55 protein-coding genes and 1 riboswitch (2 of these 56 cut by a window edge) are annotated in these 55,291 nt (G+C 66.7%); of the genes, 11 read left to right on the top strand and 44 right to left on the bottom strand.

Translation table 11 applies throughout. The features are described 5' to 3' along the window. Positions 1 to 108, top strand: partial view of a CYTH and CHAD domain-containing protein gene (locus tag CBY09_RS06710; RefSeq protein ID WP_094287631.1) — the end only. It extends 1,452 nt beyond the left edge of the window; the window shows 108 of its 1,560 coding nt (coding positions 1,453–1,560); the start codon falls outside the window, past its left edge; the stop codon is at positions 106 to 108. Positions 109 to 180: 72 nt separating this feature from the next. After that, positions 181 to 828 (top strand): 3'-5' exonuclease, encoded by a 648-nt coding sequence (locus CBY09_RS06705; protein ID WP_094287629.1) that lies wholly within the window; start codon positions 181 to 183, stop codon positions 826 to 828. 118 nt (positions 829 to 946) lie between these two features. Here the strand turns inward: CBY09_RS06705 and CBY09_RS06700 are convergent, their stop codons facing one another. Further along, on the bottom strand, positions 947 to 3,001 hold the full coding sequence (locus CBY09_RS06700) for an NADPH-dependent 2,4-dienoyl-CoA reductase (protein WP_094288093.1): 2,055 nt from the start codon (positions 2,999 to 3,001) through the stop codon (positions 947 to 949). Positions 3,002 to 3,110: 109 nt separating this feature from the next. Between CBY09_RS06700 and CBY09_RS06695 the strand changes: the two genes are divergently transcribed. Beyond that, positions 3,111 to 3,743, top strand: a complete 633-nt coding sequence (locus CBY09_RS06695) for a TetR/AcrR family transcriptional regulator (RefSeq protein WP_094287627.1) — start codon at positions 3,111 to 3,113, stop codon at positions 3,741 to 3,743. A gap of 7 nt (positions 3,744 to 3,750) precedes the next feature. On the opposite strand, the gene CBY09_RS06690 is transcribed toward CBY09_RS06695, so the two are convergent. Both CBY09_RS06690 and CBY09_RS06685 read right to left on the bottom strand, forming a co-directional pair. Continuing rightward, positions 3,751 to 3,978 (bottom strand): SlyX family protein, encoded by a 228-nt coding sequence (locus CBY09_RS06690; RefSeq protein ID WP_094287625.1) that lies wholly within the window; start codon positions 3,976 to 3,978, stop codon positions 3,751 to 3,753. A 7-nt stretch (positions 3,979 to 3,985) separates the two neighbouring features. Continuing rightward, positions 3,986 to 5,176, bottom strand: a complete 1,191-nt coding sequence (locus CBY09_RS06685; RefSeq protein ID WP_094287623.1) for an aminotransferase-like domain-containing protein — start codon at positions 5,174 to 5,176, stop codon at positions 3,986 to 3,988. 118 nt (positions 5,177 to 5,294) lie between these two features. Between CBY09_RS06685 and CBY09_RS06680 the strand changes: the two genes are divergently transcribed. Continuing rightward, a complete protein-coding gene (locus tag CBY09_RS06680) occupies positions 5,295 to 5,771 on the top strand; it encodes an AraC family transcriptional regulator (RefSeq protein WP_094287621.1) in 477 nt (158 codons plus the stop codon). Positions 5,772 to 5,793: 22 nt separating this feature from the next. Here CBY09_RS06680 and CBY09_RS06675 read toward each other — a convergent pair whose 3' ends face one another. Further along, positions 5,794 to 6,777, bottom strand: a complete 984-nt coding sequence (locus CBY09_RS06675; RefSeq protein WP_094287619.1) for a Bug family tripartite tricarboxylate transporter substrate binding protein — start codon at positions 6,775 to 6,777, stop codon at positions 5,794 to 5,796. A 53-nt stretch (positions 6,778 to 6,830) separates the two neighbouring features. Next, positions 6,831 to 8,303: an amidase gene (locus tag CBY09_RS06670; RefSeq protein WP_094287617.1), complete on the bottom strand. Its 1,473-nt coding sequence runs from the start codon at positions 8,301 to 8,303 to the stop codon at positions 6,831 to 6,833. Between the two features lie 124 nt (positions 8,304 to 8,427). Here CBY09_RS06670 and CBY09_RS06665 point away from each other — a divergent pair, with 124 nt between their 5' ends. Together CBY09_RS06665 and nth are read left to right on the top strand one after the other, a co-directional pair. Beyond that, positions 8,428 to 9,393 (top strand): LysR family transcriptional regulator, encoded by a 966-nt coding sequence (locus CBY09_RS06665; protein WP_094287616.1) that lies wholly within the window; start codon positions 8,428 to 8,430, stop codon positions 9,391 to 9,393. A 2-nt stretch (positions 9,394 to 9,395) separates the two neighbouring features. Continuing rightward, positions 9,396 to 10,034 (top strand): endonuclease III, encoded by a 639-nt coding sequence (gene nth / locus CBY09_RS06660; protein WP_094287614.1) that lies wholly within the window; start codon positions 9,396 to 9,398, stop codon positions 10,032 to 10,034. A gap of 89 nt (positions 10,035 to 10,123) precedes the next feature. On the opposite strand, the gene CBY09_RS06655 is transcribed toward nth, so the two are convergent. The 8 genes from CBY09_RS06655 to CBY09_RS06620 all read right to left on the bottom strand — a co-directional run bounded on the left by CBY09_RS06655 (position 10,124) and on the right by CBY09_RS06620 (position 16,736). Continuing rightward, on the bottom strand, positions 10,124 to 10,516 hold the full coding sequence (locus CBY09_RS06655) for a type II toxin-antitoxin system death-on-curing family toxin (protein ID WP_094287612.1): 393 nt from the start codon (positions 10,514 to 10,516) through the stop codon (positions 10,124 to 10,126). Continuing rightward, a complete protein-coding gene (locus CBY09_RS06650; RefSeq protein ID WP_056169497.1) occupies positions 10,513 to 10,737 on the bottom strand; it encodes an AbrB/MazE/SpoVT family DNA-binding domain-containing protein in 225 nt (74 codons plus the stop codon). The genes CBY09_RS06655 and CBY09_RS06650 overlap by 4 nt, the downstream gene beginning before the upstream one ends. Positions 10,738 to 10,790: 53 nt before the next feature. Further along, on the bottom strand, positions 10,791 to 11,537 hold the full coding sequence (locus CBY09_RS06645; protein WP_094287610.1) for an aspartate/glutamate racemase family protein: 747 nt from the start codon (positions 11,535 to 11,537) through the stop codon (positions 10,791 to 10,793). A 22-nt stretch (positions 11,538 to 11,559) separates the two neighbouring features. Next, positions 11,560 to 12,324 (bottom strand): GntR family transcriptional regulator, encoded by a 765-nt coding sequence (locus tag CBY09_RS06640; RefSeq protein ID WP_094287608.1) that lies wholly within the window; start codon positions 12,322 to 12,324, stop codon positions 11,560 to 11,562. 13 nt (positions 12,325 to 12,337) lie between these two features. Beyond that, on the bottom strand, positions 12,338 to 13,225 hold the full coding sequence (locus CBY09_RS06635; protein WP_094287606.1) for an ABC transporter permease: 888 nt from the start codon (positions 13,223 to 13,225) through the stop codon (positions 12,338 to 12,340). A 1-nt stretch (position 13,226) separates the two neighbouring features. Further along, entirely contained in the window at positions 13,227 to 14,138 is a 912-nt protein-coding gene (locus tag CBY09_RS06630) for an ABC transporter permease (RefSeq protein ID WP_094287604.1), read from the bottom strand. Positions 14,139 to 14,315: 177 nt separating this feature from the next. Further along, the gene (locus tag CBY09_RS06625; RefSeq protein ID WP_094287602.1) at positions 14,316 to 15,608 is read right to left on the bottom strand and encodes an ABC transporter substrate-binding protein; all 1,293 of its coding nucleotides are present in this window, start codon (positions 15,606 to 15,608) and stop codon (positions 14,316 to 14,318) included. A gap of 57 nt (positions 15,609 to 15,665) precedes the next feature. After that, positions 15,666 to 16,736: an ABC transporter ATP-binding protein gene (locus CBY09_RS06620; RefSeq protein WP_094287600.1), complete on the bottom strand. Its 1,071-nt coding sequence runs from the start codon at positions 16,734 to 16,736 to the stop codon at positions 15,666 to 15,668. A 270-nt stretch (positions 16,737 to 17,006) separates the two neighbouring features. Here CBY09_RS06620 and CBY09_RS06615 point away from each other — a divergent pair, with 270 nt between their 5' ends. Then, positions 17,007 to 18,203 (top strand): GGDEF domain-containing protein, encoded by a 1,197-nt coding sequence (locus tag CBY09_RS06615; protein WP_240515602.1) that lies wholly within the window; start codon positions 17,007 to 17,009, stop codon positions 18,201 to 18,203. Between the two features lie 13 nt (positions 18,204 to 18,216). Here CBY09_RS06615 and cobT read toward each other — a convergent pair whose 3' ends face one another. The 18 genes from cobT to CBY09_RS06525 form a co-directional block, all read right to left on the bottom strand. Further along, positions 18,217 to 19,287, bottom strand: a complete 1,071-nt coding sequence (cobT, locus tag CBY09_RS06610; protein WP_094287598.1) for a nicotinate-nucleotide--dimethylbenzimidazole phosphoribosyltransferase — start codon at positions 19,285 to 19,287, stop codon at positions 18,217 to 18,219. A gap of 50 nt (positions 19,288 to 19,337) precedes the next feature. Further along, the gene (locus tag CBY09_RS06605) at positions 19,338 to 20,816 is read right to left on the bottom strand and encodes a cobyric acid synthase (RefSeq protein WP_094287596.1); all 1,479 of its coding nucleotides are present in this window, start codon (positions 20,814 to 20,816) and stop codon (positions 19,338 to 19,340) included. Positions 20,817 to 20,851: 35 nt separating this feature from the next. Further along, positions 20,852 to 21,244 (bottom strand): DUF3037 domain-containing protein, encoded by a 393-nt coding sequence (locus CBY09_RS06600; protein WP_094287594.1) that lies wholly within the window; start codon positions 21,242 to 21,244, stop codon positions 20,852 to 20,854. Next, positions 21,231 to 22,025 (bottom strand): HipA family kinase, encoded by a 795-nt coding sequence (locus CBY09_RS06595; protein ID WP_094287592.1) that lies wholly within the window; start codon positions 22,023 to 22,025, stop codon positions 21,231 to 21,233. Before CBY09_RS06595 ends, CBY09_RS06600 begins: the two co-directional genes overlap by 14 nt. Then, entirely contained in the window at positions 22,022 to 23,122 is a 1,101-nt protein-coding gene (locus tag CBY09_RS06590) for an aminotransferase class I/II-fold pyridoxal phosphate-dependent enzyme (protein WP_240515600.1), read from the bottom strand. Before CBY09_RS06590 ends, CBY09_RS06595 begins: the two co-directional genes overlap by 4 nt. Further along, entirely contained in the window at positions 23,119 to 24,123 is a 1,005-nt protein-coding gene (gene cbiB, locus CBY09_RS06585) for an adenosylcobinamide-phosphate synthase CbiB (RefSeq protein ID WP_094288087.1), read from the bottom strand. Before cbiB ends, CBY09_RS06590 begins: the two co-directional genes overlap by 4 nt. After that, a complete protein-coding gene (locus tag CBY09_RS06580; RefSeq protein ID WP_240515599.1) occupies positions 24,111 to 25,661 on the bottom strand; it encodes a PepSY domain-containing protein in 1,551 nt (516 codons plus the stop codon). The genes cbiB and CBY09_RS06580 overlap by 13 nt, the downstream gene beginning before the upstream one ends. Before the next feature lie 31 nt (positions 25,662 to 25,692). Next, positions 25,693 to 27,810: a TonB-dependent receptor gene (locus CBY09_RS06575; RefSeq protein ID WP_094287588.1), complete on the bottom strand. Its 2,118-nt coding sequence runs from the start codon at positions 27,808 to 27,810 to the stop codon at positions 25,693 to 25,695. 71 nt (positions 27,811 to 27,881) lie between these two features. Beyond that, positions 27,882 to 28,451, bottom strand: a complete 570-nt coding sequence (gene cobO, locus CBY09_RS06570; RefSeq protein ID WP_094287586.1) for a cob(I)yrinic acid a,c-diamide adenosyltransferase — start codon at positions 28,449 to 28,451, stop codon at positions 27,882 to 27,884. Between the two features lie 24 nt (positions 28,452 to 28,475). Next, positions 28,476 to 32,708: a cobaltochelatase subunit CobN gene (gene cobN / locus CBY09_RS06565; protein ID WP_094287584.1), complete on the bottom strand. Its 4,233-nt coding sequence runs from the start codon at positions 32,706 to 32,708 to the stop codon at positions 28,476 to 28,478. Then, the gene (locus CBY09_RS06560) at positions 32,705 to 33,091 is read right to left on the bottom strand and encodes a DUF2149 domain-containing protein (RefSeq protein ID WP_094287582.1); all 387 of its coding nucleotides are present in this window, start codon (positions 33,089 to 33,091) and stop codon (positions 32,705 to 32,707) included. Before CBY09_RS06560 ends, cobN begins: the two co-directional genes overlap by 4 nt. Next, on the bottom strand, positions 33,088 to 33,555 hold the full coding sequence (locus CBY09_RS06555) for a hypothetical protein (RefSeq protein WP_008906167.1): 468 nt from the start codon (positions 33,553 to 33,555) through the stop codon (positions 33,088 to 33,090). Before CBY09_RS06555 ends, CBY09_RS06560 begins: the two co-directional genes overlap by 4 nt. Positions 33,556 to 33,584: 29 nt before the next feature. Next, a complete protein-coding gene (locus CBY09_RS06550) occupies positions 33,585 to 34,379 on the bottom strand; it encodes an ABC transporter ATP-binding protein (protein ID WP_094287580.1) in 795 nt (264 codons plus the stop codon). Continuing rightward, the gene (locus tag CBY09_RS06545; RefSeq protein WP_094287578.1) at positions 34,376 to 35,410 is read right to left on the bottom strand and encodes a FecCD family ABC transporter permease; all 1,035 of its coding nucleotides are present in this window, start codon (positions 35,408 to 35,410) and stop codon (positions 34,376 to 34,378) included. The genes CBY09_RS06550 and CBY09_RS06545 overlap by 4 nt, the downstream gene beginning before the upstream one ends. Next, complete coding sequence (locus CBY09_RS06540) at positions 35,407 to 36,309, bottom strand: ABC transporter substrate-binding protein (protein ID WP_094287576.1); 903 nt, start codon at positions 36,307 to 36,309, stop codon at positions 35,407 to 35,409. Before CBY09_RS06540 ends, CBY09_RS06545 begins: the two co-directional genes overlap by 4 nt. After that, positions 36,309 to 36,911: a bifunctional adenosylcobinamide kinase/adenosylcobinamide-phosphate guanylyltransferase gene (locus tag CBY09_RS06535; protein WP_094287574.1), complete on the bottom strand. Its 603-nt coding sequence runs from the start codon at positions 36,909 to 36,911 to the stop codon at positions 36,309 to 36,311. The genes CBY09_RS06540 and CBY09_RS06535 overlap by 1 nt, the downstream gene beginning before the upstream one ends. Next, complete coding sequence (locus tag CBY09_RS06530; RefSeq protein ID WP_094287572.1) at positions 36,908 to 38,278, bottom strand: cobyrinic acid a,c-diamide synthase CobB; 1,371 nt, start codon at positions 38,276 to 38,278, stop codon at positions 36,908 to 36,910. Before CBY09_RS06530 ends, CBY09_RS06535 begins: the two co-directional genes overlap by 4 nt. 46 nt (positions 38,279 to 38,324) lie before the next feature. Further along, positions 38,325 to 40,208 carry a TonB-dependent receptor domain-containing protein gene (locus CBY09_RS06525; protein ID WP_094288085.1) on the bottom strand — a complete coding sequence of 628 codons (1,884 nt, stop codon included), beginning with the start codon at positions 40,206 to 40,208 and terminating at the stop codon, positions 38,325 to 38,327. Positions 40,209 to 40,292: 84 nt separating this feature from the next. Then, positions 40,293 to 40,528: riboswitch (cobalamin riboswitch) on the bottom strand. Positions 40,529 to 40,564: 36 nt separating this feature from the next. Here CBY09_RS06525 and CBY09_RS06520 point away from each other — a divergent pair. The 3 genes from CBY09_RS06520 to CBY09_RS06510 all read left to right on the top strand — a co-directional run bounded on the left by CBY09_RS06520 (position 40,565) and on the right by CBY09_RS06510 (position 42,355). Next, positions 40,565 to 40,789 (top strand): DUF904 domain-containing protein, encoded by a 225-nt coding sequence (locus CBY09_RS06520; RefSeq protein WP_094287570.1) that lies wholly within the window; start codon positions 40,565 to 40,567, stop codon positions 40,787 to 40,789. Continuing rightward, positions 40,786 to 41,154, top strand: coding sequence for a cell division protein ZapA (locus CBY09_RS06515; protein ID WP_094287568.1), 369 nt, complete (start codon positions 40,786 to 40,788; stop codon positions 41,152 to 41,154). Before CBY09_RS06520 ends, CBY09_RS06515 begins: the two co-directional genes overlap by 4 nt. Positions 41,155 to 41,539: 385 nt before the next feature. After that, positions 41,540 to 42,355 carry a sulfite exporter TauE/SafE family protein gene (locus tag CBY09_RS06510; RefSeq protein ID WP_094287566.1) on the top strand — a complete coding sequence of 272 codons (816 nt, stop codon included), beginning with the start codon at positions 41,540 to 41,542 and terminating at the stop codon, positions 42,353 to 42,355. Positions 42,356 to 42,417: 62 nt separating this feature from the next. Here CBY09_RS06510 and CBY09_RS06505 read toward each other — a convergent pair whose 3' ends face one another. The 4 genes from CBY09_RS06505 to hemN form a co-directional block, all read right to left on the bottom strand. Beyond that, positions 42,418 to 44,862 (bottom strand): sensor domain-containing protein, encoded by a 2,445-nt coding sequence (locus CBY09_RS06505; RefSeq protein ID WP_094287564.1) that lies wholly within the window; start codon positions 44,860 to 44,862, stop codon positions 42,418 to 42,420. After that, complete coding sequence (locus CBY09_RS06500; protein WP_094287562.1) at positions 44,859 to 46,157, bottom strand: cyclic di-GMP phosphodiesterase; 1,299 nt, start codon at positions 46,155 to 46,157, stop codon at positions 44,859 to 44,861. Before CBY09_RS06500 ends, CBY09_RS06505 begins: the two co-directional genes overlap by 4 nt. A gap of 246 nt (positions 46,158 to 46,403) precedes the next feature. Further along, the gene (locus CBY09_RS06495) at positions 46,404 to 47,147 is read right to left on the bottom strand and encodes a sulfite exporter TauE/SafE family protein (protein WP_094287560.1); all 744 of its coding nucleotides are present in this window, start codon (positions 47,145 to 47,147) and stop codon (positions 46,404 to 46,406) included. 5 nt (positions 47,148 to 47,152) lie between these two features. After that, positions 47,153 to 48,535 carry an oxygen-independent coproporphyrinogen III oxidase gene (gene hemN, locus CBY09_RS06490; protein WP_094287558.1) on the bottom strand — a complete coding sequence of 461 codons (1,383 nt, stop codon included), beginning with the start codon at positions 48,533 to 48,535 and terminating at the stop codon, positions 47,153 to 47,155. A gap of 195 nt (positions 48,536 to 48,730) precedes the next feature. Between hemN and fnr the strand changes: the two genes are divergently transcribed. Beyond that, a complete protein-coding gene (fnr, locus tag CBY09_RS06485; RefSeq protein WP_063461830.1) occupies positions 48,731 to 49,453 on the top strand; it encodes a fumarate/nitrate reduction transcriptional regulator Fnr in 723 nt (240 codons plus the stop codon). A gap of 40 nt (positions 49,454 to 49,493) precedes the next feature. On the opposite strand, the gene CBY09_RS06480 is transcribed toward fnr, so the two are convergent. The 9 genes from CBY09_RS06480 to CBY09_RS06440 form a co-directional block, all read right to left on the bottom strand. After that, complete coding sequence (locus tag CBY09_RS06480; RefSeq protein WP_094287556.1) at positions 49,494 to 49,787, bottom strand: hypothetical protein; 294 nt, start codon at positions 49,785 to 49,787, stop codon at positions 49,494 to 49,496. A 73-nt stretch (positions 49,788 to 49,860) separates the two neighbouring features. Beyond that, positions 49,861 to 50,136 carry a FixH family protein gene (locus CBY09_RS06475; RefSeq protein ID WP_094287554.1) on the bottom strand — a complete coding sequence of 92 codons (276 nt, stop codon included), beginning with the start codon at positions 50,134 to 50,136 and terminating at the stop codon, positions 49,861 to 49,863. A gap of 69 nt (positions 50,137 to 50,205) precedes the next feature. Next, on the bottom strand, positions 50,206 to 51,651 hold the full coding sequence (ccoG, locus tag CBY09_RS06470) for a cytochrome c oxidase accessory protein CcoG (RefSeq protein WP_094287552.1): 1,446 nt from the start codon (positions 51,649 to 51,651) through the stop codon (positions 50,206 to 50,208). A gap of 87 nt (positions 51,652 to 51,738) precedes the next feature. Then, entirely contained in the window at positions 51,739 to 52,659 is a 921-nt protein-coding gene (gene ccoP / locus CBY09_RS06465) for a cytochrome-c oxidase, cbb3-type subunit III (RefSeq protein ID WP_094287550.1), read from the bottom strand. Between the two features lie 24 nt (positions 52,660 to 52,683). Then, entirely contained in the window at positions 52,684 to 52,821 is a 138-nt protein-coding gene (locus CBY09_RS06460) for a cbb3-type cytochrome oxidase subunit 3 (protein WP_063461825.1), read from the bottom strand. Between the two features lie 12 nt (positions 52,822 to 52,833). Next, positions 52,834 to 53,466: a cytochrome-c oxidase, cbb3-type subunit II gene (gene ccoO, locus CBY09_RS06455; RefSeq protein ID WP_063461824.1), complete on the bottom strand. Its 633-nt coding sequence runs from the start codon at positions 53,464 to 53,466 to the stop codon at positions 52,834 to 52,836. A gap of 17 nt (positions 53,467 to 53,483) precedes the next feature. Continuing rightward, positions 53,484 to 54,923 (bottom strand): cytochrome-c oxidase, cbb3-type subunit I, encoded by a 1,440-nt coding sequence (gene ccoN, locus CBY09_RS06450; protein ID WP_094287548.1) that lies wholly within the window; start codon positions 54,921 to 54,923, stop codon positions 53,484 to 53,486. A 64-nt stretch (positions 54,924 to 54,987) separates the two neighbouring features. Next, positions 54,988 to 55,125 (bottom strand): cbb3-type cytochrome oxidase assembly protein CcoS, encoded by a 138-nt coding sequence (gene ccoS / locus CBY09_RS06445; RefSeq protein ID WP_094287546.1) that lies wholly within the window; start codon positions 55,123 to 55,125, stop codon positions 54,988 to 54,990. After that, positions 55,125 to 55,291: the 3' portion of a heavy metal translocating P-type ATPase gene (locus CBY09_RS06440; RefSeq protein WP_094287544.1), read on the bottom strand. Its footprint extends 2,368 nt past the window's final position; the window shows 167 of its 2,535 coding nt (coding positions 2,369–2,535); its start codon lies beyond the right edge, outside the window; the stop codon is at positions 55,125 to 55,127. The genes ccoS and CBY09_RS06440 overlap by 1 nt, the downstream gene beginning before the upstream one ends.

The following is a 55,291-nucleotide window of genomic DNA, read 5'->3' as shown; positions in this document are numbered from 1 at the left end:
GGCCTGGGCTGGCTGGCGGCGCACCAGGCCCTGGCGGTGGCGGCCTGCGAACAGGCCCTGTCGCACCTGGCCGACGCTCCCCGCCTGCGCAAAAGCGGCGTGCGCTGAGCGGTGGCGCGCAGCCGCACAGCAGCACATCCACACAACTGTGCGCAGGCGGGAGCAGGGCACAATGCCCGCATGACGGCCACTCCCCCTGCCCGGCGCCACCACACCGGTGCACGCCCCTCCCACCACCCCACCCCGGACAAAGACCAGATCGCCCTGCTGGAACCATTTGAGCGCCTGGGCACCGACCGCATAGCACTCGTCTCCACGCCCACCCAGGCCGACAAGGCCTGTGATGCCCTGGCCGCTGCCAGCGCCTGGGGGTTTGACACCGAATCCAAGCCCACCTTCGTGCAGGGCGAGCAGTCCGACGGGCCCCACGTCGTGCAGCTGGCGACACTCGACCATGCCTGGGTCTTCCAGCTGCACGACCCCGGCTGCCGCGCGCGTGTGGCCGAGCTGCTGGCGCTGCGCGGCGTGACCAAGGCGGGTTTTGGGCTGGGCGACGACACCAAGCGCATACAGGCCAAGCTGGGTGTGCAACCCAGCGACGTGCTGGAGCTGAACACCGTGTTCCGCCAACGCGGCTACCGCAAGGACATGGGCGTGAAAGGCGCTGTGGCCGTGCTGTTCAACCGGCGCTTCATCAAATCCAAGAAAGCCGCCACCTCCAACTGGGCCAACGAAAAACTCACCGAGGCCCAGCTGGTCTACGCCGCCAACGACGCCTGGGCGGCGCTGCGGGTGTTCCTTGCGCTGCAGGCCCCCGCCGCCACCTGAGGGCCTGCGTCAGGCCAGGGCACACAACCGTCATTTGCTATTAAATATATAGCTATTCAGGCATATCCAGAGCGCGGTAACGGCCTTTTTTTGCCGTAAACCACGCCCTGCCCGTGCCTCACAGGCGCGCCGCCAGCCGCGCGGCCTGGTCGATGGCGCGCTTGGCGTCCAGCTCGCCCGCCTCCAGCGCACCGCCGATCAGATGGGGCTTGCGGCCCTGGGCCTCCAGGTCCTGCGCCAGACTGCGCAAGGGCACCTGGCCCGCGCACAGCACCACGGTGTCGCACGGAATCCAGGTCGGGTCCTCGCGCTTTTCGCCGTACGAGACCAGCAGCCCTTCGTCGGCAATGCGCTCGTAGTTCACGCCGCCCACCATCTCCACCGCTTTCATCTTGAGCACCGTGCGGTGGATCCAGCCCGTGGTCTTGCCCAGGCCGTTGCCCAGCTTGCCCTTCTTGCGCTGCAGCAGCGTCACCTGCCGTGCAGGGGGTGTCACGCGCGGGCCGCTGGCAGCCAGGCCACCGCGCGCTTCGGCCGGGTCGGTGATGCCCCATTCGGCCTTCCAGGCAGGCAAATCGAGTGTGGTGGAGGGGTGGTCGCCGTGCGTGAGGAACTCGGCCACGTCAAAGCCGATGCCGCCCGCACCGATGATCGCCACGCGCTCACCCACCGGCTTGCCGTGGCGCAACACATCGATGTAGCTCAGCACCTTGGGGTGGTCCTGGCCGGGGATCTTCGGGTCGCGCGGCTCCACACCGGTCGCGACGATGACCTCGTCAAAGCCCGCCAGGTCGGCGGCTGCGACCTTGCGGTTGAGGTGCAGCTTTACCCCCGTGTCCTCCACGCGCGTGCCCAGGTAGCGCAGCATTTCGTGGAACTCTTCCTTGCCCGGAATCACCTTGGCCATGTTGAGCTGGCCGCCGATGGCGGGCGCCGCGTCGAACAGGTGCACCTCGTGCCCGCGTTCCGCCGTCACCGTGGCGGCGGTCAGGCCCGCAGGCCCGGCACCCACCACGGCGATGCGCTTGCGCGACGACACCGGGCGGTACACCAGCTCGGTCTCATGACAGGCGCGCGGGTTGACCAGGCAGCTGCTGGTCTTGTTCTGGAACACATGGTCCAGGCAGGCCTGGTTGCAGGCGATGCAGGTGTTGATGCGGTCGGCCCGGCCCTGCGCCGCCTTCTTCACAAACGCGGCATCGGCCAGCAGCGGCCGCGCCATCGACACCATGTCGGCGCAGCCGTCGGCCAGCACCTGCTCGGCCACCTCGGGCGTGTTGATGCGGTTGGACGTGACCAGCGGCGTGGCGATGCCTGCCGCGGCAAACTCGGCCTTCATCTTCTGCGTGACCCAGGCAAACGCCGCGCGCGGCACGCTGGTGGCTATTGTTGGCACCCGCGCCTCGTGCCAGCCGATGCCGGTGTTGACGATGTTCGCCCCGCCCGTGGCCACGGCCTTGCCCAGGGTGACGATCTCGTCCCACGCGCTGCCGCCGGGCACCAGGTCGATCATCGACAGGCGGTAGATGATGATGAAGTCCGGCCCCACGGCCTCGCGCATGCGGGCCAGAATTTCCACCGGCAGGCGCATGCGCTGGCTGTAGTCACCGCCCCATTCATCGCGCCGCAGGTTCGTGGCCTGCGAGAGGAACTGGTTGATGAAGTAGCCCTCGGAGCCCATCACCTCCACACCGTCGTACCCGGCCTCGCGCGCCTTCACCGCGCAATTGACGAAGGCGCGGATCTGGCGCTCCACCCCGCGCGCCGACAGCGCAAACGGCGTGAACGGTGAAATGGGCGACTGCAGGCGCGACGGCGCCACGGCCAGCGGGTGGTAGGCGTAGCGGCCCGTGTGCAGGATCTGCAGTGCAATCTTGCCGCCCGCGCCATGCACCGCGTCGGTCACCACCCGGTGGCGTTTGGCCGCGCCCGAGGTGGACAAGGTGCCCGCAAACGGCTTGGCCCAGCCCGCGATGTTGGGAGCGAAGCCGCCCGTCACGATCAAGCCCACATCACCTTCTGCCCGCTCACGGAAGTACGCCGCCATGCGCGAGAGGTCGCGCCCGTCCTCCAGCCCGGTGTGCATGGAGCCCATGAGCACGCGGTTCTTCAGGGTGGTGAAGCCGAGATGAAGGGGGGCGAGCAGGTGCGGATACAAGGCGGCGCCAGGCATGGGGGCAGCGGCTGCAGAGGCGGCAGGAGCAGCCATGGGAGGAGAGGAATGCATGGAACGATCGTGGACTAGAAGGTTTTTCTAGAACTTTATTCTAGAATCCCGTTCCATGGCAAGCCGCAATTCCCCGCCCCCCGTCTCATCCCCCGCCGAAGCAACGGCAGACCGCCGTCAGGACATCCTGAACGCCGCCCTGGCCTGCGCGGCCGAAGGCGGGGTCGATGCCGTCACCATCGATGGCGTGCGCGCGCGTTGCGGGGCCAGCGTGGGTAGCATCTACCACCACTTCGGCAACCGCGACGGCATCGTGGCGGCACTGTTCTTTGACATCTTTCACGACCAGTCGCGCAGCGTGCAGGCGCAACTGGATGCCGCCCAAGGCGTGGAGGCGGGCGTGCATGCCCTCGTCACGGGCTATCTGGACTGGGTGGTGGCGCAGCCCGAGCGGGCGCGTTTTCTGTTTCAGTCACGCGGCGCGGTGGCTGCTGGCCCCCGCACGCCCGACCTGGCCGACGCAGCCCACCGCCGCAACCAGGCACTGGTGGCCTGGTTCGAGCCCCACCGCCGCACCGGTGCGGTGCGCGACCTGCCGTGCGAGCTGATGCCATCGCTGGTGATGGGGCCGGTGCAGAGCTATTGCAGGGCCTGGCTGTCGGGCAATGCGGCCCAGGGCGGCCTGCCCTCGCCCACCACCTACCGCGCAGAGTTGGCAGACGCGGCGTGGCGGTCGGTGAAAGCCTAGAGCCAGTTCAGTAGTGCGGAGGCAACTCGTCGCGCAGGTTGCGCGGCGCCACGCCGCCGCCCTCGGGCACCTGGCGGCGCAGCTGGATGACCTCCTGCGCGAGGCGGTCGATCAGCTCCTGCTGGCGGTAGATCGTCATGTTCAGCTGGTCCAGCAGGTCTTCGGTGAAGCTGGCCTTGATCTCCAGGCTTTCGAGGCGCTGGAGAACGCTGGCGAGATCGTTGGCGTCAGACATGGAGGCGTCAGATCGCCTGGCCCAGGCGCGCGACGCCTTCGCGGATCTTGTCCACATCGGCCGTGGCGAACGACAGGCGGAAGGTGGCGTGGTCGGGGTTGGCGCAGAAGAATGGCGTGCCGGGCACAAAGGCCACGCCCTTTTCAATCGCACGCTTGGCCAGCACGTTGCCATCGGCCACCTTGCCACCTGCCCCTGTGAGGCGTGCCCACACGAACAGGCCGCCCTGCGGCTGCACAAACTCGATGGCATCACCCAGCTCCTTGCGCAGCGCGTCGCCCATGGCCTCGGCGCGCTCGGCATACACCTTGCGCACGTTGGCCAGCGTGCCAGGCATGCGGCCGGCCTTGAGGTACTGCGCGGCTGTGGCCTGGGCAAAGGTGCTGGTGTGTGCGTCGCTGAACTGCTTGCACATGGTGGCCTTGCCCAACAGCTCGGCCGGGGCAATCATCCAGCCCACGCGCAGGCCGGGCGACAAGACCTTGCTCAGGCTGCCGCAGTGCACCAGCAGCTCACGGCTGCCGGGCACGCTGGCCGACAGGTTGAGCAGGCTGGGCGGAGGCGCGTCGCCAAAGTACAGGTCGCCGTAGGGGTCGTCCTCGACGATCAGGGTGTTGTGCTTCACGGCCATCTCCAGCACGGCCTTGCGGCGCTCGGCGCTCAGCATGGCGCCACTGGGGTTGCCGAAGGTGGGGATCAGGTAGACGAACTTGGGCTTGTGCTCGGCGATGAGCTTTTCCAGTTCATCCGTCTTCACGCCGTTGCCGTCGATGGGCGCGCTGATGAGCTCGGCGCCGTACAGGCGGAAGCACTGGATGGTCGCCAGGAAGGTCGGGCCTTCCACAATCACCTTGTCGCCGGGGCTGATGAGCGTCTTGCCCAGCAGGTCCAGCGCCTGCTGGCTGCCGGTGGTGACGATGAGGTTGTCGGCCGCCACATCCTTGGCGCCCTTGCTCGTCATGAAGGCGGCCAGTTGCTCGCGCAGCGGGTTGTAGCCTTCGGTGGCGCCGTACTGCAGTGCTGCGCCGGGCTCCTCGGCCAGGGCTGCATTGCTGGCGGCGCGGATGCCTTCCACGTCGAACATCGCGCTGTCGGGGAATCCACCCGCAAAGCTGATGATGCCGGGCTTGCCCAGCAGCTTGAAAAGCTCGCGGATGGCGGAGGTTTCTACGTTGTTCAGGCGGTCGGCAAATTGCATGGCGTGGACAGAAGTGGGTGGCAAAGGATCCCGCATTGTCGCCAATTGGCGTGCAGGTTTCCTGCGGCTTAGACTGCGGGGGCCAAAACCTGAACCACCGCCTCGCTACGGAGCCCCCATGCCCCTCGAAATCCGCCAGCTGCCACCGATGCGCCTCGCCTACATGCGCCAGACCGGCCCCTATGGCCCCTCCCTCACGCAGCTGTGGGACCGCTTTGGCCGCTGGTGCGAGGCCCATGGCCTGAGCGAGCCGCGCCCCAAGTTCTACGGCATCAGCCTGGACAACCCCGCCTGCACACCGCCTGCTCAGTGCCGCTACGACGCCTGTGTGCAGGTGGGCGTGGGCCTGCGTACGGGCACCGAGGCCCTGGTGCAGGACTTCCCCGGAGGCGACTACGCCTGTTTTCAGTTTGTTGGCACCGGGCCCGAGATCGGCGCAGCCTGGGCCCGCATGACGGCCCCGGGGCAGATCCCCGCAGGCTGGGAGGTGGCGGCCAGACCCGCTGTCGAGGTGTATGACGAGCACTTCGCCGTCAACCCCGCCACCGGCGCGTTTCCGTGCTGGCTGTGCCTGGCGGTGCAGCGCGTGGCCTGAGTCACACGCCGGCGCCCGCGTATCAATCCACGCGGATATCGGCCCGCGCAGCCACGGCGCGCATGAGTGGCAGTTCGCGCTCGATGCGGGCGCGCAGCGCATCGCCGTTGCCCCATGCCGGGGTCATGCCGATGTCCACCAGCTTCTTCTTGAATTCGGCCGAAGCCATGGTGTCGGCCAGGGCCTTCTCCAGCTTCTTCTGCACCGGAGCGGGCAGGCCTGCAGGGCCGACAAAAGCGAACCAGGAGCCCATGTCGAAACCCGGGTAGCCGCTCTCGGCCACAGTGGGCACATTCGGCAGCAACGCCAGGCGCTGCGGGCTCAGCGCGGCGATGGGCTTGATCTTGCCTGCCTTGATGAGCGGGGTGGAGGCCACCACCGTGTCCACCGCCAGCTGCACCTGCCCGCCCATCAGCGCCGTCAGGTTGGGCGAGCTGCCGTTGAAGGGCACATGCATCATCGGAAAACCTGCCGTGGTCTTGAGCATCTCGGCGCCGAAGTGCACCGATGAGCCCGTGCCGTAGGAGCCGTACGAGAACTTGTCCGGCGCGGCCTTGGCCTGCGCCACGATGTCCTTGAGCGTGCTGCCCTGCACATCGTTGTGCGCCACCAGAAGCAGCCCCATGTCCGCCACCATGCCGATGGGCGTAAAGCTGCGCACGGGGTCGTACGGCAGGTTGGTGCGGATTGCGGGGTTCATGGTGAGCGTGGTGTTGGCGCCCAGCAGCAGGGTGTAGCCGTCGGCCGGTGCCTTTGCCACCAGCGAGGCCGCCACCACCGTGCCCGCACCGGGCCGGTTCTCTACCACCATGGGCTGGCCCAGGCGCTCGCCCAGGGCCGTGGCCAGCAGCCGCCCCAAAATGTCGGTGGCACCGCCGGGTGCAAACGGTATGACCAGCTTGACCGGCCGCTCAGGAAAGGCCTGCGCCCAGGCCACGGCGGGCGCCGCCAGCGCGCACGCGCCAGCCAGAAGACAGGAAATAAAGCGGGAGCGCAGCAAGGGCATGGGGAGTTCTCCGGTCAAAAAATTCTGGAAAAGCGGGACGGACATCGAACGCATCAACCCAGCAGCGGGCTCGCCACACGGGCATAGCCACTGGCCTGGTCGTAGGCATGGCCGATCTGCAGCACGGCGGCGTCCGACTGTGCCGGGCCGATGATCTGTAGACCTGCAGGCAGGCCGCCGGGGCCAAAGCCTGCGGGGGCTGCGAGCGCGGGCAGGCCGGCCATGGTGGCGGGCACCACGGCCTCCATCCAGCGGTGGTAGGTGTCCATGGTGCGGCCGCCCACCTCATAGGGCCAGTCCAGCCCGGCATCGAAGGGGAACACCTGGGCAGCGGGCAACACCAGAAAATCGAACTGCTCGAACAGGCCGCGCAGCACCTGGTACCACGCGCTGCGCACGCGGGCCGCGTCGTACACCTGCAGAGCCGTCAGGCGCATGCCACGCTCGATCTCCCACACCGCCTCGGGCTTGAGCAGCGCATGCGTGGCCGGGTTGCGATACAAGGCCGCATTGGCCCCTGCCACGCTGAAGCTGCGCAAGTCGATCCATGCGTTCCACAGCTGTTCCAGATTGAATGCGGGCACCACAGATTCCACGGTGCAACCCACCGTGCGGAAGTGTTCCAGCGCCTGCTCGCAGGTGGCCAACACGCCAGGCTCGGTGGGCAAATGGCCGCCCAGGTCACCCAGCCAGCCAATGCGGGCGCCGCGCCAATCACGCTCCAGCGGCTGGCCCAGCAGGGCCACGTCCTCATGGCGCCGCGTGAGCGGCAGGCGCGCATCAAAACCCGCCTGCACCGACAGCAGCAGCGCCAGGTCCGGGATGTTGCGGGCCATGGGCCCGGCCACGCTGAACTGCTGGAAGAACACTTCTTCCGTCGGCCCGTGCGGCACCAGGCCGAACGAGGTACGCAGCCCATACACGTTGTTGAAAGCCGCTGGCGTGCGCAGCGATCCCATCATGTCCGATCCATCCGCCACGGGCAGCATGTGCAGCGCCACGGCCACCGCTGCGCCGCCACTGCTGCCGCCCGCCGACACGGCCGGGTTGTGGGCATTGCGTGTGGTGCCATACACCGGGTTGTAGGTGTGGCCGCCCAGGCCAAACTCCGGAGAGTTGCTGCGGCCGATGAACAGTGCACCGCCTGCGCGCATCCGCTCGAACACCACCGCATCCGTGGCCGAGATCTGTCCCGCAAAGATGGGTGAACCCCGCGTGGTGACCATGCCCGCAGCGGGCATGATGTCCTTGGGCGCCTGCGGAAAGCCATGCAGCGGGCCCAGGCTCTCGCCGCGTGCCAGTTGCGCATCGCGCTCTGACGCCTGCGTGCGCAGGGCGTTGCGGTCCGCCATCGCCACCAATGCATTCACCACGGGGTTGAGCCGGTCCACCTGGGCCAGGTAGGCGTCCAGCACCTCGGTGCAGGAGACCTCCCGCGCATGGATGGCGCGCGACAGGCCGGTGGCCGTGTAGTCCACGATGTGGCTGGGGGTGCCACCCGGGGTGACGCTGTTTGCGGAAGGCATGGAGGCTGAGGCCGGTGAATGTGTCATTTGCAAGTCAGCATAAGCAGCTCGCTGCGTTTCGACAATCAACGATTTCTGGGGTTATCTTTGCGTTTTATGCAATCCACACTCCGAAAGGCCCCCCATGCTTTCCAGCCGCTTGCAGGACACGGCACTGCGCTACTTTCTGGAGGTAGTGCGCAGCGGCTCGGTCAGCGAGGCCGCCACGCGCCTCAATGTGTCGCCCTCGGCCGTGAGCCGCCAAGTCGCCGCCCTCGAAGACCTGCTGGGCGTGCCGCTGTTTGACCGGCGGCCGCGCGGCATGGCGCCCAGCGCAGCGGGCGAGCTGCTGGCTGCCCATGCGCGGCGGGGCGCGCTGGAGGCCGACCGCGTGGTCTCCGACATCCAGGCGCTGCAGGGCCTGCGCACGGGGCTGGTGCGCATCTGCAGCTCTGCGGGTTTCGCCATCGAGTTCCTGCCGCGCGTGATGGCGCAGTTCCGCCTGCAGTACCCCGGCATCCAGTTCCACCTGCGCGTGGCCAGCCCGGCAGCTGTGACCGTGGCGGTGCTCAACGGCGATGCGGACATTGGCCTGACCTACAGCCGCTCGGCCGAGCGGGACATCACCGTGCAGCACCGTCAGGCCGCACCCGTCATCGCCATCATGCGGCCCGACCACGCGCTGGCGCGATTGCACTCCGTCACGCTGGCGCAGATGCACGCCTACCCCATCGCCCTACCCGAGCGCGACAACACCGTGCGCCAGCTGTTCGACATTGGCTGCAGCCAGCGGGGCCTGGTCTTTGAGCCCGCACTGGTGTGCAACCACTTCGAGACGCTGATGCACTTTGTGCTGCATGGTGGCGGCCTGTCCATCTCGGGCGAGGTGACGGTGCGCGACCGCGTGTTGCGCGGCGAGTTGCACGCCGCCCAGATCCGCGAGCCCGGCATGGGCGCCCGCGCCGCAGAGCTGCAGACCCTGAGCGGCCGCACCTTGCCCGCTGCCGTGCGCATGTTCCTGGAGTTCCTGCAGGCGCAGCTGCGGGACAATGCGGCACCGGCCACGCCCGCCAAAAGAAGCCAGCCCCCTGCCCCACCCCGCCAACGATGATGATGAAAACCGCCCAGATCGAGCCCTTCTTCGCCACCCTCAAGGCGGCCAACCCTATGCCCAACACGGAGCTGGAATACACCACCCCGTTCGAGCTGCTGGCCGCCGTGCTGCTATCGGCCCAGGCCACCGACGTGGGCGTGAACAAGGCCACGCGCAAGCTGTTCCCCGTGGCTGGCACGCCCCAGGCCATCCTGGACCTGGGTCTGGAGGGACTGGAGGGCTACATCAAGACCATCGGCCTGTACCGCACCAAGGCCAAGAACCTGATGGAGACCTGCCGCATCCTGGTGGAGCAGCACGGCAGTCAGGTCCCGCGTACGCGCGAAGCGCTGGAGGCCCTGCCCGGCGTGGGCCGCAAAACGGCGAACGTGGTGCTGAACGTGGCCTTTGGCCAGCCCACGATGGCGGTGGACACGCACATCTTTCGCGTGAGCAACCGCACCGGTCTGGCGCCGGGCAAAAACCCGTTGGCAGTGGAGCTGCAGCTGATGAAGCGTGTGCCTGAAGCCTACGCAGTGGACTCGCACCACTGGCTCATCCTGCTGGGCCGCTATGTGTGCCAGGCGCGCAAGCCGCGCTGCTGGGAATGTGTGGTGAGTGAGTACTGCGACTACAAGCCGAAGACGCTGGTGCCCTGAGTCAGCAGGCCCAGCATCTAGCTATTATTTTTATAGCTTATAGCGCTTACTGGATAGGCGGTAGAGCCCAAAAAAGCTTCAAATTTCACTCAACGGGCTACAGCGTGCTCCCGCAGCCAGGCGGCAAACGCCTCTTCGGTGATGTCGCCTGCGGCGACGGCGAGCATGGTCAGCACACACGACGCGTCGTCGGCGGTGAGCGCCCAACCATTCAGGCGCAAAAAAAGCTCTGCTGCTACGAAGCCCGTGCGCTTGTTGCCATCGACGAACGGATGGTTGCGCGAAATGCCGTATCCATAAGAGGCTGCTAACGCCGCAGCATCTGGCGGAGGCTCGCCGTAGTGGCTCAGATGCAGTGGTTTGCCCAATGCTGAATCGAGCAAACCAGCGTCCCGCACACCCGCACCGCCACCGTGCTCAGCCAACTGCATTTCATGGATGGCGACGATAACGGCACGGTCCAGCCAGACCCACTGGCTCATTTGGCCAGCTCGTGCAGCACGGCACGGCGCTCTTTCATGATCTCGCGCGCCACGCGCATTTGGGCTTCAAATTCGGGGTTGTGGGTCGTGATGCGCAAGCCGTCGGGCGACTCCGTCACATACAACTCATCGCCTTTCTCCAATTGCAATCGCGCCAGCAGTTCCTTTGGAAAAATAGCGCCGACGGAGTTACCGACCTGGGTGAGTTTGAGGGTGTGCATGGCATACATCCAAGTAATTACAAACGTAATACTAAACTTCCCCCTGGGTACAGTCAAACCACCCCTGCCAGCCCCAAAGCCGCCATCTCCTGCGACACCCCCACCCACGCCACATCAAACCCCGCCACCTTGCGCTCCGGCGGCACGGGATGTGCGCGCAGCGCCCAGGTGGCACCCGCCACCACGCTGTCGATCACGGGCACCGACACCTGGGGCTGCACCGCAGCGGCCATGCCGGCCAGCCCTGCCCCGCCCAGGATGACGGCCTGCACGCCCATCTGGCGCACCACATCTCGGCATGCCTGGGCCAGCAAGGCACGGGCTGCTTCGGGGTCCGCCGCCAGTTGCGCGCCGGTGGGGGCGACGGTGTGGATGCCCGCCAGAGCGTGGGCGTGGCCCAGCGCCTGTGCCAGGCGCTGCAGCATGGGGCCCCAGCGCTCGCCGCCCGTCACGATGGCAAAACGGCCGTGGCGCGCGGCCTCGATGAATGACGCTTCGGCCAGGCCGGTGACGGGCACGGGGCTGCTCTCGCGCAGCGCCATCAGGCCGGGATCGCCAAAGCAGCCGATCAGCACCGCGTCGGGTGCGGGCTGCGGCTGTGCGATCTCATGCGCCCACACATCGAGCGCGGCGTGGGCCGCCACGGCGTAGCTCGCCTCGCACGCGATGTACGGTGCGCCAAAGCGGGCCGTGGCAGTGCGCACCGCCACATGCGAGCCCGCAGCCCCCTGCACATGCCGCTGCAGCAAGGCACTGACATGGGTCGACATGTTGGGGTTGATGACGAGCAGTTGGCGCATGGGCAAGCGTGTGGAAAAACCGTCAGACACCACCCAGCAACCTCGCCAGATCGGGCGCCTCTGCCGCAGGCGGCGTGAACTCCAGCTGCGACTCGATCCGCGCCAGGTGGGCCAGCATCAGCCGGGGCGCCTCGCGCGCGTCACGCAGACGAATGGCATCGATCAGCGCCCGGTGTTCGCGGCAGCCGCAGGCCGTGGCCTCTTCGCGGGTTTGGGCGTGGCTGGGGCTGTAGGTCATCAGGATGAGCGAGGTGCGCGAGACCAGCTCGCGCAGGATGCGCCCTAGCGTCTGGTGCCCGGCCGCCTGCGCGATGTGCAGGTGAAAGTCGCCCGAGAGGCGGATGGCGCGGCGCATGTCGCCGCTGGCGCGGGCGGCCTCTTCGTCGTCGATGCAGGTGCGCAGCGCGGCGATGTCAGCGTCGGTGGCGTTGGCGATGAACAGCTCCACCAGGCGCGGCTCCAGCAGGCGGCGGGCCTCGAACACTTCCAGCGCCTCTTGCGGCGTGGGCTGGGCAATGGAGGCGCCCCGGTTGGGCGTGAGCGTGACCACCTGTTCATTGGCGAGCCGCACCAGAACAGGCCGCACCCGCGTGCGCGAGACACCGAAAGCCGCTGCCAGCTTGTCCTCCACCAGCTTGGTGCCGGGCGGCAGGCGGTGGTCGAGGATGGCCGACACCATGCGGTCGTACATGTCGTTGTCGCTGAGCTGGCCGGTCGTGTCGGGCTGCACGGGCGGTTCGGTGACCGCAGCGCGCGTGCGCCGGGGCTTGGGGAGGGTGGTCGTCATAAGGGTGCCGTTTTTACCCCGAACGGCCCTTGCGCCTGCGGCCCAGTGCCCAAACCAGCAGCAGCGTGACGCCCATCACCGCAAACGACACCACGGTGGTGACGGTGCCCAGCGCGTAGATGGACGGAGTGGTCACCGTGCTGGTCAGGCCCTGCAGCTCCAGCGGCAGCGTGTTCACGTCGCCAATCGCCTGCGAGGTGCGTGCGATCTCGTCCCAGCTCAGCGTGAAGCCGAACATGCCAATGCCCACGACCGAGGGAGCGATCAGCGGCAGCACCACATGCGCAAAGCCCTGCCATGGCGTAGCGCCCAGGTCGCGTGCGGCTTCTTCGTATGCAGGGTTGAAGCGGTTGAACACCGCAAACATGATGAGCAGGCCAAACGGCAGCGTCCAGGTCAGGTGGGCGCCCAGGGCCGAGGTGAACAGGCCGAGCGAGGTGCCATAGCCCTCCAGCGCACTCTCCATGCCCAGCCATTCCAGCGCCGCCTTGATGCCGTTGTCGATGAGCCGGAACTCCAGCCCGATGCCCAGCGACACGATGATGGACGGCATGATGAGGCTGGCCACGACGATGAAGAACAGCGTGTTGCCACCCGCCAGCCGCTTGCGAAACGCCAGCCCGGCCAGCACCGACAACACCACGGTGCACAGCATCACCGCCACACCCAGGCCCAGCGAGCGCCACAGCGCCGCACCGATGTCCACCACGCCCAGGCCCTCGGCCAGCTTGGTGAACCAGTGCAGCGACACGCCGCGCATCGGAAAGGTGAGCCCGCCTTCAGGCCCCTGAAAGCTCAGAATGAAGATGACGAACATCGGTCCGTACATGAACAGCACGAAAAGTGCAAAGACGACGGCCAGGGGCCAGAAGCTGGCGGGGCGGGAATCGCGCACTTTCATCTCACAGCTCCTTGCGGATATCGACGAGGCGGGTGAGGCCCCAGATGATCATGAGCACCACGGCCAGCAGAATCACGGCATTGGCCGCCGCCAGCGGGAACTGCAGATACGAGGTCTGCACCTGGATGATCTTGCCGACGGACGCAATCTGCTGCCCGCCCATCACACCAATCGTCACGAAGTCGCCCATCACGATGGTGATGACAAAGATCGAGCCAATGATGATGCCGGTGCGCGACAGCGGAACGATCACATTCCACAGCGTCTGCCAGCCATTCGCGCCGCTGTCGCTCGCTGCCTCGATGAGGCTGCGGTCGATGCGCATCATGCTGTTGAAGATCGGCACGATCATGAACATGGTGTAGAGGTGCACAAAGGCCAGCACCACCGAGAAATCGGAGAACAACAGCCACTCAATAGGTGTCTCGATGAGGTTCATGCCCATCAGCGTCTGGTTGACCAGCCCATTGCGCCCCAGCAGCGGCACCCACGAGATCATGCGGATCACGTTCGACGTCCAGAACGGGATGGTGCACAGCACGAACAACAGGGTCTGCATGCCCGAAGAGCGCACATGGAAGGCCAAAAAATAGGCCACGGTGAAGCCGATCACCAGCGTGATCAGCCACACCAGAAAACTGAACTTGAGCGTGGAGTAATACGTCTTGAGCGTGACGCACAGCCCCTCCGACGCATCGCCACAGCCCGCAAAGATTGACACGTAGTTCTTGAACGTGAAGCCGGGCAACAGCTCGTACTCATTGAAGTCCCAGAAGCTGACTATCACGATCAGCGCCAGCGGAATCAGGAAAAACAGCGCGAACACCAGTGTGAACGGCGCAGCCTGCCACCAGGCGGCAATGCTGCGGCCGGGGACGGCAGCAGCGGGTAAGGACGGTGTGGTGGTGCTCATGGTGTTTGCAAATCAGTTATCCATCGCATCGGGCGACAGTCGTCAAAACTGGCGCGGCCCGATACCAGTGCCCCCGTGCAAGGGCCGCCCCGCCGCACCGGGGGCGTCCCCCTCCCAGATGCGAAGCAATATGAGAGAGGGGGAAGGCGCGCAGCGCCTCAGGGGGTGGCACCTCTTCTACGCCGCGACGAATTCATTCCACTTCTGCACCATGTAGTTGTTCTCGTCCATCAACGCGTTCCAGCAGGCAATGCCGCCCATGCGCGACTCGTAGCTGCCGCCGTCGCGCACGGCGCCAGCCTTGGCCAGCACGTCGCCGTTAGGGCTCTTGATGTCCTGCGTAGCGGGCTTGCCTTCCATCCAGTAGGCCCACTCGTAGGCTTCCATCTTGGACTTGGCGGTCTCCAGCACGGCGCTGTAGTAGCCCTGGCGGTTCAGGTATGCACCGGCCCAGCCATCCAAGAACCAGTTGATGAACTCGTACGCGCCATCGAGCTTGCGGCCGCTCAGCGTGGCGGGCAGGCCAAAGCCGGCGGCCCAGGCACGATAGCCTTCTTTCAGGGGCTGGAAGTTGCAGGCGATGCCCTTGGTGCGCACGGCCGTGACGGCAGGGCTCCACATCGACTGGATCACCACCTCGCCCGAGGCCATCAGGTTCACCGACTCATTGAAATCCTTCCACAGCGCGCGGAACTGGCCCTGCTTCTTGGCCTCGATCAGGGTCTTGATCGTGAGATCAATCTCCTTCTTGGTCATGTTGCCCTTGTCGGGGTACTTGTAGATGCCCATGGCCTCGACCACCATGGCAGCGTCCATGATGCCGATCGAAGGAATGTTCAGGATCGCGGTCTTGCCCTTGAACTCGGGGTTGAGCAGCTCGGCCCAAGAGTTGATGGGGCGCTTGATCAGGTCGGGGCGGATGCCCAGCGTGTCGGCGTTGTACACGGTGGGGATCAGGCTCATGAACTGCGTGGGTGCGGCCGCGAATTTCTTGGACTTTTCGCCTTCCAGATAGATCACCTTCTTGGGGGCCGTGCCCTGGTCGCCCACGGCCTTGCCCGCCACCATGCCGGTAGTGAACAGCGTGGTGATCTTGTCGGCGTTCTTGATCTTCTTGGTGTCGATGCCCTTCAGGTTGCCCGTGGGCACGATCTTCTTGAGCGAAAAGTATTCGGTGTCGATCAGGTCAAAGCTGTTGGGCGCGGTGACGGCGCGCTTGGTCACGTCGTCCGTGGTCACGGCCACGTACTGGATCTCGATGCCGGTGTCGGCCTTGAATTTCTCGGCAATGGCCTTGTCCTGGTTCACCGCCGTGCCCAGGTAGCGCAGCACGATCTTTTCCTGCGAATGCACGGCCGGGAACATGCCGGCGGCCAGGATGCCCGCCGTGCCCTTGAGCAGCGAGCGGCGCGCCACACCAGTGGCTTCGGAGACAACAGCAGGGGAATCAGCACGGGAAGCATCGGACATGGGAAAACTCCTTGGGTTGCGGAAGGGGACAGGTGAAAAATGAGGGGCGGCGGCAGATCAGGCGGCTGCGGCCATTGCAGGAGCAGGCACGGACAGTGGGTGCGCCTGGTCGGGCGTCCAGTGCAGTTGCACGCTCTGCCCCACCTGGTAGGGCTGCGCAGCAAACGCGGCTTCAGGCACCATCACCGAATAGGCCGCCGTGGCGTTGGCCGACAGGGCCACGCCCTGCTTCTGCAGGCCGATCAGCACATAAGTGCCCTGGTACTCCACATCGGTGACCACGGCCTGCATACGCTGGGTGCCCCAGGGCAGTTCTGCGTTGAAGAGGGCAACCTGCAGATGGTCGGTGCGCACACCCACCTTGCCTTCGGGCGTGTCGATCACGTTGTGCCCCCCCATGAAGCGCGCCACGAATTCGCTGGCGGGCCGGTTGTAGACCTCGTGCGGGCTGCCCACCTGCTCGATCACGCCATGGTTCATCACCACCATGGTGTCGGCCAGGGCCATGGCTTCTTCCTGGCTGTGGGTCACATGGATAAAGGTCAGGCCCAATTCCTTCTGCCAGCGCCGCAGCTCGGCGCGCATCTGGATGCGCAGGAAAGGGTCGAGGGCGGAGAGCGGCTCATCGAGCAGCAGCACGCGCGGCTGCGTGATCAGCGCACGCGCCAGCGCCACGCGCTGCTGCTGCCCGCCTGAGAGTTCGGCCGGCTTGCGCTCGGCCAGGTGGCCCAGGGCCACGCGTTCCAGCAGATCGCGTGCCTTGGCCTGGCGCTCGGCCTTGGGCACACCTTTCATCTTCAGGCTGAAGGCCACGTTGTCCAGTGCCGAGAGGTGCGGAAACAGCGCGAAGCTCTGGAACATCATGGCCGTGCCGCGCGCGGCGGCGGGCAGGTCGGTGATGTTGCGGTTTTCCAGCAGGATGTCGCCGCTGCTCGCCGACTCGTGCCCCGCAATCATGCGCAAGGTGGTGCTCTTGCCACAGCCCGACGGGCCCAGCAGACAGCAGTAGCTGCCGCTGGCAATGCGCAGGTTGATGGCATCCACGGCGGGTTTGCCGCTGGCATAGCGCTTGGTGAGCGCAACAATTTCGATGGCGGCAGGAGCCTGCGCAGAAGTGGTGGCGTGCATGGGCCAGGGTGTACGCAAAGCCCATGCCAACTTTGTACACAATATTTTTAGTGCATTGCATACAAAATGCACCAACGCCGTGCGCGGCCGCCCCGGCGGGGCGCACGCCATGCACCATCCCCGGCCCACACCCGGGGCCTTCATGGTGCACGGGCGACTGGCGACGGGCCCTGGGCTCATAGACCAAGCCTCTGCAACGCGTGGCTATACTGGGCCCGGGCAGAAGAAACAATTGCTTACGCAGGCGCGCCACCCCACCACCCACGACGGATGACGAACCTCGACCCACGCTCCATGATTGCCATGGCGGGCTTCATGTCCGCCATCATGGCCGTCGTTCTGCTGTTCATGCGGCGCCACTACCCGCCCTCCATCCGGGGCGTGGGGGCCTGGGCTGTCGCCCCCCTGCTCTGGCTGGCGTCCACGGTGCTCTTCGGTGCGCGGGACTTCATTCCGGCCTGGCTGAGCCTGGTGCTTGCCAACCAGCTGCTCGTGCTGGGCAGCCTCGTCTATTACATGGGTACACGCCACTTCCTGGGCCAATCGTTTGACTGGCGCTTCTGGGGCTGGGTGATGGCGGGCAGCACCACCGTGTTTGTGGTGCTCACCTACTGGTTTCCCAACTACGGACTGCGGGTGGGCTTCTTCACGGTGCTGATGGGTTGCATCTACACGGCTCAGTTGCGCTTCATGCTGCGCCACGGCGAGCACAGCTTTCCGGTGCGGCTGGTGCAGGTGGTGCTGGCGTTGCACACGTTGATACTGGCCGTACGGCTGTTTTCCATCCTCATTGGAAAGGGTGGCTCCGACCTGATGGAGCCTTCCTTGTTCCAGACCCTCTACATCGGCGCCTACGTATTGATGGTGCTCATGCTTTCCATCGGCGCGGTGCTGATGGCCACCGACCGCCTGCGCACCGAACTGGAACACCTGGCCACGCACGACTCACTGACCAACACGCTGAACCGCCGCGCGCTGCTGGCGCACTGCGAGGAGGAACTGGAGCGCGCCCAGCGCTATGGCCACGGCCTGTCCATCATGATGGTGGACCTGGACAACTTCAAGGCCGTCAACGACACCCGAGGCCACCAGCATGGCGACGCGGTGCTGGTGCATTTTGCCGACTGCACGCGCCAGGTGCTGCGCCGCGCCGACCGGCTGGGGCGCTATGGGGGCGAGGAGTTTCTGGTGCTGCTGCCCGACAGCGATGCCGATGCCGCCATGGCGGTGGCACAACGCATCCACGCCACGCTGGCCACCGGCCATGCGCTGGATTGCCAGGTCAGCATCGGGCTGACCAGTTGGACCGGGGCCCACGACACGCTGGACGCCATGCTCTCACGCGCCGACGCGGCGTTGTACCGCGCCAAACACGAGGGGCGCAACCGGACCGTGGTGGCCTCGGAGCCCGTTCAAACACCACGCGCGGCGCAGGCAGGCTCCGCCCAAACGGTCGCCTGCGATTGAGCGCAAAGCCGTGTCAGGCCGTCTGGGTCGCCACCCCGGCGGACTCAAAGCTCGCCATTTCGGCCAGCACCGCGCAGGCCGACTGCAACAGCGGCCATGCCAACGCGGCACCCGAGCCCTCGCCCAGCCGCAGGCCCAGGTCCAGCAACGGCTCGGCCTGCATCTGGGCCAGCATCAGGGCATGGCCCCGCTCGCCCGAGCGGTGGGCAAACACGCAGCGCTGCAACACGGCGGGCTGCAGGCGGCTGGCCACCAGCACGGCGGCGCTGGTGATGAAGCCGTCCACCACGATCACACGGCGCTCCAGGGCTGCCTGCAGCACCGCGCCCACCAGCGTCGCCACCTCGTAACCCCCCAGCGCAGCCAGGGCGGCCAGCGGCGTGGTGGCATCGGCATTGGCATCCAGCGCCTGTTGCAGCACGGCGCGTTTGCGCTCTATGCCTGCTGCGTCCAGGCCTGTGCCAGCGCCTGTCACCTCGGCCAACGGCAGCCCTGCCAGCCGCGCCAGCAGCAGCGATGCCACCGAGGTGTTGCCAATGCCCATCTCGCCCAGCAGCAATGCATTGCCCGGCAGGCCACGCACCACCTCCATGCCGTTGGCGATGGCCTGGGCACACTGCTCCGCCGTCATGGCCGGGCCCACCGATGCATCGGCCGTGCCGGGTGCCACCTTGTGCACCAGCAGGCGCGGCGCACCGGGGGCTGTCTCGCGCTGCGCGATGGGGCGCGCCACGCCGCAGTCCACCACCGTGAGCTGCAGCCCATGCTGGCGTGCCAGCACGCTCACTGCGGCGCCACCGGCGAGAAAGTTTTCCACCATCTGCCAGGTCACATCGCTCGGGAAGGCCGAGACCCCCTTGGCCGCCAGGCCATGGTCGCCCGCGCACACCAGCATCTGCGGCTGCAGCAGCGCGGGGGCCTCGGTGCCCAGCACCTGGCCGATGCGCAGGGCCAACGCCTCCAGCCGCCCCAGCGACCCCAACGGCTTGGTCTTGTTGTCGAGCAGGTGCTGCAGGCGGGCAGTCAATGGTGCGTCGGAGATGTCGGCAATGGCGGGGACAGTGAATGCGGCGAGGGATTGCATGGTGTGAGGAAAAGAAGCAGAAAGAACGAAATGGAACGAGGGACTGGCGGTCAGGCGGCCGCGTAATCTGGCGCGATCAGCGCCTGCAGCGCACCGGGTACAAAGCTGGCCTCGGCCATGCGGGCCAGGCCGTCGAACACGGCGTCGAGCGTGGGAACAGGGGATGCCCCCCCACGGCCGAACAGGGCCTGCAGCACAGCGGGGTCTTCGAGCAGGCCATGCAGATACACGCCCAGCACGTTGCCCGCCGGGTTTTGCCACGCGATGCCCGGGATCACTTCACGCGACACATCCCCCTTGGCGGCCATGGCGGGGTGCTGGGCTGTCTGGCCGTGGTGGATTTCGTAGCCCGTAACAGGCACCCCGGCCAGCGCAGCCCAGGCACCCAACACCGCGCCAAACCGGGCCTGCGTGCGCTGCACGGTTTTGGCAACCTCGAAGGTGGTGACCAGGGGCAGCAGGCCCAGGCCCGTCGCATTGCCATCGATGCCAGAGGTGTCGATCAGCGCCTCGCCCAGCATCTGCAGGCCACCACACACACCCAGCACCGCTCCGCCCTGCCCCGCGTGCTGGGCAATGGCCTGGTCCAGGCCCTGCGCGCGCAGCCAGGCCAGGTCGGCGGCGGTGGCCTTGGAGCCGGGCAACACCACCCAATCGGAGGGCTTGAGGCCGCCCAGGTCCGCTGGACTGCGCGCCCACAGCAGGCGCACGCCAGGCACGTTCTTCAGGGGCTGGAACTCGTCGAGGTTGCTGATGCGCGGGTAAGCCACCACAGCCACCGTGGTGTGCACGGCGCCCGCCACCAGCGTACGGTCATCGAACACGCCATCCTCTTCGGGCAGGCCGTGGCGCCACTGCATGGGAATGGTGGCCACGGTAGGCACGCCGGTCAGATCGTGCAGCATCTGCGGGGCGGGGGCCAGCAGGCTGGCATCGCCGCGAAACTTGTTGAGCACGAAGCCGTGGATCAGCGCCCGCTCATCTTGGGGCAGCAGCGCCCAGGTGCCGTACAGGTGCGCAAACGCGCCGCCCCGGTCGATGTCGGTCACCAGCAGGCAGCGCGCACCCGCATGCCGGGCCACGCGCATGTTGACGATGTCGCTGGCGTGCAGGTTGATCTCAGCGGGGGAGCCCGCGCCTTCGATCACCACCACATCGTTTTCGGCACGCAGGGCATCCAGCGCAGCGGCAATCTGCGGCCACACTTTCTCGCTGCGGCCGCGCCAAGGCATGGCCGTCAGCTCCGCACTCACCTGCCCCATCAGCACCACCTGGCTGTGCGTGTCGGCCTCGGGCTTGAGCAGCAGGGGGTTCATGCGCACCTCGGGCTCGGCGCGGGCCGCAAGGGCCTGAAAGTATTGGGCAGAACCGATCTCGCCGCTGCCCATCCCGCTGGCCACCACCCGCGCGTTGTTGCTCATGTTCTGCGCCTTGAACGGCGCCACCTTGAGGCCCTGGTTGCTGTAGTAACGGCACAGCGCGGTGGTAAGCCAGCTTTTGCCCGCCCCGCTGGTGGTGCCCAGCACCATCACGCAGCGGGCTCGTTTGGAAGAGGTGGTGGAAGTCAAGGCAGAGGGCGGACCATGCGGTCCATGATGTGTTCAAGCGCCGCTGCCGCATCGGTGCAGCGGCCCGTGTGCACGGGGGATGTCTGGATGATGGCGCTGCGCTTGGCAGTGAGCCAGTGAAAGCGCTGGCGGTAAGGCAGGCGTGCAATCGGCCCGCAGCCTGCGTCGCCCGCGCAGATGGCCACGATGGCGGCCAGGTGGCGCCGCACGGTGTCGATGTCGGCCTGCGGGTCCATGGCCAGCAGTCGAGCTTCGTCCAATGCCATGGCCGCCTGCAAAAAACCGGTGCGCTGGCACGACAGGATCACGCCCGCGTTGATGAACTCCTCGCGCTCCACACGCGGCACCACCCGCACGATGGCGTAGTCGTAGACCTCAGGCGCGTGCATCAACAGCCTCCTTCAATGCGTTCACCCACGCTGCACGCCCGGCCAGACGCGCGCAGAAGTAGTCCACGTAGGCCTGGCGGTGGCCTGCAGGCACCACCAGCGGGCCCTCGGTGTGCTCGGCCCCGGCCAGTGCCAGAAACTCATCGGGCACATCGCCAAGAACATGCGCAACCACCTCGGGCGTGAGGCGTGCGGCCAGCTCGGCATCCACCTGCGCCAACGCCGTGGCCCGGGCCAGCAGCACATGGTCCGCAATGGGCGCGAAGGGTTTGGCGGGCTGCACCACAACACCACTCCACGCATGGTGAAACGTCAGCGCCGCACCATGGTCGATGAGCCAGGGCTGGCGGTGCCACATGAGCAGGTTGGTGTTGCGCGCGGTGCGGTCCACATTGCCCACCAATGCATCGAACCAAACGAGGCGCGATGCAAAGTCATCCGACACCACATCCACCGCCGGGTCGAAGTTCAGTGCGCCCGAGAGGTAGTCCAGCCCCACGTTCAGGCCGCCGCTGGCGCGCACCAGGTCCTGTATCTCGGGGTCGGGCTCGGTCTGCGCCAGGGCGGGGTCGAGCTGGGCCAGCACGATCTCGGGCACGGGCAGGCCCAGCGCACGGGCGATGCCACCCGCAATCATTTCGGCCAGCAGGGCACGCACACCCTGCCCTGCGCCCCGGAACTTGAGCACGTAGGTGCCCAGGTCATCGCCCTCGACGATGGCGGGCATCGAGCCCCCCTCACGCAGCGGCGTGACATAGCGGTTGACGGTGATGGTTCTCACAAGGCTTCCTCTGAACCGGTTGAATGGCTGTCGGCGATGGTACGGCTGCTTTCGACGGCCCTCCAGGCCTGCCGCAACGCATCCTGCGCTGCGGGCGCCAGCACCCCCAGGCGCACGCTGCCCGGCAATCCAAACGAGGTGGTATCGCGCAGCTTGATGCCCGCCGCGCGCAAGGCCGCCAAATCATTCGGCAACGACATGCTGACAGGCTGCGCACAAAAGTAGTTGGCCAAGCTGCCCGCGTGCACGGCCCATCCCAGGTCCAGGCACAGCGTCTGCTGGCGCGACTTCCACTCGTGCAGGGTGGAGAGGCTGTACACCAGCCACTGCTGGACCACGGGCAACACCCAGGCCTGCAGCAAGGCCACACCATGCGCGCCCACCGGCCACGATGGTGCCAGGGCCACGAGCGCGCGCACCAGTTCCTCGCTGCCCTCGGGCGCAATGGCGTAGGCGGCACGCACACCGGTCAGCCCCAGGGCCTTGTTGGGGGTCCACAGCTGCCAGCAGGCCGATGGCAAATGCGCAGGCGGCGTGCCGGTCCACGCGCCCTCAGGCCCCAGGCGCAGGGGCACATAGGCGCAGTCGAGCACCCGCAGCACACCGGCTGCACCGTCACCACCACGCTCCACGCCCAGCTGCTGCCAGGCCCGCACCGCCGGGTCGGCCAGGCCCAGGGGGCTGGAAGGTTCACACGCCCACTGCAAGCCCGCCGCCGCACCGCCATTTCGCACCAGGTCCAGCCCACGCACTTGTGCGGCCTGGGCATAGTCGCCATAGCTGTGCGCAGGCAGGGCCACCTGCACCACGCCCTGCTGCGCCGCCAGCGCGGTGATGCGGTGGATGAACTCGCTGGCGCTGGCTGCCAGCACGATGCGGGCGGGGACCACGCCGTGGAAGGCGGCCAGGCGCTCGCGCAGGGCCGTGTAGGCCGGATCGGGATACCGCGTGGCATCGGCCGCCTGCACTGCCTCACGCGCTTCTATGCAGGGGCCGCAGGCATTGCTGTTGGTTGAAAAATCAAACAGCGGCACGCCCGCAGCGTCCGGGCCGCCGTGAATGGAACCCCACACGGGCGTGATTTCGTGCATCGTCATGCGGACATCCACGCTGAGAAAACCATGGCCACCAGCAACTGGATGGCCGCCACCACCGGCACCAGGGCCAGCACCACCCGGGTGCCCACCCGCGCGGCGCGCCGTGTATCCAGCGGCCCCGCACTGCGCCCCTTGCCGTGCAGGGTGTACACCCCCGGCTTGGCCAGGCGCACGCCCAGCACCAGCGCCATGGCCGCCATGGGCCAGCCGCTGTTGGGCGATGGTGTCTTGCGCGCCTGGCGCGCCAGGGTGCGCAGCGGCAGGCCCTGGGCCCCCAGCACCAGCAGCAGGGCTGTGATGCGCGCAGGCAGCCACGACATCACATCGTCTGCCCGTGCAGCCCATTTACCCGCCCACTGCCAGTAACGCCCGCCGCGCATGCCGGGGTAGCCCCACATGGCATCGGCCGTGTTGGCAAACCGGTACAGCGCCGCCCCCGGCAAGCCCAGCAGCGCGAACCAGAACAGCGGCGCCACCACCGAGTCGTTGAGGTTCTCGGCCAGCGACTCGATGGCGGACTCACGCACCTGCACAGCGCTCAGGCTGCTCACATCGCGGCTCACCAGACGCGCAAGCTGCGCGCGGCCTGCGGGCAGCGACTGGCCCAGCGCCACCTCCACCGCCAGCACCTCGTCGTGCAGCATGCGCCAGGCCAGCAGGGGCTTGAGCAGCAATGCCAACAATGCTGCCGCCAGAAGCCCGTGCAGCATCAGCACCAGGTGCTGCGCCAGCCCAGAGACTATCAAAACAATAGCTACCAAGGCGCACCAGACAAGCGCAGAGCGCCAAAAAACCTTGAAATCCCGGGCCACGGGGCTGGCGGGCGCCAGCCGGTCGCCCGACCACTGCAGCGCTTGGCCCATCCAGACCACGGGGTGCCAGGCCACAGGCGGCTCCCCCAGCCACCAGTCCACCGCCAAGGCCAGCAGCGGGCACCACAAGAGCACGTAGAACAGGGCCCCGCCCATGCCGGGGACCAACAAGGCGGTCAGGCTGTCCATGCGCCCTCCCCCATCGGCACGGTGGGTGCGGGCACCCGCCGCCGACGCGGCACCAGCACGCGCCAGGCCACCACGCACGAGGTCACGCACAGCGCCACACCCAACAACGACAGTCCCACAATCAACCCCGTGCGCAATGCCGGGCGCGCCAGCAGCGGCGCAAAGTCCAGGCTGTGCAGGCCGTTGTAGAGCAGCCGCTGCCAGGGCGTGGTGGCATCGGCACGCATCACGATGCGGGCCGATGCGGCGTCGGCGTACACCGTCACATCGTCTCCGGCCCAGTGGGCGCGCCACACGGGCAGCGGGCGGTTGAAGGCGGTGGATGCATCATGGTGGCGCGCATAGTACAGCCCGTCGTACTGGGTGAGCCACTCTATGGCCGGGGGTGGCGCGTCAGGGCGCAGGCCCTGCAGCGCCGCCAGCACCGTGGCGTCAGGCACGGCATGGGCCACGGCAGCCACCGGCCCATCGGCGCGCACCAGGCGCTGCACCGCGCCCGCACCCTGGCCGCGCACGCGGTACCAGGCCTGGCCCGCAATGCGCAAGGTGTCCACCTCCAGCGGCACCAGGCCCTCGGCCGCCGCCAGCGCCACGGCCTCGGCCGGGCCGCGCGTGGTGCGTGGGGCCTCACCCGCCCATTGCGTGCGCGACTGCGCATCCACCACCCGGCTGGTGAACACACCCCACGGGTTCATCGACATCAGGCCCGAGAACATCCACGTGAGCGTGAACACCGCAGCCACCAGGCCCAGGATGTGGTGCCAGCGCATCCAGAACTTGCGGTAAGGGATCCAGCGCTGCCGGTTCAGGAACAGCTGCCAGACGCCCAGCACAACGCCCGTGGCAGCAAGCAGCACGCCTGGAACGGAGAGCCACACCACAACGTGGTGCCAGGCCTGGGGAAACTGCCGCAGCACCGTGGGATAGATCCAGTGCGGCACGGCGCCCAGCCAGTTCCAGAAGCGTTCAGCGCGGCGCGTGTCACGCACCACCTCGGCCGCGCCGGGCGACACGTACAGCTCCAGCCCATCGTCGCCATCCAGAAGCACCTTGACCAGGGGGCGGTGTACATCCAGACCCTGGGGCACCGTCCACTGGTCGCGCTCCACCCATTCGGTGCCCGTGGCACGGCGCCCGCTGAAGGCCTCGGCTACGGTAGCGGCCTGGGTATCGCTGAGGGGCGGCAGCAACGCGCCCGTGCGCGCATCCACCGTGTGCCAACGCGGACGCGGTGGGGTATCGAAACTGGCACTGTCTGCGGCGGTGGCCAACATGCGCCACACCGGGGTGTCGCCCAGCATGCCCAGCCGCGCTTCGCTGCCGCCCGGGCGCAGCCCCGCCCGCCTGGCGGCCTCGGGCGCCCCCAGGCAACAGTCGGCAGGCAGTTGCAATGGCGGCAAGGCCGCCAGCCGCTCGGCCTGCGTGAGGCTGGGGAAGGGCACAAAGTACAGCACGACCCCGCTCACAAACCACATGAGGAAGAACAGCGCCAGCACTACGCCCAGCCACTTGTGCACAAAGATGACGAGCTTCTTCACCACGGGTGGGTCCTCATGCCTTGCGCCAGGCTCAGAACATGGCGCGGGCCGTGAGCTGCACGGTGCGCGGCGCGCCCAGCAGCCAGCGTGTATTGGCCGTGCCGGCCAGCGCATAGTCGCGGTCGGCCAGGTTCTTCACCGCCAGGCCGAGCTTGAGGTTGCGCGAGTAGTCGTAGGCCAGCGATGCATCCAGCACCACATACGAAGGCAGCTTGGTGGTGTTGGCCGTGTTGCCCTGGCGTTCGCCCACGTAGCGGGCGCCAAAGCCAGCCTGCCACTGCGGCAGGAAGCGCCAGGCCGTCCAGATGCTGGCGGTGCGTTCGGGCACACCGGTGGGCGTGTTGCCGTCGCGCGACACCAGGGCGCCAGACACCAGCTCCTTGAAGCTGTCATACCGCGCGCGCAGGAAGGCGGCGTTGGCATCGACGGTCCAGCCCCGCACAGGCTCGGCGGCAAACGCCAGCTCGATGCCGGTGGAGGACTGCTGGCCAACCTGCTGCGTGAGGGTGGGGTTGCTCGCGTCGCGCGAGAGCAGGTTGCGCTTTTCGATCTGGTACAGCGCCACCGTCCACTCGCCGCGCACTGCAGGCACGGCGCCCTTGGCGCCGATTTCCACCTGGCGGCCCTTGGTCAAGTCCAGGGTGTTACCACCGCCGGGCAGCGACAGCGCACCACTCAGCGGATCGGTGCCGGTGCCGAACTGGCCGTAGAGCGAGAGTGCATCGCTGGGCGACCACACTGCGCCCAGGCGGCCGGTGACGGGTGAATACTTCTTGATCAGGTTCACGCCGGTGCGCAGGTCGGTGTTGTCCAGCTCCATGCGGTCGCTGCGCAGGCCCGCCACCAGCTTCCACTCCGGCGTGAGGTCGAGGGCGTTCTCCGCGAACAGGGCCGTGGTCTGCAGCCTGGAGCGCCGACCCGGCAGGGTGGGCACCGGGCTGATGAAGTTGCCCGGCGCGAAGTTGAAGGGGTCCACCGTGCTCGCGCCGCCATAGGGCGAGTTGTTGGTGTGCACCAGCTCTGTGCGGTACCAGTCCAGGCCCACGATGAAGCGGTTCTTCATACCGCCCAGGTGGCCGTCAAACGTTGCGTCGAAGCGGTTTCCGGTCTGCGCTTGGTCGTGCAGGATCTCCAGGTAGTCGCTGCGGTTCACGGCCGTGCCGGCGGCGTTGAAGCTGTAGGCCTCGGCATTGCGCCATTGGCGGTCGGTGGTGAGGTGGTAGGTTTCGTTGCGCAGACGGACGTTGGCGGCGGTCTGGTAGTCCACCTTGGCGCGCCAGACGCGGTCGTCGTACTTGACCACCGAGTCGGCCACGTTGAAATTGGTGCGGCGCAGACGCTCGTCGAGTGCACCATTGCGCAGCGGCGTGCCGAAGTAGCGCGCATCGTCGTTCACGCCGCCATCCAGCGAGAAGGTGATGTTCAGGTCGCGGCTCGCGCGCACGGCCAGCGCCAGCGCATAGTTGTGGTGCTGCGTGTCCATCAGCGCGCGGTAGCCGTCGCTCTTTTCCGCATCGAGGTAGACCGAGTAGGCCAGCACATCGTTGATGGGGCCGCGCAGGCCCACGCCGCCCTGCACCGTGCCGAAGGAGCCCACGCTCAAAAACGCCTCGCGCTGCGGGGCACCAAAGATCGGGCGCTTGGTCACGTAGTTGACCGCCGCGCCGATGGCACCGTCGCCATAGAGCACCGAGGCTGGACCGCGCAGCACCTCGACCGACTCCATGGGCCAGGTCGAGAACGGGTAGGTGATGGTGCCCGAGGCGACAACCAGGCGCGTACCGTCCACCATCTGCGCCACCGAGTTGTGGCCCGCAAAGCCGCGCGCCACCAGGCTGGTGCCGCCGTTGCCGGGAGCCGGGGCCTCGGTCATGCCGGGCATGCGCACGGCCACGTCCTGCGCGCGCGTCAGGCTGCGCTCGGCCATGTCGGCTGCGCCCAGGCTGCTCACGCTGGCCGGGGTTTCACGCGCGGTGAGACCCAGGCGCGAGCCGGTGGCGCTGGGCGCGTCGAGCGACAGCGTGCTGCCGGGTGCAGATGGCGTGTCGGTCACCTGAACAGCGGGCAACTCGGCAATGGCTTGGGCGACAGCGGTCTGCGTGGTGCAGGCGAGCACGGCCAGCGACAGGGGGGTGAGGTGTTTGCGCATGAAAAGAGCGAAGAAAGACGAAAACGGAACCTTGGCCCGCCAACGGCCAATGAGAGAAAACAGCGGAGGCTTCAGTCCTCGATGCCGCGTTGCGCGGGAATGCCCGCCTTGAACGCGTGTTTGACAAGCTGCATCTCGGTCACGGTGTCGGCCAGCTCAATGATCTCGGGCGGGCAGCGGCGGCCGGTAAGGCACACATGCACGTCCCTGGGCCGCTCGCGCAGCGTCTGCAGCACGCCGTCGAGTGGCAGCCAGCCGTAGATCAGCGGGTAGGTGATCTCGTCCAGCACCACCAGAAAATGCTCGCCCGACAGGATGGCGGCACGCGCCTTCTCCCAGCCGTCGCGCGCAAGCTGGGCCGAGTGCTCCAGGTCCTTGCTCTTCCAGCTGAAGCCATCGCCCAGGCCCTCGATGGGCAGGCCGATCTGCTCGAACATGCGGTGTTCGCCAAAGCGCGCCGTGGGCACTTTCATGAACTGGTAGATCTTCACGGCCTTGCCCCGGCCGTGGGCGCGCAGCGCCAGGCCAAAAGCCGCCGTGCTTTTGCCCTTGCCGTCACCGGTGTTGACGATGACGATGCCCCGGCGCTCGCCCTCGGGCTTTTCGTAGCGCTTTTCGGTGGGTGGGGTTTCGAACTGCATGGTGTGTGCTTTCAAGATGAGGGGTCACGCGCGGGCGAGGCCGGGCAAGACTGAGAGTGAGAAAGGACGGCGCGCCTGCCATGCAGCACCTGCCAGCACCACCAGTGCAATGACCAGCAGGGTCACAATGCTGGCCATGCGCTCCACGGGGCTGGGCTCTTGAGCGGAGTCGGGGGCTTCGCGCTCGGGCTGGCGCTCCAGCAGCACGCCCATGGCGGGCACGGCGGGTGCAGCAGGCGGGACCTCAGCCTGGGGCGGCGGTGCAGGCAGGTCGGCGGCTGGCGGTGCAGGTAGCGGCAGTGCGGGCGACTGCGGAGTGGCCACGGCCAAGCCCACGGGTGCGGCGTCCGCCGCCGGGTTGCCCTGCGCGGCCTGCTCCACCCAGCGGCGCACGCTGGGCAGCTCCGCCGCCAGCGGCGCGGCGCGCGTGAGCTCCTGGTACATCTGCGCCAGTTGTTTTTGCGTGTCGGTATCGGCCTGCCAATAGCCCTGGCGCTGCGCCTGCACCAGGCGCTCCAGCGATTGGGCATAGGCCTGCGGATGCTCTTTGAGCCACTCGGGCAGGCCCAGCTGGTGCTTGTCGCGCACCAGCACGTCGTAGAAGCTCTGCCAATGGTCGCTGCGCACCGTGTCGGGCGCCACGGCCTGCCAGCCCCAGGCGAACTGCACGGCCTTGAGCACCTGCAGCGTGCCCGAATAGCCCTCGGCCTTCTGCGCCTGGAGCCAGCCCGGGTGCAGGTAGCGCGACTGCATCTCGAGCGCAATGGCGCGCTGCGCGGTCTCGGTGGTGGGCTCGCCCACATCCTGCAGCTGGGCCACATGCAGCTCCAGCCCTTGCGGGCGCCCGGCCACGCGCGCCGCCGCCGACAGGCCGCCCAGGTACTGGAACGGGTCGTCCGAACTGACCATGGCATACAGGTGCGAGCTGCGCGACAGGATGGCGGCATCGGTGCGGCGCAGGTGGGCACCCAATGCCTTCGCCGCCGTACCACCCGCCATGCCCGTCACGGGTTCGCCGTCCAGGTAGGGCTGGCTCATGCGCTCAAGGAACATCTGGCCCAGGCGCGCATCGTTGGTTTGCAGGCCATCGCTCTGCACCGCGTCCGACAGGCCGGTGCCGTAGTCGCCCACCGCGTTGCCGAATGCCCGCACGCGCGCCAGCTGCTCGGCCTGCGCGCGCGGCACGCCCTGCTTGCGCAGCTCCTGGCCAATCTGCGCGGTGTTTCGTGCGATCACATTGCCGGGCTCGGCCGTGGCGGCGTGGGCCACGGCGCGGTCGAGCAAGGCCATCAGCGCGGGGAACTGGTCGCGGTACGAGCCGGTGATGCTCATGAGCACATCGACGCGCGGGCGCTTGAGCGCGTCGGCGGCAATGGTCTCCACGCGCACCGGGCGGCCCGCGTCGTCCCACACCGGGCGCATGCCCAGCGCCACCAGCGCCTGCGCTTCCATGATGCCCTGGTGGCGCAATGTTTCACCCGCCCACAGCGACAGCGCCATGCGCTCTGGCGCCCGGCCGCCATGGCGCGCCTGATAGTCCTTGAACCAGTCGTTGAACAGCGTCTGCGCCACGGCATAGGCCTGGCGTGTGGGCAGGCGGCTCGGGTCCAGCCCCGTGAGGTTGCGGCCCGTGGGCAGGCTGTCGGGGTTGCGGATAGGGTCGCCACCGTAAGCAGCGGGCAGGTAGCGCCCATCCAGCGCAGCCAGCAGGCCGGGCAGCTCGCCCTCGGTGGCCAGCAGGCGTTCCAGCTCCTGCGCGCGCTGGGCCAGCTGCAGCAGCGCGGGCGTGTCGATGGGCTGGCGCGCGGCGCGGTTGGGCACATGGTCTTCGGCGCGCACCACGTCGGATGCACCCGCTGCACCCGGCGTTGCAGCCTGCGCTGGCAGCACGGGGCGCAGGTCCAACACGCTGGCAGCCTGCGCGTCGGTCAGCGCCACTTCCAGCCAGCGTGCGGGGCGCGCGGCCAGCACGGCGTCGTGCTTGATGAGAAAGGCCTCGTCGATGTCCTCGCCCAGCGCTTCGATCAGCGGCTTGCGCAGAGCCTGCAGGATGGTCTCGCGCCGCTGCTCGGGCGCGGGCACGCGGCCGAACACGGCCAGGCCCTTGGGCTGCGAGCTTTGCGCGAGTTGGTCCAGGTAGGGGTGCAGGATTTCAAGAAAGCCGTGGAAGTCGGCCGTGATGCGCTCGGCGCTCCAGCCCAGGTCGCGGTGCAGCTGGTGCTCTACAAACTGCGCCACCAGCTGCTTTTCGAGCGCGCGGCGCGTGGGGCCTTCGTCCACGGTTTCCCACTCGTGCATCACCTCGTGCATGTGTGCCATGCGCGCCTCGAAACCCGCCGGGGCGAACACCGGCGTGCGGTGGCTCACCAGCACAGCGCGGCCCCGGCGCTTGGCCGTGAGGGCCTCACCCAGGTTGTCCACGATGTAGGGATAGACCACGGGCAGGTCACCGAGCGGCAGCAGCGCGTCGTCGTGCACATCCAGCGCACGGGCTTTGCCACCGGCCCATTCCTGCGTGCCGTGGGTGCCAAAGTGGATGAGCGCATCGGCCTCCAGCTGCGCCCACAGGTACACGGCCAGGTAGTGGTGCGACAGCGGCGCCTTGCTCTTGTGCATGAACGGGTTCTGGCCCAGGCGCAGTGTTTCCTCGCGCGGGGGTTGGGGCAATACCGAGAGCTTGCCCACCTGCAGGCGCGGGATGGCGAACACCTTTTCGCCCTGCCAATCGACCACGTAGCGGCTCTTTTCGGGCGCGCCCCAGTGCGCGTTCATGCGCTCGCGCACGGCCTTGGGCAGCGTGGCCAGGTGCTGCTCATAACGCGCCAGTGGCAGCGCCGCGGCCTGTCCGTTTTGCAGCAGCGCGCGCACATCAGCGCCAGGGTAGTAGGCGGCCAGCAGCGGCTTGAGCCCATCGATCCAGCCCTGCTCGGGCACCTGCTGCGTGCGGTAGCCTGCCTGGGCCAGACCGCCCGACACCTGCTCCAAGCTGCGCGGCACGTTGAGGAACGAGGCGCCAAAGTTGGTGCCACCCGGCGGGTAGTTGTAGACCATGGCCACCAAGCGCTTGTCGGCGGCGGGTTTGGTCTGCAGTGCGATCAGCCGCCGCGCCTTCGCGGCCACAGCCTGGGCTTGGCGCTCGATGAGGCGAAAGTCCCGGCCCTCAGCGCCGTGGGCGGCGACCAGGACCGGATCGATGGCACCGGCCGCTTCGGGCTGCGCCAGGTAGAACGGCACATCGGACAGCGACAGCCCCGTGTCGCTGGCCTCCCACGCAGCGGCATCACCCGCGCGGTAGGGCTGCGTGCCCAGCAGCGGCACGCCCCAGCGGGCCAGCAGCGGCTGCAGCGCGGCGGCCTGGGGCACCAGCTGGTGCAGCACCAGGGCGGAGGCATGCAGGCGGCCCGGGCCTGGGCCAGAGCCTCCTTCAGCGGGCAACTCCAGCACCTCGGCCAGCGTCTGCGCCGTGACCTGCTGACCAAAGGCCGCATAAGCGAACAGACCCTGCTGGCGGAAGGTGCGCAGCCAGGCATCGAGCCACTCCGTGCTGCCGTCGATGAAGTGGTGGCGGTGCACCAGCACGGCCACGGCGGGCAGGCTGCGCAGCGCGGGCTGGCCCTGGCGCCAGGCCTCCAGCGCGGCGGCGTTGGGCAGCAGGCGGGGCGCGTCGGGGTGGTAGATGCCCCGGGGGGGCAGGATGTCGGGCGCGGGCAAAGTCGGCATCGCAACACCCGCCACCGTGGCGCGCGCCAGGGCGATGGCGTTCTTGAGATTGCGCGGGCCGCCCGCTTGCAGGTAAGCCACCATGCGGGCAGGAGCCTCCAGCGCAGACAGGTCCACAGCAGGCGTGCCCGCAGGCACCCAGACCACGCGGCCCGGGGCGCGTGCGGCGCGGGCATCGAGCTGCGCGCCGACCATGCGGCGCAAGCGCGCCTCCACGCTGGCATGCGGGGCATCCACCCACACCATGGCGGCGCCTGCCAGTGCGCGCTCCAGCTTCTGGGCCTGGGCCGCGTCCAGTACCGCCGGGCCGGCCAGCGGGTAATCGATGTGCACAAAGCCCAGGCCCGCGTCGGAGGCCAGGCGCTGCACCATGGCCGTGCGCGGGGCCGTGGTGATGTCGGACGTGAGCCAGAGCAGCACCGGCGCTGTTTTATCAGCGCCGCCCGCTGCCAAGGCTTTCTCAGCCTGGACGGCATGCACCAGCGGCGCAGCCAGCAGCAGGCACCACAGTGCCGCGCGCAAGATCAGCGCCGTCATGGCTTGGCAGGTACCGGCGTGGCGGCGCCACCCGCGCCACCGGCCGAAGCGCTAGCAGGAGCAGCGCCCGTTTCAGGGATGTAGACGATATTGCCGTCTTCCAGCTTGTATGCCACGCCCGCGCGCACGCCCTGCCCTTGCGCTGCGCTGCCAGCGCCCTTGAAGCGCACTTCCTTGCCCTGCTCGCGCACGACCACTTCCATGTCGGGCTGGCCGGGGTTGCGGATGATGGTGACGCTTTCATTGGCGCTGGTCTGGGTCTGCACGGCCACGGCCGTGAGCAGCGCCACGACCAGCACCAGAAACACGTCCACCAGGTTCACGGCCGACAGCATCGGATCGTCATCGTCCTCGGCCAGGACGTTCAAGTGGCGCAAGCTCATTGCGCCACCCCGCGCTCCTTGCGCACCACCAGCAGCTCGGCCAGCAGCCAGCGGCGGCGCACCGAGTACACCACCAGGCCCACCGACGCGGCGGCCAGCGCCAGCACCACGCCCGCAAAGGCGCCGCTGAAAACGGCCAGCGCCTGCTGGCCGTTGCCCGCCGCCACGCTCTGCAGCGCGGGGCCGAGTGGGATCATCGTGGCGATCAGCCCCAGCATGGGCGACAGGCGGCTGAGCAGGCGCACGGGCTCCACCTGGCGCACCAGTTGCAGCTCCAGCTCTTCCATCGACAAACCCGGAGCCACGCGCAGCGAACGGTACTGCGGCTGGCGCCAGCGCTGCCACGCCTCCATGAGCGTGGCGCCGCCCGACCACAACGCGTAGACAAACGCCAACCCCACCAGCACCAGCACCGGCCACAGCAACGACTGCGCGACCTGCGAAAAACCCGATTCGATGTTCATGCTTCCACTCCCTCAATCCATGTGTTGTTTCATTGGCTGTGCTTGCGCTGCATCGATGGCAGTGCCATCCACATGCCATCCAGATGCCGCACGTGGATGCGGTGGTCAAACACGCTCTCCAGCGCCGCGTGCGTGGCGGGTGCATCGCAGGCGCCCTGGTGCAGCACGCGGCCCTGTGCCATCACCACCATGTCGTCGGATTGCAGTGCCAGCGACACCTCGTGCAGCACGCTGACCACCGTGCCCCCCGCATCGACCAGTGCACGCATGGTGTGCAGCCAGTCGGTCTGGTGCGGCGGGTCGAGGTTGGCCAGGGGCTCGTCCATCAGCAGCACCTGCGCCTGCACCGCCAGAGCGCGGGCCAGCAGCACGCGCTGGCGTTCGCCGCCCGACAGCTGCGACAGCGGGCGGTGGCGCCAGTCCCAGGCCTGCGTGATGCGCAGGGCCTGTTCCACCGCTGCGTGGTCGGCCGCACTCGGCGGTGCCAGCCAGGCCTGGTGCGGCAGCCGGCCGAGCATGGCCACGTCATAACTGGTCAGGTCGTCGGCCGAGCCTTCGTTCTGCCCCAGCCAGGCGAGCTGGCGGGCGCGTTCGCGCGCAGGAATCTGCACCAGCGGGCGGCCGAGCAACAACACGTCGCCCTGCACCGCCACACGCGGCAGCAAGCCCGCCAGCACCTTGAGCAGGGTGGACTTGCCCGCGCCGTTGGGGCCGACGATGCTCGTCCAGCGCCCGGCGGGCAATTGCAGGTCAATGCCCTGCAATATCAAGCGATTTCCGATGCTTGCGCCTATCTGGCGAGCGCTGATAGCTATTGAATTCATAGCGCACCGCCTTGCACCGTGCGCCGGTGCATGAGCCACAGCAGGTAGGTGCCGCCCAGCGCCGCCGTGAGCACGCCCACGGGCAGCTCCTGCGGCGCCAGCAGCCAGCGCGCCAGGATGTCGGCCGCCATCAGCAGCACCGCGCCCATCAGGCTGGAGAGCACGATGTGCCGTTCGTGTGTCACGCGCACGATGGAACGCACCAGGTGCGGAGCCGCCAGCCCCACAAAGGCGATGAGCCCCGTCTGCGCCACCGCCGTGCCTGTGGCCAGCGCCATGGCAGCCACCAGCCCCACACGCATGGGCATGAGTGGCAAGCCCAGGCTGGCGGCCGTGGCCTCGCCCAGCGTGAGGCCGTCCAGCGCACGTGCCAGCATCCAGGCAACCACCGAGCACAGCGCCCAGGCCACGGCCATGAGCAAGCAGGCCGCCCAGCCCACAAAAGCCGTGCTGCCCAGCGTGAAGGCCTGCATGGCCTGCAGGATGTCGGGCGAGGCCAGTTCCACCAGGTCACGCAGCGCGCCCAGCACCACGCCCACAATCACCCCCGCCAGCAACAAGCGCAGCGTGTGCTGCACGCCCCTGGCGAGCAGCAGCGTGAGCACCACCGCCCCCGCCGCGCCCAAAAATGCCATGCCCGTGATGCCGATGCGGGCCATCCACTGCGCCGCCACCGGCGACACCCCGAAGAGCGCCATGGCGACAGCCCCGCCCAGCGCTGCGCCCGAGGCGCTGCCCAGCAGGTACGGGTCGGCCAGCGGGTTGCGGAACAGCCCCTGCGCCACCGCGCCCGACAGGCCCAGCAACGCACCCGCCAGCCAGGCGCCCAGCGTGCGCGGCAAGCGGATGTCCCACACGATCTGCCAGGCCACGGGGTCGCCTTGCATGCGCAGCACGCTGTCAAAACCCGTGCTGCCCACGCTGGCGCCACACAGGGTCAGCACGGCGCTGGCCAGCAGCAGCCAGGCGGCACACCACACAGCGCGGCGGCTGGCAGAACCGGTGGGCAAGTCCATGGGAACGTGGGTCATGGGGCCTTGTCCACCAGGCAGCGCGCCATGATGCGGGCCGCCTCGGCCATGCGGGGGCCAGGCCGCACGACCACATCCGAATCACCCGGACCGAACACGCACAGCCGGTTCTCGCGGATTGCGCGCATGGTCGCCCAGCCGGGGTACGGCACCATGGCCTGCATGCTGCGGTTGCCGATCATGATGATGTCGGGGTTGGCGCGCACCACGAACTCGGGGTTCAGGCGCGGAAACGGCCCCAGCGACGCAGGCACCACGTTGCGCACGCCCAGGCGGGTGAGCGATTCGCCAATGAACGAGGCCTCGCCCGCCGCATAGGGCCCGCGGCTCACCTCGAAGTACACGCGTGCATTCTTGGCCTTGGGCGGCAGGGACTGGGCCGCCGCGAGCACGCCCGCGTCGATCACGCGCCAGAGGCGATCAGCGCCCTGCGCGCGGGGCACGCCCAGCAGGTCGCTCACGGTGCCCAGCACGCGGCGCACATCGGCGTGGGTCTTGGGCTCCAGCTGCACCACCGTGAGGCCCAGCGCCTCCAGCCGGTCGCTGGCGCGGGAGCTGACGGACATGAGCACCAGGTCCGGCTTGAGCGCCACGATGGCCTCGATGCTCGGGTCGATGCCGCCGCCCACCTTGGGCAGCTTGCCAATCACGGCCTCGGGCCAGTTGGAGTAGCGGTCCACCCCCACGAGCCGGTGGCATTGCTCCAGCTCGCACACGCTTTCGGTCAGCGATGGCAGCAGGCTCACGATGCGCTGCGGGGGGCGGGGCAGCGAGACCTCGCGGCCCTTGTCATCCTTGATGTGCACGGGCTGCGCACGCGCGAGGCCAGCCATGAGCAGGCCCAGCAGCAACAGGATGGCAATCACCCACAGGATGCGGCGCACGGGGGTGGGTTTCATCAGCAAGGTTCTTTCAAAGTGAGGGGGAGCCCGGCGGCCATGAGCGTGACGCGGGAGCACGCCTGGGCCACCTGCTGGTTCAGCGTGCCCAGCGCATCCACAAAAGCGCGCACCTCGCGCCCCATCGGGATGACCCCCAGGCCAATTTCGTTGCCCACCAGAACAACGGGGCCAGGGGATTTCCGAACCGCTCCTAAAAACATAGCTGCTTGCGCTTTCCAGTCGCGCGCAAGGGCCTGTTTTTGTTCAAAATTCATGGCTTCCACACCCAAGGGCATGGTCCAGTGGGTGAGCCACAGCGTGAGGCAGTCCACCACCAGCAGGGTCTGCGGTGTGCTGAGCCGCGCGAGGGCTGCGGCCACGTCGTGCGGCTCTTCCACCGTCTGCAGGCCGGGCACGCGCTCGGCGCGGTCGCGCTGGTGGCGGGCGATGCGCTCGCGCATTTCGTCGTCCCAGGCTTCGCCGGTGGCAATCAACACCGCGCGGTGATCGGCGGACTGCGCCAGCCAGTCGCGCGCCAGCAGCTCGGCGCGGCGGGACTTGCCGCTTTTCTGACCACCGAGGATGAGCTCGGTGGTGATGGAGTGCGGTGCGGGCGTCATGCGTTTTTGCTACCCAGCAGGTGGGCGACGGCCTCGGGACTGGACGGGAACCACGCATGGAAGTAGCTGGCGTGGATGCTGCCCTGCCGGTACAGTGCCTCGCCCGCATCCGGCGCAACCGCCTCGTTCGGGCGCGCCGTGCGGGCCACCACAGGGGCGCTGCTGTCGCTGGTCGAATAATGGAAAGTGTGGCCGCGCAGGGTGTGCCCGGCCACGGCCAGTTGCTGCGGGCCCAGCGCCGCCAGGCGCTTTTGCATGGTCACATGGCCGGGCAACAGCCCCCAGAGCGGGGCCTTGTTGCCATCGGCCAGGGCGATGGATTCCAACAGCGCCATCATGCCGCCACACTCGGCCCACAGGGGCCTGCCTGCGGCCACATGGGCGTGCAAGCTAGTTTGCATGCAGGTGTTGGCGGCGATCTGCGCGGTGTGCAGCTCGGGGTAGCCGCCGGGCAGCCACACTGCATCGCAATCGGGCAGCGCGGCATCGTGCAGCGGCGAAAAAAACACCACGCGTGCACCCATCTGTTCCAGGCATTGCACATTGGCGGCATAGATAAAACAGAACGCGGCATCGCGCCCCACAGCCACCGTGCGGCCTGCCAGCAGGCGCGGCACGGCGGGCGCCGATGCGGGCGCCGGGAAATCCACAGCCCAGCACTGCAGGTCGTCCATGTCCATCTGGCCCAGCGGCGTGGCAGCCAGCGCGTCGGCGGCGGCGTCCAGCCGCTGCAGGCTGTCGTCCAGCTCGTGCGCGGCCACCAGGCCCAGGTGGCGCTCGGGCAGCAATGCGGCAGCCGCCTTGGCGGCAGCGGGCGCCTTGGCGGTGGCCTGCACCCGCATCAGTGCGCCCATCCAGTCGTCGGGATCCTGCAGACCGTCCCGCAGCATGTCGGCGTGGCGCGCACTGCCCACGCGGTTGGCCAGCACGCCGGCCCAGGGCAGGCCAGGGCGGTAGTGGCGCAGGCCAAAGGCCAGCGCGCCAAATGTGCCAGCCATGGCCGAGGCATCGACCACGGCCAGCACGGGCACGCCAAAGTGCCGGGCCAGGTCGGCCGCGCTGGGGCTGCCGTCAAACAGGCCCATCACGCCTTCGATGAGGATCAGGTCCGACTCGCGTGCAGCGTCGTGAAGGCGCTGCGCGCAGTCTGTCTCGCCGTTCATCCACAGGTCGAGCTGGTGCACGGGTGCACCGCTGGCGAGCTGGTGCCAGTGCGGGTCCAGAAAGTCCGGCCCGCACTTGAAGACCCGCACGCGCCGCCCCTGGCGCGCATGCAAGCGCGCCAGGGCGGCGGTGACGGTGGTCTTGCCCTGGCCCGAAGCCGGGGCGGCGATCAGGATCGCCGGGCTACGGGCAGGCTGCACCATTTCGCTTCTCCTCTTCCCTTGTCTGACAGCCTGGCGTGCTGTGGACTCACTGCGGCGCCCACTTCACGCCGACGTACACCGTGCGGCCAGCAGTGGCGTAGGTGCGGGCCAGCTGGTAGTCCTTGTCGGCCAGGTTGTCGATGCGGGCAATCAGCGTGTAGTCGCGCGCAATGCGGGTGCTGGCGTACAGGTTGACCAGCGCATAGCCACCCAGCACGTTGGTGTTGGCCACGGTGTCGAAGCGGCGGCCCGAGACCTGCACTTCGGCGCCCGCGGTCCAGCCCGCCAGGCGCGTGTCGGCACCGAAGGTGGCGTGCTGCTTGGCGCGGCGCGCCAGCTGCTTGCCGGTGTCCAGGTCGCGCGGGCGCTGCAGGTCGATGGAGCCATGCAGTTGCACATCGCCCATGCGGTGCGAGCCCGCAAAGGTCACACCCTTGTATTCAGCGCGGGCCGTGTTGGCGTAGCAGCCAAAGTCCGACAGGCAGGTGCCTGGGCCGGAGAACGAGATCAGGTTGCTCACGCGGTTGCGGAACAGCGTGGCCGAGAAGGTGCTGCTGCCTTGGGCATAGCGCAGTGCCACTTCGGCATTGCGGCTGCTTTCGGGGCGCAGCGATGCCACGCCGTATTCACTGAAGCGGTGGTACAGCGTGGGCGCACGGAAGGCCGTGCCCACCGACGCCGTGGCGCGCCACTGCGGGGTGATGGCATAGCCATAGGCCGCGCTGCCGGTACTCTTGCCGCCGAATTCGCTGTCGGAGTCGTGGCGCAGATTGAGCTGCACCGTGTGGCCTGCGGCGTTGTAGCCATAGCCCAGGGCCAGTGCATCCTGCGCGCGTTTGGCGTCGATGGGCTTGTTCTCCAGGCGGTCTTCGCGGCGCTCCAGGGCCGCGGTGACCAGGTGCGCGCCCTGGCGGTACTCATTCTGGAAGTAGTAGCCACGCAGGCGCGTGTCGCTGAGGTAGGGCGAGGGACGAGTCTCGTACTCATCGCGCGAGTCGGTGATGGACAGGCGCGTCTTGTAGGCATTGCTCCACTGCGCGTTCCAGTTCAGCCCCAGCGCGTGCATGGTGTGCAGGTTGCGGTCGTCCTTGCCCAGGCCGCTGTCGTAGCCGCTGTTGGTGTCGTTGACCATCAGCGTGCCTTCGAGGCGGTGCACGGCATCCACCTGCAGGCCCACACGGGCGTGGCCCGCCGTATTGCGGTAGCCGTCGCGGTCGGGGTTCTGCGTGGCGAGAGTGCGGGCGTTGAAGCCCTTGCTGTTCTCGCGGGACAGGCCCAGCGCGTAGTCCAGGGTGCCGCTGGCACCGCTGATACCGGCCTCCAGCTTGGAGGTGCCATGGCTGCCCACGCCCGCGCCCACATAGGGCGCCGTGCCATTCTCGCCACGCTTGGTAAAGATCTGCACTACGCCGCCCATGGCGTCCGAGCCATACACCGCCCCAGCCGGGCCGCGCAGCACTTCGATGCGGTCGATGAGGCCAAGCGGAATGCTCTCCCAGGGCGCACCGCCGGTGGACTGCGAATCGATGCGCACGCCGTCGATATACACCGCCGTGAAGCGCGACTCGGCGCCGCGCAGAAACACGCCAGTGGTCGTGCCCGGGCCGCCATTGCGCGAGAACTCCACCCCTGGCAAGCGCGCCAGCAGGTCGGCCAGGCCGGTGGCGCCGCTGGTTTCGATGGTTTCGCGGTCCACGATGGACACGTCGGCAATCAGGTCGGTGAGCGGCTGCGGAGTGCGTGTGGCGGCCACCACGGTTTCTGCCAGCGATGGAGTACGCAGGTTCTGGGCCAGCAGTTCACCAGTGCCGGGCGCGGTCTGGGCCAGGGCGCCGCAGGCGCTGCCGACAGCCAGCGTCACCAGGGCCAGGCGTTGGGCGGGCACGCGCAGCGACGCCACAGGGCGCGCACGAAAGGTACGGATTTTCATGGGGATCATCGTCAACAAACAACCCGGGGCCGGCCTCCCGCCAGCATGTGGGTGATACAGCCGCGCAGCGCCCAAAAAAGGGCGCACGCAGCCACCATGTTGGCCGGTATCCGGGCTGGCGGAACACCCTCCAATGCCTTCCCAGGCGCTTGTTCAAGGCGCCCAGTGGCTTATGGATGGAGAGAGAATCGAAGATTCGTCCGCTGACCGTTGCGGGGGCAGCGCAGGCTGGGCGCGCCATGTGTGGCGGCACCTCCCTGCTTCCCGTTGAACTGCGGCATGTGAACCACACCGCGAGCACCAACGGCAGGATTTTACGACCGTTTACAACGCGCAACCCTACAATCGCTGGCTGTATGGCAACACCGTCCCCCACCGACCAGATCGCCGACCGCGTTGAGCGCCTGCTGCTGCGCCATGCAGAACTGCAGCGCACCAACGCCTTGCTGGCGGACCAGGTGGCCGCCCTCACCCAGGAGCGGGACTCGCTCAAATCCCGCCTGAGTGCAGCGCGTGCCCGTGTGGATGCCCTGCTCGAACGCCTTCCCGCCGCCGTGCCGCTCACGAAAGAAGCCGAATGAAGCAAATCGAGGTGCAGATCCTGCAGCAAAGCTACCTGCTGACCTGCCCCGAGGGCCGAGAGAGCCGCTTGCTGGACGCTGTGGAGCGTGTGGACACCGCCATGACACGCATCCGCGATGCCGGCAAGGTGCGCGCCCGCGAACGCATTGCCGTGCTGGCCGCCCTGAATCTGGCCTTCGAGATTGCAGACCGTGAAGCCGCTGACCTGGCGGCGGGTTCTGCCGCCAAAGCGGCGCTCCCTGCAGCGCCCGCATCTGCAACAGGGCACCAAGAATCCCTGCTGCCCGAAGACGAGAACCAGCGCCTGCAGAGCCTGGTGCAGCGTCTGGACCAGGCTCTGGGCGACGACGGCCGCCTGCTCTGAGGCTGCTGCAACCGGGCCACCGCAGGCGATGCGCCAGCAAGCCTGCGGGCTTTTCCCTCGCCCCACTCTTCGCACCTGTTGCAAGCGCCTACAATGGCGAGGTCTGCGAAGCCGCCGGGCTTTATATTTCCTTGAACCAATGCTCAACGAGCTCGGGCTTGGTACATCGCCCGGTGAGCGTGATCATCTCGCGTCAGATGAACCCAACGCTTGGCTGCCCTCGCCCACCTGAACCCCCGGTTCAGGATGAGAGTCCGGTGGCATTCGCAGACACCCTCTTCCCCATGCCCCTGCCATCGCACGCCACCGCTGCCCCCCTCCAGGCAGGGCATTGCCCCCTCTCCCCGGGGCCACGACCCTCTCTTTCATTTCTTCTCATTGCGCCATGCTGGACCCTCTCCTGATTGTTGAACTTGGTGTGTTGGGCCTGGCCACCGGCTTTCTCGCCGGGCTGCTGGGCATTGGTGGCGGCATGTTGCTGGTGCCGTTCCTGACCTACATTCTGGGAGCACAAAAAGTTGCGCCAGACCTGGCCGTGAAGATGGCAATTGCCACGTCGATGGCCACCATCATGTTCACGTCGATCTCCAGCGTACGTGCCCACCACAAGCGCGGAGCGGTGCGCTGGGACATCGTCAAGCGCCTGGCCCCCGGCATCGTGCTGGGTGGTTTTTTGGCAAGCCTCGGGGTGTTTGCGCTGCTCAAGGGCTCCTTCCTCGCCATCTTCTTTGCGCTGTTCGTGAGCTTCTCTGCCACGCAGATGTTTCTGGACAAGAAGCCCGCCCCCACGCGCCAGATGCCTGGTGGCGCAGGCCAGGTGGCAGCAGGCGGCGTGATCGGATTCCTGTCCGGCCTGGTAGGGGCTGGTGGCGGTTTTGTGAGCGTGCCGTTCATGACCTGGTGCAACGTGCCTATCCACAACGCCGTGGCCACCAGTGCCGCACTCGGTTTTCCAATTGCTCTGGCGAACGTGGTTGGCTACGTGGTGGGCGGGCAGAACGTGGCGGGCTTGCCCACGGCATCGCTGGGCTACGTCTGGCTGCCCGCGCTCGCCGTGATCGCCACCTGCAGTGTGCTGACAGCACCACTGGGTGCCAAGGCCGCGCACAGCCTGCCTGTGAAGCAGCTCAAACGCGTTTTCGCCTACCTGTTGTTTGGTCTGGCGGCCTACATGCTGTGGAAGGGCGTGACGGCCCATTGAGGCCAAGGCGCAACCGCACGCTCAGGCGGGCCTGCTGATGCAAGCCCCTGCCTCAATGGGGCTTACGAATTGACCGGCCGGTGTTTGCCCTGCGCCTTCAGCGGCAAGGGCTCGCGCAGCATGGCGCGGAACTTGTCGGCCGGAAGCCCGGGGGCACACAGAAAGCCCTGGTAGTGCTCGCACAGCATCTGCTGCAGCACGGCCTGCTGGGTTTCGGTTTCCACACCTTCCGCCACCACCTCGATGTGCATGGCGCGGCCCATGCTGATGATAGCGCTCACGATGGCCCGGTCACCATCGTCATCGGGCAAGCCGCGCACAAAGGACTGATCGATCTTGAGCTTGTGGATCGGCAGTTTCTTGAGGTAGGCCAGGCTGGAATAGCCCGTGCCAAAGTCATCAATGGCCAGGCCAATGCCCAGATCTGCCAACACCCGCAGGCGCTGCTCCATCTCCTGCGCATCCTGCAGCAGGATGGTTTCGGTCAGCTCCAGCTCTAGCAAGGTCGGCGGCAGCTGGTGCACGGCCAGCAGGCGCGTGATCCGGTCCACAAAGTCAGGCTGGCGGAACTCCAGCGCCGACACGTTCACGGAAATCATGATCGGCATGCCGCTGTGCATCCACACCGCCGCCTCGCGCACCGCCTGCTCCATCACCCAGGCACCCAGGGTCACGATGTAGCCCGACTCTTCCGCCAAAGGGATGAACACGCCCGGCGAGACCGCACCGAACTCGGGATCGGTCCAGCGGATCAACGCCTCGGCCCCTGTAATGCGCCCTGTGGCCATGTTGACCTGCGGCTGGTAGTGCACAGCCATGCGCTGCAGGCCCAGTGCCTGCCGCATGGCGTGTTCCATCTGCATGCGGGCCAGCAGGTTGGCATTCATCTGCGGCTGGTAGAAGCCGTAGCTGCCGCGCCCCCGCTCCTTGACCCGGTACATCGCGGTGTCGGACTGCTTGATCAGATCGTCCAGGGTCGCCCCGTCCTGCGGATACAAGGCAATGCCAATGCTGCACTGGATGGAGAACCCCATGCTGTCGAGCATGAAAGGCTTGAGCATGTCGTCCAGGATGCGGCGCGCCACGCTTTCGGCCACCGGGGCATCACCGCCATGCAGGTAAATGACGAACTCATCTCCCCCCAGTCTGCACAGCATGTCGGTCTGCCGCAGGCAGGTCTGCAGGCGCTCGGCCACCAGTTGCAGCACCCGGTCGCCAAAGGGGTGCCCCAAGGAATCGTTGATGATCTTGAAACGATCAAGATCCAGGAAGAGGATGGCAAACCCGGTGTCACTCTGGCGTGCGCCCTGGATCGCGGTGTCCACCCGCTGCGACAGCAGCAGCCGGTTCGGCAAGCCGGTGAGCACGTCGCTGTAGGCCAGCTCCTCGATGCGTTTCTGCGCCGCATGCTGCAGAGTCAGGTCACGCATGAAGCCAATGCTCTGCACCAGCAGCCCTTCGTCGTCGCGCAGCGCCACCCAGGACAGCTGCACGGCGCAGTAGGCCCCGTTGTCTCGGGGCAGCCAAAGCTCCCCCTCCCAGAAACCGTCACGGGCCCAGCCCTGCTGCACGCGCTCCATGAAGGCCGCATCCGAGCCGCCGCCGAACAGCGAAGCAGCCGTGCAGCCCTCAAAGGCTTTGGCAGCGGGCCCCACCAGGCGCTCACAGCCCGGGTTCATGCGCATGATGCGGTGCTGGCTGTCGGCAATAAAAATGGCATCCAGGCTGGACTCGAACACGCGTGCCGCCAGGCGCAGGCTGGCCTGGATTTCGGTCTGCCGGGTGATGTCCCGGTACGAGTAGACGCGCCCCACCGCCCGCCCCTGGCGAAACTGCGGCACAGTCCGCATTTCCAGCACCATGCCGCTGCGCAGTTCCAGGATGTCCGTGCTCTCCTGCATGGGTTCGCGCTCAATAGCCACCATGCGCTCGGCATAGGCGCGGGCATCGGTCACCTGGCTGGCCATGAAGGCATAGACGGCTGCATCGTCGCGCTCGACCAGCAACTGGCGCGGCAAGCCCCAGAGCTGGGCCAGCCTCTGGTTAAAGGCGCGCACACTGCGGTCCAGCCCGCAGACCAGCATGCCGTCGGCCGCTGAATCCAGCGTCGCACGCAGCTCGGACAACAGGGTTTCCAGTTCGCGCTCCGTCGCCTCCTGGGCGCTGCGGTCGAGCATGGTGAGCATGAAGACCGTGCGCCCGTCCGGCCCCCAGGGCACACGCGCGACATGGCGCTCCACAGGCACCAGTTGGCCATTGGCACGCACCAGGCTGGTGTGCGAGTGGATTCCTGCCGCAATCACCTCCGGGGGTTCGGCCCAGAAGGCCTGGTCTTGCGGGGTGGCTGCGAGGCCCAGCACGGGCTTGCCCGCCATGTCGGCTGCAGGCATGCCCACCAGGCGCTCGGCGGCGGTATTGGCATGCAGGATGAGGTGGTGCGTCTCATCGACCAGCCAGACGGCTTCCTGCAGCCCATCCAGCCAGCCATGCGATTGCAAGTCGGTCACGTACCCGCCTCTTCAGGGCCGGGGCTGACCGCTCGCTCAAAAAAGTAACAGATGCGCTGCCGGGGCGACAGGTAGTCCAGCGCATCGCGCGGCAGCTGTGCCGGTTTGAGGCTGCGGCGTATGCCCAGCTCGGGAACAGTTTCCAGGTCCAGGATGGGCGCCTCATCCTTGGGCACCCTGGAGTCGTGGACGATGACCTTGGGCCGCAACGGGCGCGAAGAATTCACCGAGGCCACAATCGCATAACGGTCATTGACCAGTTGGACGATGGAGCCCGGCGGATACACCCCCATCATGCGGATGAAAGCGCCGAGCACCACCGAATCGAACTTCACCTTGAGCTGGGCAAAGATGACCGAGAGCGCCTCGTGGGGCGTGAGGGCATCCACACCAACAGTAGGGTTGCACATGCGGTCGTACCGGTTGACAAGCGCCAGCACCTGGCTCGCCCGCCCCAGGTCCACCCCGGTGAGCCGCTGCGGAAACCCGCTGCCATCGGCCATTTCATGATGCCGGGCCACCGCCTGCACCACAGCCTCAGGAAACCCCATGCGCTTGGCCATCGCCACGGATTCCGCCACATGGGTTTCATACCGCGACCGCTCCATCAGGGGCATGGACGGCGTGGGCTGCCGCAGGTTCGGCGGCAGCTTGAGCTTGCCCAGGTCGTGAATCAGCGCCGCCACTCCCAGGCCCTGCAGCTCTTCGCTTTTCATGCCCAAGGCACGGCCCAGCAACAGCGAAATAACCATTACGTTGATAGGGTGCAAGGCGTTGCGTTCGCCCACGCCTTCCGACAACAGCCGGATGACAGAGTCACCGTTTTCGAGCAGCTCGGAAACACACCCGGACACCAGCGCCACGCCTTTGTCTCGCGCCAGGTCGGGGTGTTCTGACACGGCCCGCTCCAGTGCCTGGTACTGCCGGGTGGCCTCGGCGAATCGCTGGTTGCAGGCGGCCAGAGCCTTGTTCTGTGCCTCCAGCAACTGGCGCCGCCGCAGGGCTTCGGTGTCCACCGCTGCGGGAACCCCTGGTGCCTCCAGGCCATTGGCGGGGGGCGCCACCATTTCGGGCACGCTCCAGGCGGCAGGCACCAGCTCCTTGAGCGCCGGGTCACTTTTCTTGGGCAGGTAACGCACCTCGGTCAACCCCAGCCCTCGCAAGGTGGCGATCTGTTCGGCCGACGCCACCCGGAAACTGCTGGTCGGGAATGGATGATGCATCCAGCCCACATCAAGCTGGATGTACATGCCGACCCGCAGTTGGCTGATGTCGATGAGGATGGAAGAGTTCACTTCAGGCGCACGCGAAACATGGAGACATCAATGCCACCAATAGTTACGCAGATTATCACCAGTTACGGAGGCTTGTCTAAGCAGCACAACCCCATCGCGGCGATACGGCAACACTTGGGCAACACTTGCCCCACAAGTGCCTAGCCCGTGGCAATTAGCCCAAAAATGGGGGCCTGCGGCGAAGTGTCTTGGGATCGGCCTGCCTTCGAAGGGCCCGATACGCCCCGCCTCCGGCAGCGTCTGGCTTCAGCGGCACCAGAGTGAAGGCTTGTAGATCAGGTCCATCCAGAGTGCCCAGGCTGCCACCGCACAGAGCAGCCCCCCCGCGACCCGGGTGCCCCACTCTGCACGCACCTGATTCAGACGGCTTCGAAGTCGGCTCCACGCCCAGGGGCCACCCAGCAGCCACACCCCGCTACCCACGGCAAACAACACCATGGTCAGCGCCCCTTCCAAGGCTCCGCCACTCAGAGCGGCGACCAGCAGGGCCGAGTACAACAATCCACAGGGCATCAAGGCCCACAGGGCGCCTGCCACCAGCACGCCACCGGGCGCCCCTACCAGCGGCCGGACGCGCCCCCACACCGCCCGCCCGGCCCGCTCCACCCAGGCAGGCTGGCGCGACTGCACCATCATCATCAGGCCCCAGGCCATGACAGCCACATGCATCAGGGTCCACACCGGGCGCAGGGCCGTGGTCTGCTGGGTAAGCCAAGCCAGGCTGTCCATGGCCAGGGCGGCCAGGGCGCCTGCGGCCGCGTAGCCCACCAGCCGCCCCCCATGAAACGCCAGGGTGCGCAAAACCACCCCACCCCGTGGCACCCATTGCACAACCTGCACCGCAGTGCCTTCTGGCGCCGGACTGTCCGCCCCCTCTGAGGCCGCAGCCCGCCCCACCACGGCACCACAGGGCGCAGCACACATGACCAGGCAATGGGACCCGCCTGCGAGTCCCATGAGCAAAGCCGTCCAGGCAACGGTTGCGAGCATAGGCCTCAGATGATGCGCGAAAACCGGGCGCGATTACGGTCTGCCTGCAGATAACGGTCAAAGACCATGGCAATGCCCCGCACAAAAAACCATCCCATGGCCGTCACTTCGATCCCCTCGGGTCCCACCCGCACCAGCCCCTGTTCGGCCATGTCTTCGAGCTGGGCAATCTCCGCCGCAAAGTACTGCCGCACATCGATCAACCAGGCCTGCTCCATGGATTCATAGAGCAACTCGCCCTGGCACATCAGGGCCATGATGGCGGCGCGGCGCACAAGATCGTCGCGCGTGAGGGCCAGGCCACGCACCACCGGCAGGCGCCCCTGGTCGAGAAAGTCGTAATACTCTTCCAGCGTCTTGGAGTTCTGGCTGTAGGTCGCACCCACGCGGCCGATGGCCGATACGCCCAGTCCGATCAGATCGCAGTCGGGCTGTGTGCTGTAGCCCTGGAAGTTGCGATGCAACCGCCCCTGGCGTTTGGCCACAGCCAAGGCATCCGAGGGCAGCGCAAAGTGGTCCATGCCCACATAGACATAACCCGCGTCCATGAACGCATCGAGCGAGCGCGACAGCATCGACAGCTTGCTCGACGCCGTGGGCAGCTCGGCCGACACAATGCGGCGCTGGGGCTTGAAACGTTCGGGCAGGTGTGCGTAGGCATACAGCGCAATGCGGTCGGGCCGCAACTGTGCAACCTGCTCCAGGGTACGGTCGAACGACTCGGGGGTCTGGCGCGGCAGGCCATAGATCAGGTCCACGTTCACCGAATCAAAACCCAGCGAGCGCGCTGACTCCACCAATGCGAACACCTGTTCGGCAGGCTGGACGCGGTGCACGGCCTTCTGTACCTCCGCATCAAAATCCTGCACACCGAAACTGAGCCGGTTGAAGCCCAGCTCAGCCAGCAGCGCCAGCCTGTCGGCGTTCACAGTGCGGGGGTCCACCTCGATGGAGTACTCACCGCCCGGCGCCAAGGTGAAGCTGCGCTTGAGCATGGCCATGAGTTCACGCAAACCCGCATCCGACAGAAACGTGGGCGTCCCCCCACCCAGGTGCAGCTGGCTCACCACCTGGCCCACGCCGCAGTGTGCGGTGTGCAGATCGATCTCGCGGCTCAGGTAGCGCAGATAGACTTCTGCGCGGTCATGGTGCTTGGTGATGATCTTGTTGCAGGCGCAGTAGTAGCACAGCGACTCGCAGAACGGAATGTGCACATACAAGGACAAGGGCAAGGCCTTGGCCACCGAGCCTGTCCGGCGCTGCTCCAGTGCCAGGATATAGTCTTCCTGCCCGAACGCTTCGACAAACCGGTCGGCTGTCGGATAGGAGGTGTAGCGGGGCCCCGGCACGTCAAAACGGCGCAGGAGATCGGGCGAAACAGCGGTCATGGGGGAATATCCTTGCGTACACCCTGACTGTGCCGTACCCTCTCGGCGATGTCCTTGACCTGCATCAAGCGAACGACCAGGCCGACGGGCGACAATTTGACAAATGTCAGTCGCTCCGGCGCCCCCCCGAAGGCCTTCCAGCTTTTTCGTATCGGGCGCGATGTACTTGACACCCAACCTCTAGCTCACGTGCCTATGAACCCGCTCACCATCAAAGTCGCCTGCTCCAACTGCAACCTGCGCGAGCTGTGCATGCCCGTGGGCCTGAACGAAGAGCAACTGCAGCGCATCGATGAAGTCGTTGCCGTTCGCCGCAAGGTCAAGCGGGGGGGCACGCTGTTCCGCAATGGCGAGTCCTTCACGTCGCTTTACGCCATCCGCACGGGTTTCTTCAAAACCTGCGTGGCTACCGAAGACGGCCGCGACCAGGTCACCGGTTTTCAGATGGCGGGCGAGATCATTGGCCTCGATGGCATCGTGAACGACCACCACACCTGTGACGCGGTGGCCCTGGAAGATGCCGAGGTCTGCGTGATGCCCTTCGACCGCATCGAGGAACTCTCGCGCGAGGTCACGGCCCTGCAGCACCATGTGCACAAAATCATGAGCCGCGAGATCGTGCGCGAACACGGCGTGATGCTGCTGCTGGGCAGCATGCGCGCCGAAGAGCGCCTGGCGGCTTTTTTGCTGAACCTGGTGCAACGGCTGCATGCACGCGGCTTCTCGCAGTCCGAACTGGTGCTGCGCATGACCCGCGAAGAAATCGGCAGCTACCTGGGCCTGAAACTCGAAACCGTGAGCCGGACCTTCTCCAAATTTGTGGAAGAAGGCATAGTGGAAGTCAAGCAGCGCCATGTCCGCATCCTGGACACGGATGCCCTCAAGCGCATTGTGAACAGCCAGCAAGCCTGCCACTGATCTGGCCGCCGTCCCGGTTGGCCAGTAACGCCCCCCTTGCTCAGGAACAGGACGATGTCTTGCGGCAGTCGTCTGGCCGCTCACCCTCGGGGACCGGGCAGCGGTTCAACTCAAAGGGTGACATGGCAAGCAGCGTGGTCAACGCACTGCTTGCCATGGTGATGATCCAGAACGCAAAAAAAGCCAGCGTGTAGACACCCTGCCGCGACAGCGCCAGCGGTTGCCCAAACCAGTGCAGATCCTGGGGGTCCACCATGGCAAAAACCAGCATCTCCAGCACCCCCGCCATCAAGAAGGCGGGCCATGCAATCCACATCAGGCGTTGCGTCCACATATCGTCGTTCCTGTCTCCTGGGGGCTCAGTGGCGGCACGGTGGCATCACTGGTGAGCCACATGCTTGTGTATTTCAACGCGGCTGATCCTGCACGGGGGTGGCCGCATGGTTGCGTCCCTTCATGGCAGGTGCCAGGCTCTTCTCGGGGGCTTCCAGCGTCTTGTTGATCTCGATCCCCTTGCGGTAGTAATCCTCTGCCACCACTGGGTCTGGACGGGACAGCGCCAGCCACAAGGTCACAAAACCCGCAACGATCACAATGACCGGGCCGGCAATCACCAGCCAGACATGGCCGAATTTCCACCAGGGTGCTGCCGCAACAGGGGCAATGGCTGGGCTTGAAGACATGGCGATTTACTCCTTCACAATCATCTCAATCAACACAAGGCCATGCGTGGCCTTGCACCAGGGCACCGTTCAGCGTGGCACCAGGAACACCGATTTTTCTGTCACATGGGCGGCGGCACCGACGGCCTGCACATCGAACTGAACGGCATGAGAGCCCGGGCTTGCCGACCCATAGGGAATCTGCAAACGCACCGCCACCCAGCGCGACTCTGCGGGGCCGATGTCCACCTCGGCGTCCGAAGACACCTCCAGCCCCTCCAGGCCCCGCGCGCTGATGCGATAGCGCTGTTCACCTTCTGTCGCATTCATGATCTGCAGGCGATAGATGTTCTCCAGCTTGCCGCCAGCCACGATGCGCGAAAGCGCTGCACGGTCTCGCACCACATCAACCTTGAGCGGGGTGCGCACGACCAGGCTGGCCAGCATGGCGACGCACAAAGCCACCAGCACTGCGCTGTAAATCAGCACCCGGGGCCGGAGCACACGCCGCAGCATCTGCGACTGGGTCCACCGCTGGGCCACGCCGTTCTGGGTGGAATAGCGGATCAGCCCCCGGGGGTACTGCATCTTGTCCATGACCGTGTTGCAGGCATCCACGCACAGGCCGCAGCCGATGCATTCGTACTGCAGCCCCTTGCGAATGTCGATGCCCACCGGGCAGACCTGCACACACAGTGAGCAGTCGATGCAGTCGCCCAGCCCCTGCGCCTTGTAGTCGGTGTTCTTCTTTCGCGGGCCACGCTGCTCGCCCCGTTCGGGGTCGTAGGTCACGATCAGCGTGTCCTTGTCGAACATGGCACTTTGGAACCGTGCGTATGGGCACATGTACTTGCAGACCTGCTCGCGCATGTAGCCCGCGTTGCCATAGGTGGCAAAGCCATAGAACAGCACCCAGAAAATCTGCCAGCCGCCCTGCAGCGCCAGCAACTCGCTGCCCAGCTCGCGGATGGGCACGAAATAACCCACAAAGGTGAATCCGGTCCACAAGGCCACCGCCACCCATACCAGCTGCTTGAAGAACTTCTTGCGGATCTTCTCGAAGGTCCAGGGTCCGTTGTCCAGCCGCAGCCGCGCACTGCGGTCACCTTCGATCTTGTGCTCGATCCACATGAACATCTCGGTGTAGACCGTCTGCGGGCAGGCAAAGCCACACCACAACCGCCCGGCCACCGCCGTGAAGAGGAACAGCGACAACGCCGAAATGATCAGCAGTCCGGTGAGGTAGATGAAGTCCTGCGGGTACAGCACCAACCCAAAGATGTAAAAGCGTCGCGCACCCAGGTCAAACAGCACCATCTGGCGCTGCCCCCATTCAAACCAGGGCAGCCCATAGAACACGATCTGCGTGAGCAGCACCATGCCCCAGCGCCAGCGCGCAAACAGGCCACTGATGGAGCGCGGATAGATCTTTTTCTGCGCTTCGTACAGCGAGATGATCTCGCCCTGGGCAGACGGCTCTGACGCCACGGGTGCAATCGGAATGACCTTGCGAGCAGGCTCGCTGGGGGGCTTCATGGTGTCGATCTACTCACAGGGAGGTAAACAGCCTAACAACAAAGAAGCCAGGCAACCACCGCCGAGGCGGTCGCCTGGCAGCATCGATCAACGCGCGGCAGCTGCCTGCTTGCCGTTCGACAAACCCCAGACATAGGCCGACAGGACCCCGATCTGTGCTTCCGTCAGCTTGTCGGCCTGCGCGGGCATCTGGTTGACCTTGCCGTTGTTGATCATGGCGGTGATCGCCGCCTCGCCCCAGCCATGCAGCCAGATATCGTCCGTGAGGTTGGGGGCGCCCAGGGCCTGGTTGCCCTTGCCGTCCATGCCGTGGCACGCAGCGCATGCCGTGAACTTGGACTTGCCCAGCGAAGCGCGCAGCGAGTCGTGCGGACTGCCCGACAGGCTCAGCACGTAGTGCGACAGATTGCGCACATCTTCTGGCGAGCCCACAGCCGCCGCCATGGGTGGCATGTTGCCGATACGACCCTTTTCCAGGGTCTCGCGGATCTTCTCGGGGGTGCCGCCGTGCAGCCAGTCACCGTCCGCCAGGTTGGGGAAGCCCTTGCTGCCACGCGCATCCGAGCCATGGCACTGCGCGCAGTTGTTCATGAACAGGCGCTCGCCAATGGCGTGGGCCTGAGGGTCCTTGGCCATGTCCTCGGGCTTCATCGAGGCAAAACGGGCGTACAGCGGCTCCAGCTCGGTCTTGGCCTTGGCCATTTCGGCCTCGTACTCACCCTTCTGGGTCCAGTTTAGCTTGCCCGTGAAACTGCCCAGGCCCGGATAGGCAGCCAGGTAGCCCAGGCCGAAGATGATGGTGATGACGAACAGCCACACCCACCACCGTGGCAGGGGGTTGTTCATTTCGACCAGGTCCTCGTCCCAGACATGGCCCGTGGTGTTGTCGGCCGTGGCCATCACCTTCTTGCGGCCCGCCATCCAAAGCAGGATGCCGCAGGCGATGATGCCGACCAGTGTCAGCGCGGTCACAAAGACCGACCAGAAATTGCTGGTGAAGTCACTCATGGGATGTTCTCGTTCTGGTGAGGGTCAATCTTGTTCGAAGGGCAGTTGTGCCGCCTCGTCAAACCGGGATTTGTTGCGGCCCCGGTAGGCCCAGACCCAAATGCCAATGAAGCAGGCCATCGATGCCAGGGTGGCGACGATGCGCATGGTCGTGATGTCCATGGCCAATCTCCTTTACTTGAGCGCGCGGCCCATGACTTGCAGGTAGGCGATGAGGGCGTCCATTTCGGTCTTGCCCTTCACCTCGGCTGCGGCGGCAGTGATCTGCTCGTCGGTATAAGGCACACCCACCGTGCGCAGCGCCTTCATGCGGGGCGCCACGCTGGCGGGGTCCACCACGCTCTTCTCCAGCCAGGGGTAGGCAGGCATGTTGGACTCGGGCACCACGTCACGCGGGTTGTTCAGGTGGATGCGATGCCATTCGTCGCTGTACTTGCCGCCCACGCGGTGCAGGTCCGGCCCCGTGCGCTTGCTGCCCCACTGGAAGGGGTGGTCGTACACAAACTCGCCTGCCACCGAGTAGTGGCCGTAACGCAGCGTCTCGGCGCGGAAGGGGCGGATCATCTGCGAGTGGCAGTTGTAGCAGCCCTCGCGGATGTACACATCGCGCCCGACCAGTTGCGTGGCGGTGTAGGGCTCGACGCCCTTCACAGCCTCGGTGGTGGACTTCTGGAAGAACAGGGGCACGATCTCCACCAGGCCGCCAATGGCGATCACCAGCAGGATCAGCACGATCATCAGGAAGTTGTTGGTCTCGACCTTCTCGTGCGAGAAGCCGGTGGAAGAAGATGAATTGTTATTGGACATGAATTGACTCCTTCGGCTCAGGCGTGGGCAGCATTCACGGCAGGAATGGCCACCTTGACCGAACGGCCAGAGATCGCGGTCATCCACACGTTCCAGGCCATGATGAGCATGCCCCCCAGGTACAGCAGGCCACCGGCCACACGGATCACGTAGAACGGATAGGTCGCCTTCACGCTCTCGACAAAGGTGTAGGTCAGCGTGCCGTCGGGGTTGATGGCGCGCCACATCAGACCCTGCATCACGCCGGCAATCCACATGGCGGCGATGTACAGCACGATGCCGATGGTGGCCATCCAGAAGTGCAGCTCGATCGCCTTGATGGAGTGCATCTTGTCGCGGCCAAACAGGCGCGGCACCAGGTAATACAGCGAGCCCATGGAGATCAGGCCCACCCAGCCCAGCGCGCCAGAGTGCACGTGGCCCACGGTCCAGTCGGTGTAGTGGCTCAGCGCGTTGACGGTCTTGATGGACATCATCGGGCCTTCGAACGTGGACATGCCGTAGAACGACAGCGACACGATCAGGAAGCGCAGGATGGGGTCGTCACGCAGTTTGTGCCATGCGCCCGACAGGGTCATGATGCCGTTGATCATGCCGCCCCAGCTGGGGGCCAGCAGGATGAGCGAGAACACCATGCCCACCGATTGCGTCCAGTCGGGCAGCGCGGTGTAGTGCAGGTGGTGGGGGCCCGCCCACATGTAGGTGAAGATCAGCGCCCAGAAGTGCACGATCGACAGGCGGTACGAGTACACAGGGCGGCCAGCCTGCTTGGGGATGAAGTAATACATCATCCCCAGGAAGCCTGCGGTGAGGAAGAAGCCCACGGCGTTGTGGCCATACCACCACTGCACCATGGCGTCCTGCACACCGGCGTAAGCCGAGTAGCTCTTCATGAGCCCTGCGGGAATGGCCGCGCTGTTGACCAGGTGCAGCAGCGCCACCGCCAGGATGAACGCGCCAAAGAACCAGTTGGCCACGTAGATGTGCTTGACCTTGCGGGTACCCACGGTTCCAAAGAACACAATGGCGTAGGACACCCACACCAGCGTGATCAGGATGTCGATGGGCCACTCCAGCTCGGCGTATTCCTTGCCGGAGGTGTAGCCCATCGGCAAGCTGACCACAGCGGCGGCGATGACCAGCACCCAGCCCCAGAAAGTGAATGCGGCCAGGGGCCCGGCAAACAGCCGCACCTGGCAGGTGCGCTGCACCACGTAGTAGCTGGTGGCGAACAGGGCACTGCCGCCAAAACCGAAGATCACCGCATTGGTGTGCAAGGGGCGCAAGCGCCCATAGCTGAGCCAGGGAATGCCAAAGTTGAGTTCTGGCCAGGCCAGCTGGGCAGCGATCACAACGCCCACCAGCATGCCAACCACCCCCACAACCACGGCCAAGATAGAAAACTGCCGCACGACCGTATCGTTGTAGTGCGCAGTCATAGTTTTTTGAGAATCCATCGGGCACCTCTTTGTATTGCAGTAAGAGTTTGTTGCAGTCGGCTCAGTGGGGCATTGACACAAGTCAACCGTCTCGGAGAATGCGCTCCCCCTCTTGCTCCACGCTCTCGAACTGGCCGTGGTAGACCGCCCACCACAGCCCGCCCAGGATCAGGAGCACCAGGAGCACGGACAACGGGATCAGGAGATAAAGGATGTCCATCAGGCGGGCTCCAGGGTTGTCTTGGGAAGGTTGGGAAGAGGCAGGGGCGCTTGTTGCACCTTGCCCGCAGCAAGGGCATCGGCATCCATGCCAGCATCTGCACCCGCATCAACACCGGCCAGGGCGGGCAGCACAGGCAGGCCGCGCGCCAGCCGCGCGGCGTTGA

This window comes from Acidovorax kalamii (genome assembly GCF_002245625.1).
In the GTDB taxonomy this organism is placed as follows: domain Bacteria; phylum Pseudomonadota; class Gammaproteobacteria; order Burkholderiales; family Burkholderiaceae_C; genus Acidovorax; species Acidovorax kalamii.
Note: the sequence above shows the minus strand (reverse complement) of the source record. Positions and strands in the feature narration are given on the sequence as shown.

Bases quoted from the DNA above. Each gene is read 5' to 3' on its own strand.
- CBY09_RS06705 (WP_094287629.1), top strand. From the start codon at position 181: ATGACGGCCACTCCCCCTGCCCGGCGCCACCACACCGGTGCACGCCCC.
- CBY09_RS06700 (WP_094288093.1), bottom strand. From the start codon at position 3,001: ATGCCTGGCGCCGCCTTGTATCCGCACCTGCTCGCCCCCCTTCATCTC.
- CBY09_RS06695 (WP_094287627.1), top strand. From the start codon at position 3,111: ATGGCAAGCCGCAATTCCCCGCCCCCCGTCTCATCCCCCGCCGAAGCA.
- CBY09_RS06690 (WP_094287625.1), bottom strand. From the start codon at position 3,978: ATGTCTGACGCCAACGATCTCGCCAGCGTTCTCCAGCGCCTCGAAAGC.
- CBY09_RS06685 (WP_094287623.1), bottom strand. From the start codon at position 5,176: ATGCAATTTGCCGACCGCCTGAACAACGTAGAAACCTCCGCCATCCGC.
- CBY09_RS06680 (WP_094287621.1), top strand. From the start codon at position 5,295: ATGCCCCTCGAAATCCGCCAGCTGCCACCGATGCGCCTCGCCTACATG.
- CBY09_RS06675 (WP_094287619.1), bottom strand. From the start codon at position 6,777: ATGCCCTTGCTGCGCTCCCGCTTTATTTCCTGTCTTCTGGCTGGCGCG.
- CBY09_RS06670 (WP_094287617.1), bottom strand. From the start codon at position 8,303: ATGCCTTCCGCAAACAGCGTCACCCCGGGTGGCACCCCCAGCCACATC.
- CBY09_RS06665 (WP_094287616.1), top strand. From the start codon at position 8,428: ATGCTTTCCAGCCGCTTGCAGGACACGGCACTGCGCTACTTTCTGGAG.
- nth (WP_094287614.1), top strand. From the start codon at position 9,396: ATGAAAACCGCCCAGATCGAGCCCTTCTTCGCCACCCTCAAGGCGGCC.
- CBY09_RS06655 (WP_094287612.1), bottom strand. From the start codon at position 10,516: ATGAGCCAGTGGGTCTGGCTGGACCGTGCCGTTATCGTCGCCATCCAT.
- CBY09_RS06650 (WP_056169497.1), bottom strand. From the start codon at position 10,737: ATGCACACCCTCAAACTCACCCAGGTCGGTAACTCCGTCGGCGCTATT.
- CBY09_RS06645 (WP_094287610.1), bottom strand. From the start codon at position 11,537: ATGCGCCAACTGCTCGTCATCAACCCCAACATGTCGACCCATGTCAGT.
- CBY09_RS06640 (WP_094287608.1), bottom strand. From the start codon at position 12,324: ATGACGACCACCCTCCCCAAGCCCCGGCGCACGCGCGCTGCGGTCACC.
- CBY09_RS06635 (WP_094287606.1), bottom strand. From the start codon at position 13,225: ATGAAAGTGCGCGATTCCCGCCCCGCCAGCTTCTGGCCCCTGGCCGTC.
- CBY09_RS06630 (WP_094287604.1), bottom strand. From the start codon at position 14,138: ATGAGCACCACCACACCGTCCTTACCCGCTGCTGCCGTCCCCGGCCGC.
- CBY09_RS06625 (WP_094287602.1), bottom strand. From the start codon at position 15,608: ATGTCCGATGCTTCCCGTGCTGATTCCCCTGCTGTTGTCTCCGAAGCC.
- CBY09_RS06620 (WP_094287600.1), bottom strand. From the start codon at position 16,736: ATGCACGCCACCACTTCTGCGCAGGCTCCTGCCGCCATCGAAATTGTT.
- CBY09_RS06615 (WP_240515602.1), top strand. From the start codon at position 17,007: ATGACGAACCTCGACCCACGCTCCATGATTGCCATGGCGGGCTTCATG.
- cobT (WP_094287598.1), bottom strand. From the start codon at position 19,287: ATGCAATCCCTCGCCGCATTCACTGTCCCCGCCATTGCCGACATCTCC.
- CBY09_RS06605 (WP_094287596.1), bottom strand. From the start codon at position 20,816: ATGGTGCTGGGCACCACCAGCGGGGCGGGCAAAAGCTGGCTTACCACC.
- CBY09_RS06600 (WP_094287594.1), bottom strand. From the start codon at position 21,244: ATGCACGCGCCTGAGGTCTACGACTACGCCATCGTGCGGGTGGTGCCG.
- CBY09_RS06590 (WP_240515600.1), bottom strand. From the start codon at position 23,122: ATGACGATGCACGAAATCACGCCCGTGTGGGGTTCCATTCACGGCGGC.
- cbiB (WP_094288087.1), bottom strand. From the start codon at position 24,123: ATGGACAGCCTGACCGCCTTGTTGGTCCCCGGCATGGGCGGGGCCCTG.
- CBY09_RS06575 (WP_094287588.1), bottom strand. From the start codon at position 27,810: ATGCGCAAACACCTCACCCCCCTGTCGCTGGCCGTGCTCGCCTGCACC.
- cobO (WP_094287586.1), bottom strand. From the start codon at position 28,451: ATGCAGTTCGAAACCCCACCCACCGAAAAGCGCTACGAAAAGCCCGAG.
- cobN (WP_094287584.1), bottom strand. From the start codon at position 32,708: ATGACGGCGCTGATCTTGCGCGCGGCACTGTGGTGCCTGCTGCTGGCT.
- CBY09_RS06560 (WP_094287582.1), bottom strand. From the start codon at position 33,091: ATGAGCTTGCGCCACTTGAACGTCCTGGCCGAGGACGATGACGATCCG.
- CBY09_RS06555 (WP_008906167.1), bottom strand. From the start codon at position 33,555: ATGAACATCGAATCGGGTTTTTCGCAGGTCGCGCAGTCGTTGCTGTGG.
- CBY09_RS06550 (WP_094287580.1), bottom strand. From the start codon at position 34,379: ATGAATTCAATAGCTATCAGCGCTCGCCAGATAGGCGCAAGCATCGGA.
- CBY09_RS06545 (WP_094287578.1), bottom strand. From the start codon at position 35,410: ATGACCCACGTTCCCATGGACTTGCCCACCGGTTCTGCCAGCCGCCGC.
- CBY09_RS06540 (WP_094287576.1), bottom strand. From the start codon at position 36,309: ATGAAACCCACCCCCGTGCGCCGCATCCTGTGGGTGATTGCCATCCTG.
- CBY09_RS06535 (WP_094287574.1), bottom strand. From the start codon at position 36,911: ATGACGCCCGCACCGCACTCCATCACCACCGAGCTCATCCTCGGTGGT.
- CBY09_RS06530 (WP_094287572.1), bottom strand. From the start codon at position 38,278: ATGGTGCAGCCTGCCCGTAGCCCGGCGATCCTGATCGCCGCCCCGGCT.
- CBY09_RS06525 (WP_094288085.1), bottom strand. From the start codon at position 40,208: ATGAAAATCCGTACCTTTCGTGCGCGCCCTGTGGCGTCGCTGCGCGTG.
- CBY09_RS06520 (WP_094287570.1), top strand. From the start codon at position 40,565: ATGGCAACACCGTCCCCCACCGACCAGATCGCCGACCGCGTTGAGCGC.
- CBY09_RS06515 (WP_094287568.1), top strand. From the start codon at position 40,786: ATGAAGCAAATCGAGGTGCAGATCCTGCAGCAAAGCTACCTGCTGACC.
- CBY09_RS06510 (WP_094287566.1), top strand. From the start codon at position 41,540: ATGCTGGACCCTCTCCTGATTGTTGAACTTGGTGTGTTGGGCCTGGCC.
- CBY09_RS06495 (WP_094287560.1), bottom strand. From the start codon at position 47,147: ATGCTCGCAACCGTTGCCTGGACGGCTTTGCTCATGGGACTCGCAGGC.
- hemN (WP_094287558.1), bottom strand. From the start codon at position 48,535: ATGACCGCTGTTTCGCCCGATCTCCTGCGCCGTTTTGACGTGCCGGGG.
- fnr (WP_063461830.1), top strand. From the start codon at position 48,731: ATGAACCCGCTCACCATCAAAGTCGCCTGCTCCAACTGCAACCTGCGC.
- CBY09_RS06480 (WP_094287556.1), bottom strand. From the start codon at position 49,787: ATGTGGACGCAACGCCTGATGTGGATTGCATGGCCCGCCTTCTTGATG.
- CBY09_RS06475 (WP_094287554.1), bottom strand. From the start codon at position 50,136: ATGTCTTCAAGCCCAGCCATTGCCCCTGTTGCGGCAGCACCCTGGTGG.
- ccoG (WP_094287552.1), bottom strand. From the start codon at position 51,651: ATGAAGCCCCCCAGCGAGCCTGCTCGCAAGGTCATTCCGATTGCACCC.
- ccoP (WP_094287550.1), bottom strand. From the start codon at position 52,659: ATGAGTGACTTCACCAGCAATTTCTGGTCGGTCTTTGTGACCGCGCTG.
- CBY09_RS06460 (WP_063461825.1), bottom strand. From the start codon at position 52,821: ATGGACATCACGACCATGCGCATCGTCGCCACCCTGGCATCGATGGCC.
- ccoO (WP_063461824.1), bottom strand. From the start codon at position 53,466: ATGTCCAATAACAATTCATCTTCTTCCACCGGCTTCTCGCACGAGAAG.
- ccoN (WP_094287548.1), bottom strand. From the start codon at position 54,923: ATGGATTCTCAAAAAACTATGACTGCGCACTACAACGATACGGTCGTG.
- ccoS (WP_094287546.1), bottom strand. From the start codon at position 55,125: ATGGACATCCTTTATCTCCTGATCCCGTTGTCCGTGCTCCTGGTGCTC.